Consider the following 41,581-nt stretch of genomic DNA (forward strand, 5'->3'; position numbering starts at 1 on the left):
AACAGGTATCGTTCACCAAGTTAACCTTGAGTATCTGGCAAGCGTTGCAGCTACAAAAACAGTTGATGGTGAAACGGTTGTATTCCCTGACTCTCTAGTTGGTACGGACTCTCATACAACAATGATCAATGGTCTTGGTGTTGTTGGTTGGGGTGTTGGTGGTATCGAGGCGGAAGCAGGTATGCTTGGACAACCTCTATACTTCGTTATGCCTGAGGTTATTGGCTTCAAGCTTACAGGCAGCCTAGCAGAGGGTGCAACAGCGACTGACCTTGCACTTACGGTTACTGAAATGCTTCGTAAAAAAGGCGTAGTAGGTAAATTCGTAGAGTTCTTCGGTCCTGGTCTATCCAATATTTCATTGCCTGACCGTGCGACAGTTGCGAATATGGCGCCAGAATACGGTGCGACAATTGGCTTCTTCCCAGTAGACAGCGAGACACTATCGTTCATGCGTCAAACTGGCCGCTCTGAAGAGCAAATCGCTCTTGTTGAAGCTTACTACAAAGCTCAAGATATGTATCGTACAGATGAAACGCCAGATCCTGTATTTACAGATGTGATCGAGCTTGATCTTTCTACAATCGTTCCTTCACTTGCAGGTCCTAAACGTCCGCAAGACCGTGTAGAGCTTACTAACATGAAGAAGGAATTTAACGATGCAATCCGTAAGCCTGTTGAAAAAGGCGGCTACGGCTTGTCTGAAGAAAAAATCGCACAAAGCGTTCCTGTGAAGCATCCTAACGGTGCGGAAACTGAGCTTAAAGCAGGTGCAGTTGTTATCGCTGCGATTACAAGCTGTACAAACACTTCCAACCCTAGCGTAATGCTTGGTGCTGGTCTTGTAGCTAAAAAAGCAGTTGAACGTGGCTTAGTGAAGCCTGCATACGTGAAAAGCTCACTTACACCAGGTTCTCTAGTTGTTACGGAATACTTGAAAAAAGCGAATCTTATCGAGCCGCTTGAAGCTCTTGGCTTCCACGTTGCTGGGTATGGCTGTGCAACATGTATCGGTAACTCTGGTCCACTTCCTGAGGAAGTAAGCCAAGCGGTAGCTGACAACGATCTAACCGTTGCTGCAGTTATCTCTGGTAACCGTAACTTTGAAGGCCGCGTGCATGCTCAAGTAAAAGCAAACTACCTTGCTTCTCCACCACTTGTCGTTGCTTATGCTCTAGCTGGTACAGTTAATATTGACCTTGCTACTGAGCCAATTGGCTACGATCAACAAGGTGAAGCTGTATACTTGAAAGATATCTGGCCAACAAATGCTGAGATTAAAGAAGCTGTTGCAGCATCTCTTAATCCGCAAATGTTCCATGATAAATATGCGAATGTATTTACGCAAAATGAACGCTGGAATGCGATCGATGTACCTGAAGGCGAAAGCTATGAGTGGGATGCGAAGTCAACTTATATTCAAAACCCTCCATTCTTCTCTGACCTAGGTGAAGGTCTAAACGATATCGCTGATATTAAAGCGGCTAACGTACTAGCATTGATGGGTGACTCTGTAACAACAGACCATATCTCTCCTGCTGGTAACATTACCGTATCAAGCCCAGCGGGCAAATACTTGATCGACAATGGCGTAGAGCGTAAAGATTTCAACTCTTATGGTTCTCGTCGTGGTAACCATGAAGTAATGATGCGCGGTACATTTGCCAACATTCGTATCCGTAACGCAGTTGCTCCAGGTACTGAGGGTGGCGTAACAACTTACCTGCCTGACAACGAAGTAATGTCCATCTATGATGCTTCCATGAAGTATCAAGCAGAAGATAAAAACCTAGTCGTTATCGCTGGTAAAGAGTACGGTACTGGTTCTTCTCGTGACTGGGCTGCAAAAGGTACGTATCTTCTAGGCGTTAAAGCAGTTATCGCTGAGAGCTTTGAGCGTATTCACCGTTCTAACCTTGTTGGTATGGGCGTGCTTCCGCTTCAGTTCAAAGCAGGTGACAGCTGGCAGTCTCTAGGCATCACTGGCCGCGAAACATTCGACATTACTGGCTTGTCTAACGACGTTCAGCCAGGACAAGAGGTTGCGGTAACAGCTACTCGTGAAGACGGCACAACGTTCCAATTCAATGTGATCGTTCGTCTTGATTCACTTGTAGACGTAGACTACTACCATAACGGCGGTATTCTGCAAACTGTACTTCGTCAAATGATCGCAAATATGTAAGCTGAACTCATTGCTTCTAAACTCGTATAGAATGCAATAAAATAAGGGGTTGCCTCCAGGTCATGGTACATGACTTGTAGGCAGCCCCTGTTTATTTACTTCATCCATTCATCGCGAAGAGTGATGTACTTGAATGTAGTTATCCTCTATGCTCTCTAATCTAGCTTTTTCAGTAAAGAATAAAAACTCCGTATCAATTTTCCCATTATAATAGCTTCTTCCGCTGTATGATTTCATAAGAGTTGAATGTTCGCCAGTTCTATCATAATACATGAAGCTTATTATTATGTTCTGAAATGCTAATGATTTATCTTCAAAGGATATTGGTTTTTTTATTTGATTATTCGTTAACTCTCTAATAGTAGCAGACCAATCATCCCATAGCTTCATCGAACCATACGTTTTTCCCTCTAAGGAAACTGCTTCATCAAGCTGTATTTTGGGATAATAGTAATGTTCTATTCCTCTTGATACCCTATAGCCTCTATGCCTCTCCATATAAAAGTGAAGGCTATCAACGTTACTATCCGGATGTAAATTCCAAACGATATGATAGGTTGAAGGATCGTTCCCAAGCTTCCATAACTCAGGTAAACCTCTCGTACTAACATAAACAAGCTTCCAACTGTAATGCTTCCAAACCCAATAGCTTAATCCATAATCATCATTTTCTGATATAAATGGAACGACAATGTGCTTATCATCCAGTTTTATGGTATCCTGAATGACCTTAGCTTGGGCTTGAGGGAACACATCATTGATCTTATCTATGAGCTGCGTAGCATCATGAAACGCGCCAGGCTTCGCACTAATGATCCAATAAGCGCTAAATAGTACCGCAATAGCTATTACAACGGTAGTAGTAATCTTCCACTTCTTTCTATCCATCACTTATTCCCTCCTGCAGCAAGGATTTCTCAAAGCGATAGTATAGCTGCTTATCATGCGTAGAAGTGATTATTCCTTTTCCATCCATTTCTACGTAGATTACTGTAGATAAACCACTGCCCCATTTGCTATCCGTGCCTATTAGTAAATAAGGGAATTGCTCTTGCCTATTGTTCTGGTCACTTTCAAGCACAATTTTTACATACAGCTCATCACTTTTTAATTGAGCCTCCTGCATTGATGAAAGCTGCTCCTTTAAACTTTCTACATTCAACGAGACTTCCTCAGCAGAAGGATGAAGCCTAATAATTGATGCGTTGTTTACCTTTGCAATATGAGTAGAAAGCTTATCCGTCGGATAAAGGACATTCTGAAGCGGTATTGATAACAGCGTTGCTGCCAACAGCAAATAATTCGCTCCAAAACCCAGCCATGCAAATGAGCGATATTTTTGCCATCTATGCTTGTTACCTCTGCATACAAGAAAAATTAACCACACACCTAGTGGTAATATCGCAAACCTCAGCATCGTATTCGACATAGACCAATCAAATGAAAAAGAAAATAATCCAACAAGCATAACAATAATCATCTTCCATACGCTAGGCTTTAATGCTTGCTTCTGATACTGTTTATACGCAAAGTAAGCAATCCCAGCATAAGCTAGAGCGTTAGTTATGATCGGAACAATGCCTATCCCCATATTGAGCGTAACATTCAATCGGCCTCCCACCTCCTCATAGCTTCAATATAGTTTACTAATAACAGCACCAACCTTTGCATACATTAACATAAATTAACATAACTTTCTTCATCAGTAAACCATAACGCTACACAGTACATCACTGGACACAGCAAAGCGGCCAGTCCCTACGAGGAGGTGCTGGCCGCTTTCCGCTTTGTTAGCTTATATTCTGTTGTGCTTATCATTCGCCAGAGTATGCTAAATTGATCATGCTCTCCTGCTATTCATCTGTCATTAGCTGGTGAAGCAATTATTCCAGCGTATAGCCTTCTAGCGGTGTCTTGCGAATAAATGTGCCATCTACATAATCAGCCAAGTATCGCTTGCCGAACATCAAATCATACTGCACCTTAAGGTAATCATCTACCAATGACTTGGAGTGCTCAGGTACTTTGTTATACAACTGGCTCTCTGCATCAACATAGAGTGCTCCTGTCATGGCGGGAAGCTTCTTTGCCAGCATGGAGCCAAGCGCAAACTGCGCAGGCTTGCCCATATGGAGCTCATCCAGGATGACGGACCCGAGGAAGGAATAGCTCAATGCGGGATACATTTGTTTTTCCATTGGCATGTTTGACCAGGTGACGAATGGAATGCTTCGCATCCGCTGCCATTCCTCAAGCGACCATTCCCAAGCGCTAGGGCTGGAAATGAGTCCCCCTTGCAAATAGACGGAATATTGCTCGCCCAGCATAGGCAAATGATCGCCATAGAAAATAATTACGGTCGGCTCTCCTGATTGCTCAAAATGAGTAATTAAATCTCCCAGCGCTTTATCGGCATCGCGCACACCTTGAGTGTATGTTTGCAAAATCTGAGCTGCCTCTTCTGTCAGTTCCCCCGAAACCTGCACCTCATGCTCCTGATAGCGCGGTTTGCTGTATGGTCCGTGATTTTGCATCGTAACAGCATAAATAAACATCGGTCTGTCGGAAGCTGAAACCTCCTCGATAATGCTCTTTGTCACTTCCTCATCTGAAATATAAGCGCCTTTGAACTGAGGATTGTCAAAGCCTGTCTTGCTCTTATAGCGCTCAAAGCCAAACGACTTGTACACCCGATTGCGGCTCCAAAACCAGCCGTCATACGGATGAATCCCCATGCTGTAATAACCTTGGTCTTCAAAATAGGAGGCCAGTGTCGGCAGTGAATCGCCTACATGCTGCTGATAAGGCACCGCCCCTTGCGGCAGCAGACTCATCGACAGGCCGGTCAGCACCTCAAACTCGACATTGCTTGTCCCGCCGCCGAATTGCGGCGACAGCAGATACCCTGAGGTGAACTGCTGCTGCAAACCTCGTACAGTCGGAATCGGGTCCTCACTGAAGGACACATTGGGCAGCAGCATCGGGTCCCAGAAGGCTTCATTCATAATGAAAATAACATTCGGCATAACTTCAGCACGGCCACTCGCCGACGAATTATCTTGCACACCGTTAGCCGACTGGGCGCGATCCTGTTGAATGGTGACTATGCTGTCTGCAATTCGGGCAAGCTCCTCCTTGCTGTAGCCCTCGGGCCGTTCAATAATTGTATGCTTTACATTCATGATAAAAGCAGCTGCCAGCCCATTATCGGTGTAAGTTTTGTTCTGATTCCAGACGGTTTCCTTATAACCAAGCTCCTTAGCCAGCTTGCCAGCCCATGTTGACTGCACACCTACTGCATACAGTACATATATAGACAACAGGCCGAACATAAGCCGCACCAGCAGCGGCAGCGAAAGCTTTGGCACAATGATGCGCAGAAGAAAAATGCAGATGATACACAGTAATATGATCAGCAGCTTGGAGGCTGCCGAGAAGCTGGAGATGTAAGGGAAAATATTAAGTCCTTCTTTTCTCAGCATCAAATCCCAAGGGAAGAACGGTTCTCCAATGAGCGAGGACTTGAAGTAGCTGGTCAAGGCTGCTAGCGTCAAAAGCAGAGCCGATAGACCAGCAGCAACCACAAATCGACCGACAAGCGCATAGACCAAAATAAATAAAGTTATATAAATACCATAATTGAACATTGAGATGGTGGTGTTCTTCAGCATCCATTCAACCGCGCTGATCAGAGAGCCACGCTGCAACATCTCCGTCCACAGCACTAAACCAATCGGCAGCAACAGCGTCATGCCTGTTATACTACTGTATTTTCGCAGCGGACTTCCCTCTAAAATTCGCTGTAGCCCAGCTCGCCAGGCAATAATGCGTGCAGTAAATATCATTGCGCATCACCTGCCTTGCCTGAGGGAGAGGGCGCACTTGATCCATACTCCGAATAGTTAGCATAATTTCTCAGTATATCATCAATAATCAAATACACTTCTCCGTTTGTCAGAGATGTCCTATCATCGATGGCAGCCAATGTTTCGCCGGCAAGCCATTTTTTATCAACAAAATGCTCCACTGTTCCTTTGTGCTGATCCAATCCCATCGAAGCAGATATAATATGTATGGCGCGTTCCAGAGATAGCGGACTGCTTTTCATGTCCTCTTCAACAATATCATTTACACCCACAGCAGCATCCCCGGCAAATTTCTCAGGTACGGCTTGGCGCAATTTAGGCGTTTGCCCTAGCAGGCGCATCGGATTCGATGGCTCGTCCAGCTTGAAGCCTTCATTATTATAACTGCCGGTCGTAATTAACAAGCTTATCGCTGTCAGCAGACCGCGCGCCGCTTTATGCTTCAGGTAGTACGGAGTCGGAAACTTGTTCATCTTTAGATCAACGCCTTGCTCTGTAAGCAGGTTACGCAGTTTGTCCATATACTCCTGAGACTTCGACATTTCTCGAACAGTGATGACTTCATTAATCGACATTGCTGCGGCTGCTCCTGCCGCTTGGCCTGTCGCCATTCCGAGTGGCACGACCCGCGCGCTGCCGTGAGCCATTGATTGAAAGCTTGCCGAACGGCCCACAACAAGCAGATCATCAACCTTCAATGGAACAAGCGAGCGGAACGGCACACCGTATTGCATCGGCTTCATCAGAATATATCCGGCATCCTTGCTGCCTGTACTGTGCAGATCGACCTGGTAGGAGCCATAAGCAATAGCATCATAATGATCGCGATTTTCCATCAGGTCACGGATCGAAAGAACATATTCGCCTACAATATGGCGGCTTTCCCGAACGTATAGCTCTTCTGCTACACCTGCAAATTCCACTGCTTCGAATTCTTTAACAGTTTGTTTCATATAGTCAATAAATCGCGGCGCTTCTTGTTTGCCGATCTCATAGCCTTCCTTGCGCGACTCCGGATCAAGCGGGTCAACACCGAACACCATCATTGCATTAATTAGCGCTGTACCATCAGCCTGCCTACCAATGTTGAGCGATCTTACACGCACCCGGTCCGGGTCAGTAGCAACGTATCCTACAGCTTCTGGAAACCCCCAAATGCTTGTCCCGAACTGACCGCTGCCCTTGCGCTTGCCAAAGGCTGTCCAAACTTCATCAGTAATGCCTTTAATTTTTATAACCAGTGTTACAGCAGTTTTTGATTCTTTATCGCCCATATCCTCACGCCCTGTCATATATGGCGCTCCTGCTGCTGCAGCAATATCCGCGTCCTGCGTAGCATCAATTACGACCTTGGACCGAATGCGAGTTTTACTGTTGTCCTTGCTGACAACGTCAAGTCCGCTCACCTTTAACATCGAGTCGTTAGCTTCAACCACTGGTTGCATCTCGGAGACGTTCAGCATCAGATCGATATTTGGTTCGTCCTTCACCATCTTGAAGAACACATTCGCCGCTGTTTGCGTATCGAAGGATGTGCCTTCGAGCTGATCGAACCATTCGCGGAACAATCCTTCGTTGAGAAACTTCAGTTTAGTGGAAAACGACGGTTGTGACGGTGAATTATTAAGATCAAGCGTATTTAACCCTCCCAAAGTAAACAAGCCGCCCAGTCGGTCGCGATCTCGTCCATCGATCAGCAGTACCTTCATGCCGTTGCGGGCTGCTGAGATGGCAGCCATCACGCCTTCCGGGTCAGTTCCGGCAACAATCACATCATACTCTTCTTTTTCTGCCTTCGTATGTTGACCAACATCCATCGATACCGTTTGATTACTGCTCTTATTCTCAGACTTATCATTAATCACCAACATAATAGCAACAATAATGATAAACAAGAAAATACATAATAGTCTTAGTCCAAGCTTTGTTTTCATCGTTAACAGCTCTCCTTCAATTGTTTACATGAGTCCAATTGTAGAGAGCTGTGTTTAATTACTATTGTCAGATCGCTGTATAGCAGCTGAATAAATGCTTAACATTTACTTAATAAATAGATGTGAAAACTTCAGCTTTCGCTAGTGGGTAATAATCCTCAGAGTAACCATCAAGTTCCTCCTTATCTAGCTTCCTCTCAATAAATACGATCCTTGTTGGTAGAAAACGTGAGCCTATTTCACGGTCAATATCGTCATAAAGTATACTTTTCTCGTTTGTAAACTACAACCTTATAAAAAAAGACTTCACCTAGTCGGAACTAAGTGAAGTCTTCATATTTACTATTCTTTTACCCAAACCATCATTTCACCTTCACCGCGATTGGCCCACGTGTAATAAGGGATAAAGGTTAGCTTCTTAGGCTTTTGTTGAAGCTCTACGTTCGCTGCATATAGGTCATCATTCCATGTCTCAAGATCTTCAATAACCCCATCAGCCTCAATCGTGACGACTCCGCCAGCTAGCTGTTCATTGAACTTTAGCTCTAACGCTGCGTCCTTAGGCAAGCGGACATGCTGCAAGTTTGCGCCATTATCTGCTTCCTCCATGCAATATACGATCGGTCCGCGCTGCAAAGCTACTTTGCCAGCGTTCGCTCTTATGCTCGGATGACTCTTCATACGTTTAATGGATAGATCCAGCTCCAGCTTGATCGTATCTCCATTGCTCCATTCTCTATCGATGACAGCATAGCCATCCTTCATTATAGCTGCAAGCTCTATTTCCTTGCCGTTTACCAGGATCTTCGCCTGCTCGGACCAGCTCGGAATGCGTACTGCTATACCGAAGCGAGCTGCTGCATCTAGCTGGATCTCATAGGATACGTTACCCTTCCACGGCAGCTCAGAGGTTTGAGTAATCTCTACGCTTGCACCATTTAGCTCAACCTTAGTCTTCCCTCCAATAAATAGATGGGAATAGATCGTGTTGTCACGAACAGAATATAGGTAGTCTCCTAGAGAAGATAGCAAGCGCGCCAAGTTTGGAGGACAGCAGGCACAGCCATACCACTCTGGACGTACTGGCTTGATATGGTTATAGTTATGATTCTTTCTATGACATTGCGAAGGGAAAACTTCAAGCGGATTCACATAGAAGAAATGCTTTCCATCCAGCGCCATTCCCGAAATAACGGTATTGTAAAGCGCGCGCTCCATCACATCAGCATAGTGTGCATGTGGCTCGAGCTGCAGCATGCGCTGTGCTGAAAAGATTAATCCTATCGAAGCACATGTCTCCGCATATACAGTATCGTTTGGCAGGTCATAGTCAAATGAGAAGGCTTCCCCATGTACCATTGAACCAATTCCGCCCGTTATATACATCTGCTTGCTTACAATGTTATTCCACAATGTGCGACTTGCATCAAGCAGCGTTTTATCATTCGTTTCTCTAGCAATATCGATCATACCGGAAAGCATATAAACGACACGCACCGCATGGCCTATTGCTTCAGACTGCTCTCTTACCGGCTTATGAGCCTGAAAATACGAGTGATCGATATGTATGCGGCCTTTATGCCATATACTCGTCCAGCCTCGTTTTTCTGCTTCTTCCTCGAAGAACTTGTTCGTACCACGCTTATCAATAAAATATTTACTTAGATTAAGGTAGGACTCATTATTCGTAGCATGATACAGCTTCACAAGTGCAAGCTCGATCTCCTGGTGACCGTCATAGCCTTGAATTTGGCCTGGTCCATCACCAAATACTTCAGCGATATGATCTGCCAAGCGACATACAATATCAAGTAGCTTCGTCTTTCCTGTCGCATCATAATATGCGACCGCTGCTTCAATCATATGACCAGCAGTGTACAGCTCATGCGCCTCTGTAAGGTTCGTCCACTTTTCGTCAGGTGCCTTAATCGTGAAGTACGTATTTAGGTAGCCGTCTGGCTCCTGTGCCTTCTCTATAATATCAATCATCTCATCCGCAATAGCTTCAAGCTCAGCATTGGGCTGCTTCATTAACAAATAAGCAACCGCTTCTAACCATTTGGCAACGTCTGTATCCTGGAACACGAAGCCATAAAACTCGCCTTCAGCTAACCCCGCTGCAATTTTAAAGTTTTGTACCGCGTGACTCTTCTCAGCGCCCTCAACACGGTCATTGATTGCCTCCCATTGATAAGGAACAACAACGTCTCGAACGAGCTGTGTATACTGATTCCAGAATGGATCATTCAGTTCAACCTGCTTCATTGAGACAAATTTAGATGGATTAATCGTTGCGACCATATTATCCCTCCTACTTAAATTTCACACTTACTAATGTTATTGTATGTGTTAATATACTAGTAAATCGATACAAAATATCAACTAAAACTTATAATATCTCACACATACAGGAGGGTGTTATCATGAAGGAGCCTGCCTATATTTATTTTAATAGTCCGCCTTCCCCTTACTACTTAGAAAGTGGATTTTCAGACTACCAGATCGGAGATTCCCATCCGAATCGACACCGCATTAATTTATTCGATCTTATTATTGTACGAGACGGCTGTTTACACTTAGCGGAGGAGGACAACAGCTGGCGGCTTGAAGCAGGTGAAACGCTCATCCTTCTTCCCGACCGCCACCACTACAGCGTGGAGCCGGTTAAAGAGGCTACCTCCTTCTACTGGATCCACTTCCAAACGGTGAATGAATGGATCGAAACGGAGCAAATTCATTATAAATTTCAAGTCGAAGCCCACCAGGAATGCTTCAATCCATCCCCATATACAATGCAGCTTCCTAAGTCTATGAAGCTAAGCTTTCCACAGCAGGCTTATCAGCTAATTGAGCAGATGAACGAAGCAAGCAAGCACGTGGAACCTAAAGCCTATTGGCAAAAGCAGTATGCCTTTGAGGAGCTGCTGCGGATGATGGACGCGAAGCAGAATCAAGCTCAAACTAGCAGCATCGTTCGGCTCGCGGAGCAAGTCGAGCACTATCTTCGCAATCATTATGAGCAGCAAATTACGAATCAATCATTGTCGCATGCCTTTAATTATCACTACAATTACATCACTAGAGCACTTAAGCAGGTTTATGGCTATACCCCTAACGAATATGTGACGAAGCTTCGCTTAGACCAAGCCAAAACGATGCTTCTGAACACGCATGCCACGATCTCCGATATTGCAAGCTCAGTTGGCTTTGAGAATGTACCTTACTTTGCAAACTGCTTTCAAAAGCATGTTGGAATTTCGCCTTCAGGCTTCCGCAAAAAATATTACGATTAAATAACTACAGCCCAATGGTTAGTGTGTGAACTAACCATTGGGCTGTAAGCTGTCATTCTTAGTCAAAAAACATAGTTACGATCGTCTATACCTTGAATTTGCCTAATGCTTCTGTCAGCTGCTGAGCGAGAGATTGCAGTCGCTGTGAGGAGCTCGACACTTCCTCGACAGCCGTCTGCTGCTGCTCAGAAGCTGCTGCGATCTCCTGCGTACGAGAGGCAGATGTATGGGCCATCTGCTCGAGCTCAACCATGGAAGCCGCGATCTCCTCGCTTCCTGCTGACATTTGCTCCGATGCTGCCGATACCTCCTGCACCTGTGCAGAAACCTGATTGACCGCTTGCAGAATGGAGCGGAACGATTCACCTGAAGCATGAACCAGCTCCGAACCCGTTTGCGTTTCATCTGCTGATTCATTTAGCACAGTCGCTACTGCCTCGGTTTTCGTTCCGATCTCCTGCAGCATCGTTGCAATCTCATGCGATGATTCCTTAGAGCGCTCCGCAAGCTTACGGATTTCTTGGGCAACAACGGCAAAGCCTTTTCCTGATTCACCTGCACGGGCTGCTTCAATGGATGCGTTTAACGCAAGCAGATTGGTCTGATCAGCAATTTCAGTAATCTGAACGATTATATCATTAATATGTATATTGGACTCGTTCAGCTCCTGCATAATATGTGAAGCACCTGTCACTTGCTGCTCGATCTTATTCATTTGCTGTACGGTTTGATTAATGATCGCCTCTCCCCCAGCTGCCAGCTGTGACGTATCTGTAGCGAGCTCAGAAACTGTGGAGGAGGAATCAGCAATTTTCTGAATGCCAATAGTCATCTCTGTCATCGCTCGCTGACACTCTTGAGCACTCGCCAGCTGGCTCTCGGCACCAGCTGCTGAGCTTTGTATCGAAGTGGATATGTCTTGCGTTACGCTTTCCGCCTGACTCGCGGTTTCCTTCATTGTAAATGACGCTTCAGAAACCTCTTTCGCTGTATGCTCAACACGATAGGTTAACTCTCTTAAGCTTGCTACCATTTCATTAAATGATTGTGCTACTTGTCCAATCTCATTACGATTGGTGTTTGGTACCTGAATGGTTAAGTCTCCATTTGCTGCTTCCTTTGCATACTGAACAAGCACGCGCAGCGGTCGAACGATCACTCTAACAAGTAATATAACGATGGAGATAGCACTTGCCGACACCACGATCGCAATGATTGTACTCTTTATAATTAGATGATTTAGCTTAGATTGTAGCTTGTCATAATCGTATTCGATGCCAAGCAAGGCAATCGTACTTCCGTCCACGCTTTTAATTGGTGCAAGATATGCCATCCATGTTCCGTAATCATCCTTAAAATCCTCAGTAAGTACCGCTCCCTGTGAGACTGCCTTTAAGAATGAGTCATAATATTCAGCACTAGGTACATAGTTACCTCCTGCCTGCAAGCCCGCTTCAGCCATTGAATCGGAAACCTGAATATATTGAAGCACGTCCCGTCCTTCATTCTGTATCGTCTCTATCTTTAGATAATAGGCATTAGCAACAACCTCATCGTCAATCATCGCATTCAGTAGTCGCTTCAACGTATCCAGCTCACTAGATTCTGCTGCTTGTCCTGTCCCGTTCTCAACCGCTTCAAACAACGCTGTATTCGCTTGTGATAGCGCCTGAAGCTTCTCACCAATAATGGTAAATTCATTGAAGATAGCCTTATGCTGGGCTTCATACGATAGATAGTTCATCCCCATCGTAAGCGTCATACACAGAATACCTAATAGTAAAGAACTACTGAACAAAAAGCTCTTGTTTTTTATCCATTTCTTCATTGCTGTTCACTCCTTCACATGATGTAAGTAACGTATAGATTGGAACTGCAAAATGCTGCTGTATGTTAGGATAAACTTGAGAACGATGAGTGTCTGCCTGAGACCTAAGAGCTATATCCTACCACTATTATCGGTTTTACATGTGAGCAGATGTAGAGTTAATTTTTATTAAAAATACGGCTACTTTATTTGGGATGATGTAGAAATTATCTTTTCATTCATGAATTAAGTTGTTATAATTTTTGAATCGGTGTGTAGAGATATTGGAATAGGTATACTGTCCAAAAATATATGTCGTAAGATACGTCTACCATCCGAAGATTATATTTCGGAGGGGAAACTATGTATAAGGAAGAAAGACTGCCACAAAACGCAAAAGAAGGCATATTATTTTTACTGATTGTTTCCATTATTTCAGTAAACACGATCGCACCTATGATTATGGGGATGGAACGTGGCTTCACGAAAGAAAATTACATCGAAACACTAAAAATCATCCCTTTTATGTGGGTGATCGTCGTTCTGCTGGTAAGATTGGTTGCGGGACCATTGGTCGGTAAAATCATGCCAAAACTGGTAGGACAAACCGATTGATTTAATGCTAGAGTGTTATTGACTATATTTTTGAACGTTACGATCTTATCCATTCTTCTCACCATAATAGGAACATGGGTCGGTACTAGACAAATTAGCTTAGAGCCATTCCAAAACTTCTTTCATAGTTGGTTTAGAAACTTTGGCATCGCATTTTGGATTGAGTTATTAATTGCTCAGCCAATAGCAAGGTTTGCCATGAAAAAAATACATGCAAGACAGACTAACAGAGCAAAAATGAAAAGCCAAAGCTTTTAGGCAGGTAGCCAAAACATGCTGACACTAACCATCGCTAATTGACGTGCATTAACTTAAATAACCGCCCCTATGGGCGGTTATTTTTTTGTGAATGATCAGCATCGGAATGAACTTAGCAATAATCAAAAAAATCCCCTTCTGCATGAACGAACAGGCAGCATAACATCGTATCACCGCTGCTTATTCATGTTTTATGCATAAGGAGATTCTCGATTAATATATACATGCTTAAAGCAGCTATCTCACTGCTATCTTGTCATCATACTCATTCGTTTAGCTGCGCTTTGCATAATCGGAGCATATTCACGCATACTTTCCAGCGTCAGCCTACCCGATGGTCCAGATACAGCCAGTGCAGCTATAATCTGTCCTTCCCGATCAAATATCGGTACCGATACAGCCGCAACTCCGCTTTCTCGTTCCTCAAAGCTAACGGCATATCCAAGCTCTAGCACATCACAGAGCTCACTTTGATAGGTATCCATCGTAAGCTGGTCTCTTAGCTGCCACGTCGGATGCTGCCATATTTCCTGCTGTTCCTCTTGGCTCGCATAGGCAATAAGCACCTTGCTTGATGCCCCTGCATATAAAGGAAAACGAGCACCAACAGGCGCTACTCTACGAACAGGCTCATTGCTTTGAACTGATTGAATTCGAATCCGTTCTACTCCAGAGCGAACATAGATGCTGATCGTTTCTCCAAGTTGATCACGCAATCTTTCCATTTCCTTCTGCCACATCATGGATTGATCATTCGTAGCTGAAAGAACTGCTGACAGCTCCCACACCATTAGTCCGAGCTGATACCGATCTGTTGCAGCATCTCGTTCGATAAAACCTTTTTCTTCCAACGTCGCTAACATGCGATGTACGGTGCTTTTATGTAAACCGACCTGTTGAGCTAGTTCTGTCATAGCCCAGCTTGGACGAATCGTGAAGCATATCAAAATATCGAGCGCTCTTTCTACCGATCGAACGGTATTTTTTCCTTCATCCATGAGCATCCCTCCTACATTTATTGTATCACGCATATTCGGTAACTAACAGTATATTGTTTCGCACAATAAAACTAATTTCAAATTCAATGATAACACTTCTCATTTATATTTGTAAGACTCTCTATCTATAAGACTAATTTTATGAGAAAAGTTCCAGTTGACAGTCGAAACTTGTCGGCTTAGCATTAAATTAAACTGCTGATAAAGAGGTGAGTCAACATGAGTCGTGCACCACTGCAAACCAATACACCCATACCTAGCTTCAAGACGACGCGTAAATCTAAGCTGACTCACTTCTCCGTGGCGAGCACCGTATCCTTGCTTGCTTTTATCAGCATTATCGTCATCGTTAGTCATGCGATCATCGCATGGAATCTTGCATTCCCTTACGTCCCTCCACTGGAAAGCAACCCTAGTGATAAAAAGGATCTGAGCTATGAGGTAATCGTCTATCCCAGTCGTAGCGGCAACACAACCGTAGACAGCTGGTTCATCCCTGCTAGGTCAGCAGCATCAGGTGAGGAGTCAGGGCAAACGATCATACTATCACATGGCTACGGGGCTAACCGCGAGGAAAGCTGGGTTCCCATGTACGACTTAGCAGAGCTAATGCACGAGCTTGGCTATAACGTCATCATGTTCGATTATGGCTACGCCTCTAAAAGCTACAGCGCACCCGCAACTTGGGGCTCTGAAGAAAAAAATCAATTGCTGGCTGCTGTTGATTACGCTAAGGAGCGAGGAGCCGATCGAATCATTGTATGGGGCTTTTCGATGGGCGGCGGAACAGCGCTACAGGCTGCGTTAGAAACAGAGCATATTGACGGACTTATATTAGACAGCTTATTTTTACCAAGTCCTGAAACGCTATATACGAATATCAAACAATACATCGGTCTTCCTAAATATCCGACGACCTCCATTATTGGCAAGCTGCTTCCACTTTGGACGAATCATAGCTTTTCGAACACTCCAGCAGAAACTATACTGGAAACAACCTATGATATACCACTGTTTATTATTCACGGTACAGCGGATAATAAGGCGGATGTATACATCGCTGAACGTATAGCTGCCAATCAGACCCTACATCAATCAAGACTTTGGGTTATTGAGGGCGGCATGCATGAGCTGTTATTTCGTAAAGATCCTAATCAGTATATGAAAAACATTTCGCAGTTTTTAAGCTCATTCTAATGATAAACTAGCAAACTAGCAGGAAATCCACTGGATTTTCTGCTTTTCTTTTTGTAAATTATTGGGTATAATTCAAGCTACAGCTGATTCATCTATGAGTTCTGCTGTGATAGACGAGATGAGTTAAACGAGACGAGTTAGATGAGATGAGACAAGGAGAGATGTAAGATGAATAATGAAACTTTGTATGATCAGCAAGGTGTAGCTATGACCTGTCGTTCCTTCAAGGAATATTGTCGTATGTTTTTACTTGAAGATGAGCTCCCTCGCCACGGTAAAGTTTTAGACGTAGCTTCAGGCGCTTCTTCCTTTACCGCTGAGCTATGTGAGCGAGGCTATGAAGCGTATGCTTGTGACCCGCTTTACAAGCTCACACCGAATGCGATGCAGAAGCATGGCCTAGCAGAGCATGAGCTTGCTTCCGCCAAGCTATCAGCGAAGCAGCATGCCTTCGTATGGAAGGATTATGCCTCACTTCAGGAGCATGATGAGCTGCGACAAGCGTCACTGCAGCAGTTTATTGCACATTACCGGAACAACAGTGCTCATTCCCGCTATGTGGTTGGAGCATTGCCTAAGCTGCCTTTTCCCGATCACACCTTCGAGCTTGTATGCTGTAATCACTTTCTGTTTTTATATCAGGAGCAATTTGATGAGAATTTTCATCTAGAAGCGCTGCTGGAGATGTTAAGAGTAACGAAGCAGGGCGGACGCATTGTCGTTTACCCGTTAGTCGGCTTTCGCAATGAGATATATCCGAAGCTGCCACTGCTCATTGAAAGGCTGCAGGAGCAGCACGCTGAAGTAAGGCTGAGAAGCACCACTTTTCGCTTCCTCCCCGCAGCCGATCGATTTCTAGAAATCATTAAGCGATAACGCAAGGCGCAGAGTTGACCTCTACAATCCAAAGTGGAAAGTAGAAGCCGACTCTGCGCCCTTTTGTATATTGCAGCGTATCAATTTGCTGTAAAGCCAAGCTCTACTAGCTTGTCACGAGCGACCTCTCTATCGTCAAAATGCGTTTTCTCCGTTCCGATAATCTGATAGGTTTCATGACCTTTTCCGGCAATAACAATAATGTCACCCTCGCCCGCTCCCTCAATGGCGCGCTCAATCGCTTCCTTGCGATCGACAATCACCGTATAATGCTCAGCTGATAAATGTCCTGTCATATCATCTAGTATTGCTGAAGGGTCCTCTGTACGCGGGTTATCAGACGTAAAGTATACCTGATCTGCGAGGTTCATCGCGATGTCAGCCATGATCGGACGCTTCGTGCGATCTCGATCTCCGCCGCAGCCAACGATACATATAAGCTTGCGAGGCTCTAGCTGGCGTGCCGTAGTTAGCACATTTTCCAGGCTATCTGGTGTGTGTGCATAATCAACCACAATCGCAAACGGCTGTCCTTGCTGCACCGCTTCGAATCGTCCTGCTACGCCCTTCACACTCTCTATCGCTTCCTTAATCTGAGCTAGCGTCAATCCTTCTGGCAGCACTGCACTAATCGCTGCTAATAGATTGTAGACGTTGAACTTTCCAATAAGCGAGGTCTGCAGCGTTGTTGAGCCGATTGGCGTCTCTAGCGTAAAGCTTGTTCCTGAGGCGGTGATAACAATATTCGTCGCACGAACTAGCGCTTTCTCATTTAAACCGTATGTGATTAGCTGGGCACTCGTACCTTGCGCGTAGGCTTCGCTCCATGGATCATCTGCATTCAGTACCGCATACTTCGGCTCGTCATACGTATTGCCAAGCTGAGCAAACAACAAGCCTTTAGCTTGCCCATAAGCATCCATTGTCTTGTGATAATCGAGATGATCCTGTGTCAAATTCGTAAATACAGCAGTCTTGAACTGGCAGCCATGCACTCGTCCGAGATGTAGCGCATGAGAGGATACCTCCATCACGCCATATTCCACATCAGCCTTCACCATGTCGTTAAAATAACGCTGCAGGTCGTAGCAAAGCGGTGTTGTCAGCTTTGCCTCCTCCTGATAGCCTGGGTATCTAATCTCAATCGTTCCGATCACACCAGTAGGATGCTGATGGTAAGTAAGTAAATGCTCAATCAAATTCGTCGTTGTCGTCTTACCGTTTGTTCCAGTGACACCTATGAGTTTAAGCTTAGATGTTGGTGAATTGTAAAAACGATCAACGATAACTGATGCTGCTCTTGTTGTGCTCGGCACTTGAACATAGGTAATGCCCTCAGCTAGCTCTACATCCTGCTCGACGACGATGACCTTTGCACCTCGCTCGATGGCCTGCGGAATGTAGTCATGACCATCCATATTCGCACCCTTCGTACAAACAAACATATACCCTTCTTCGATGACTCGCGAATCATTATGAATGCCGGTCACCTCGACCTCCGTATTTCCCGTGACCTTCGCGAACAATAATGGCTTTATCAACTCAATTAATTTCATAGATAACACTCCTTTAGCTTTCTGATGAGCTTATATCCATACCCATTTTACTCTGTATCTCATGCTATGCGTGCTTATATGCCATATACACAAAAAATTGCGACTGATTAGATGTTTTCTACCTACTCGCCATTATACTCTAATTTTTTTCGAGTATACAGTTTACGTTTAACACAGAAATCGAGCATCTTGCTTAAGTAAAAAAAGACGATCAGCTGCTAGCTAGCAACCGACCGTCTTCTTATGTGAAACATTTATTTAATTAGCTGCATAAATTCAGAGCGAAGCGCTGCGTCATGCTTGTACAACCCACGAGCAGCAGTCGTAATCGTCAAACTTCCAGGCTTCTTAACACCACGTGCGCACATGCACAGATGCTCACCCTCAACCACGACAAACACCCCTTGCGGATCAAGCTCTTCATCAAGTACATTCGCAATCGTAGAAGTAATACGCTCTTGTACCTGCAAACGACGAGAGACAGCTTCTACAAGACGAGCAAGCTTGCTTAGACCAACAATTTTACCACTTGGTAAATATCCGATGTGTACCTTCCCGAAAAACGGAGCCATATGATGCTCGCATTGACTGTAATAAACGATGTCTTTAACGATAACGAGCTCTTCATGGTTTTCATCAAATACAACACCGAGCACTTCTCGCGGTTCTACCTCGTAGCCTGCAAAAATCTCCTCATACATGCGTGTGACGCGAGCTGGAGTTTCAATAAGACCCTCGCGCTCTACATCCTCACCAATTAGCTTCAGTATTTCCTTTATATGATCCTCTATTTTTTCTCGGTTGCTGGAAACCTGGGAATTGACGTAATCCTTCTTACCCGCCATCCTGTAAGTTCGCTCCCTCCTGTTCCTCGTTTCTATCTACGAGGAGACTTCTTCTGGTTTTTCATCATTTGCTGAGCTTTTTGCATTTGCTTGCTGTTTAAATTATAGCCCATCGATTTCGCCATTTTTTGCATCATCTCAGGATTCATATTAGCAAGCTGCTTCTGCATCATCTCAGGATTGTTCTGCATATTTTCAATCTGCTTGCGCAGGTAGAATACTCCGATCGCAAATCCACCAATCAACCCTACTACAAGCGTTACAATAGGAATTACTACATCATACCACGCCATTGTTTCACCTTGACCTTTCAATTATACAATGATAGCTTGACATCCCAGTATCATACCATGAAGCGGCTATTTTAGCAACGAATGACCATGCTATTCTGTTGCTTCCAGCTGCACCAGCGCTTCTTGAATGCTCTCTATGACAAGGTCAACTTGTTCACGTGCCAATGCCGATTGAAGCGCCTCCGAAGAAGCATCCGTGCCTATTCTGCCTAAAGCCCACGCTGCTGTAGCTCGCAGCACCTCTCTAGAATCGATCTGTAGCACTTCTCTTAACGCGGGAATAGCGGTGACATCCTTGAAGTTACCCAGAGCAATAACGGCGTTGCGCTGAATAGGCTTCTTACCACGCCATGCACCCGACACATGTCCGAATTGTTGCTTAAACTCCTTGTTGCTAAGTGACAACAACGGAATAAGCAGCGGCTTAGCAAGCTCTGGATCTGGCTGCAGATCCTCATGCTGGGTCCAGTTTTTCCCTCGATTAATCGGGCAAACGATTTGGCAGGTGTCACAGCCATATAAGCGATTGCCGATTTTGCGCATATACTCATCACTTAGCATCGTTTTCGTTTGCGTTAAGAAGGAGACACATTTCTGTGCATCGAGCTCTCCAGGACCTACAAGCGCACCTGTTGGGCAAGCGTCGATGCATTTCGTGCAGCTGCCGCACTGCTCGGTTACCTGCTCATCTGGCTCTAACGGCAGATTCGTAATCATTTCCCCAAGATATATCCATGAGCCTAGCTCTGGATTAATAATGGAGCAGTTTTTTGCACTAAAGCCTATCCCTGCTCGCTCCGCAACCGCTCGATCAGACAACTCTCCCGTATCTACCATGCTTTCCGCTCGCAGCTCTGGCACACGCTCACGCAGCCATTGCTCCAGCTTGCTTAGTCGATCTCGTAGCACATGATGATAATCATTGCCCCAGGAAGCTCGCGCAAATATGCCGCGTCTAGCACCTTCGACGGACTTTGGAGCATTCTCCAGCTTCGTGGAATAGGCAACAGCAATCGAGATGATGGACTTCGGTCGATCGAATAATAGGGACGGGTTCGTCCGGCGCTCAATATCCTTTGGCTCAAAGCCAGACTCCCTGCCTAGTGCTCGGTGACGAATTAATCGCTCCTTTAACGTAACAAAAGGATCCGGCGACGCCACACCTATGGCGTCAATGCCTAAATCCTTTGCTGCTTCCTTCATATCTTGCTTTAATTGTTTCCATTGATCTATTGTCATCATCGATAACCTTTAATAGCGGCACGAGCCAACTCATCACAGCGATTGTTGTACTCGTTGTCGCTATGCCCTTTTACTTTCACATATTGTACCTGATGCTGCTTCATCAAGCCCCATAGCTGCTTCCAAAGATCTTGATTCTCGACAGGCTCCTTCTTGCTATTAACCCAACCGTTACGAAGCCACCCATAGATCCAGCCCTTTTGGAAGCAGTTCACGACATAAGCAGAATCGCTATAAACCTTAACGTGGCATGGCTCCTTCAAAATTTCTAGTGCTTTGATGACAGCCATAATTTCCATCCGGTTATTTGTCGTTGCTCGTTCTCCACCGCTAAGCTCCTTGACATGCTTGCCGTAAAAAAGCATCGCCCCATAGCCACCTGGACCAGGATTACCTGAGCAAGCACCGTCTGTATAGATCGTTACTTCCTTCACGCTTTTGCCTCCAATTAAAACCACTTAAACTCTGATAACGGCCATATCACACCATCGATACGACCAATAATTTCATCCTCATCTATAGGTCCGAAGCTACGGCTGTCATTACTCATCATGAGCTTTCGATTGTCGCCCATAACAAAGTACTGTCCATCGGGTACGGTAACATTAACAACATCCCGTCCTTCTATCACTGAATCCGTGTATTCCTCTTCAAGCATCTCTCCGTTGCGATAGAGCTCGCCATCTCTTATCTCAATATGGTCGCCGCCAACACCAACGATACGCTTCACAAAATATTTATTGTCTTTCTCCACCGCACGATTAGGATTATTAAGCACGACAACATCGCCAAATTTCGGCTTGCCGATCAAATATACAATTTTATTAGAAAAAAGCCACTGTCTGTCTGATAACGTGGGCTCCATCGATCTGCCGCTTACAATCGCCGGCGAGAATAAAAATGCTTGTACTAAAAATACAATAACGAAAGAAATAGCAATCGTCTTAACCCAATCCCATAACTCTGAAAGCATCAACTTACCCCTCTCCATTTAACTCCATCCATTTATTATAGTAATAATTAACTTGCTGTTCATGAAATGGAGCCTCTCCCTGTTCAATGCGCTGCAACAGCTCATGCAAGCCAGCTTGTACTCTCTCCTCCACAATATGCGGGTAATGATAGAGCTGCTTATGCTGCTCATATTCGTCCTCATCGACAACGACACATCTGCCGTCTAGCGTCAGCAGCACATCAAGATCATAGTCAATATACGTAATCGTACCTTGCGTATAATAAGGCGGGGAAGCAATATTGCAATAGTACCGTATACCGCTCTCCTCCAGCAATGCAACAACGTTATACCAGCATCCCGGTATGAAAAATGATACAGCCGGCACGCGGCTAACCCATTGCTTGCCGTTGGCTTCAACGATTGGTGTTTGTTGATTCACAATAACAATCATATGCTCCTGCTGATGCGGCGCTAGTAGTTCGGCATGCGGAACGAGCCAATTTTGCTGCCAGACGCGATGCACATGTCCATCATGCTTAAAGCTTTTAATTACACATTGCTCAAATGGCTTCATTCTGCATGCCTCCCTTCATTGTTGCCTATTATTATACAATACGAAGTAGGCTGCTGTCTCTTTTTCCCTATAATTGTTAATGCTGAAGAACAACCCGCTCTTCCTCACCATCTATTGTAATTATGAATTGTATGATTTCATTTTCATCATAAAAATACGTCGAGCTTTTTCCTTCTGTTCTATCTCCTATAAGCTTAACATCCGCTTTAATATTAGAGTGCTCACTTATTATTTCATAAGTAATGACATTATTCTTCGGAATCGTCTGACCAACATAAATGAGCTGCCAGTTAACGTCATAGTTTTCACCTTTAGGTGATGTAGAAATCGTATAAGACGCTCGCCAGTTCTGACTTTCTCCTCTGTAAATAACTTCATTATCCTTCGCTGCGCACCCTAGCAACGATATAATGATAAAAATGAATAGGAGGAAGCAGCTCATATTCCTAATCATGGTGACACATCCTTTCATCTATCCCCTCTTCGGTATACGAAATGAAACCGACGTACCTTTTCCTTCTTCACTCTTCATGGTGAGCCCACAGCCATATTCTCGCTTCAACCGCCGATCAGTGTTTAGCAAGCCAATTCCTTTATGATTAGCTGCTTGATCCAGCAATCCGTGTAAAGTCGCTTTACTCATCCCAAGTCCATTATCCTCTACCGTTACGGAGACAGAATCACCGTGATCTGCAATGCTTATCGTTATCCTGCCTCCAGAGACTCGTTTCAGTATGCCGTGTGATATGGCATTCTCTACAATTGGCTGAATGGTCAACGGGGGAATGTTTATGTCAATCGATTCATCCACTTGCCATATCACCTGTATTCGATTGCCAAAGCGTCTCTGCTGGATGGAGAGATAAGCTCGAACAAGCTCAAGCTCAATATCGATAGGAGCCAATCCCTCAGAGTTTTGAAAGTCGATACTCAGCCTTACATATTGGGATAGCTCATCAATCAGATGATCCATCTGGTCCAGATCAATTCTGCCAAGCGCGGCAATAGAATGAAAGGTATTTATCATAAAATGCGGCTTGATTTGTGCTTGCAGCCAAGCTGCTTCCATACGCATTTTTTCACTCGTCGACCGTTTCATATGTATAAGCGATTTCACTCGAGAGACAAGCTCTATTGCATTCATCGGCTTCGCAACATAGTCATTCGCTCCCACTCTAAAGCCAGCTTCAATCCCTTCCTCTTGGTTGTATGCGGTTAATAGCAGAATTGGAAGCTCTGACATTGTGTACCTCTCTCTAATGCGTGCAGTTAATTCATAGCCAGACATCTGTGGCATCATCACATCAGCAATAACCAGATCCCAGTTACCTTTATTGAGCAACGCTAAAGCATCTTCTCCATTCGTTACGCTATACACCTCGTAAGGGACCAATGAAAAAATACTTTCAAGCACCTTTAAGTTGACAGGATCATCATCAACGGTCAATATTCGAATATTATTCTGATGGATACCGGTACTTTGGTTCTCGTTACTCAATTGCGGACTAGTAAGCTCTGTAGAGACCTCGATTTGATACTTGTCTATAGCAGCATCAATGCCTGCTGCGGTCTCTTCCAGCTGATTGCTGGGAGATAATCTAAGTGAAAATGAAAAAACTGAACCCTCGCCTAACGTCGAGTCTACCTTCAGCTCTCCACCATGGATTTCAACTAGCTGCTTACAAATGCTTAAGCCAATTCCTAAGCCTTCCTCATGCTGTACACGAGAGGCTAGCTTTCCTTTATAGGGTTCAAATATACGATCTACATACTCCTCCTCGATGCCTACTCCGTCATCCCTCACGGATATTGTTGCCCTCTTGTCTGTAGCAACTGCATGAATGGAAACCTCACCGACATATGTAAATTTAACCGCATTATGAATAAGGTTGAATAAAATCTGATACAGCTTTTGTTCATCTGCAAGAACGTTAGGAAAATTAGCCGGTATGTGATTAACTAGTCGCAGTTTTTTAGCGTCCGCCATTAACCGGAGCATGTCCACCACGGATTCCGCGATGCTATGAACGGATGTCTCCTTTAACTCGATGGCATCACGCTTTACATACCCTCTCTCCAATTCTAGCAATTCATTCAATATGAGGGACATTCGTCGTCCGACCGTTACTAATAGCTTTAGATCACGATCGCTTTGCTCGTTCAGATTACTACTCTCTCTATCGATTACACTTTGGGATATATTCATTATGCTATGAAGTGGATTTTTCATCTCATGCGCAACCGTAACTAAAAATCTATCTTTGTTTCTATCCGCTTGTTGAAGCTCTGCCATCATTTGTTCGGTTTGATCAAGCGCTAGAAAATATTGTTTTATAAAGTACATGGAGTAACAGACAACTGCAATGAGGAGATCAAAAGGATAGGATTTAAATTGGATATTAAAGATCTCGATAATCATGAGCCAAATTAAACTGTACACTGCCGCTAGCGTTCCGAAATACAGAAATAAATGATCCCGGTTCAACCGGCTAATCGTTTTGGCAGCATACAAGATGGCTACTAAACATGGTCCTAACGCGATAAAGCAGTTGACATGTGTTATGGGTATAATGAACCGAAGGGGGGCCATGACAGATAACAATCCTAATATCCCCATAAGCTTCACATATCGGCCATACCAACGAACTTGCAGCAATTTTGGAAGATGCCCTCTGGTAAGCTTTAGCATCAAATATCCACCAGCAATCAACCCTACATTAATTGCTCTGTAGCTCGACTCAAAATTCATATCAAGCCAAACAGATAATAACCTTTCTGTAAGTAACGTAATAAAAATAACGATGCCAATCATTAAAGAAAAATATAACAGGCGATTGTCTCGTCTATTACGAAAGCCCATTATATAAATGATAAGCGCATAAAGGGCATTAACTAAGTAAATCGCACAGGAGAAAAGAACGACAGCTAAATCAATCGTTAAGCTTTTTTCAATATTCTGTTCAGTCCCAAAGATTGGTGATGCAATCAACCCACCATATAAAAAATCATCAAAATTGGTTACATGAATAACGAGTTCTATCTCCTCCAACTTATCGATTTCTAAATGAACAGTAAAGGGCGCATTCCTCGGTTGACTTTCCTGCTTATTGACAGCAACTTTACCTAATTTATATACCAGTTCACCATTAATAAACACTTCCGCTGCACTACTGATTTTAGGAAAATGGATAGAATATCGTTCTTCTTGATTGGGATCCAGCTTAATCCTCATTCGGTACGTACCATATCCGTGCTTATCTGAAGATTTATCCGTAAAGCTCCATGTACCAGGAACTGAAATAAATTCGTTAGCAGGTACAATGGAAGAGACATCTGTTATCTCATTATACAGAAAAACCCCAGGTAAAAATTCCCATTTCCCCTCTAAAGAAACGATGTGGTCAGATAAATGGCTCCAGCCTTTAAGATCCAATACTCCTCGATTGACCTTTGGGTGTTCCGGTGTTGTGAACGAATAAAACCATACTAAACGAAAAACAGAAAGCACTAGTAAAAACATTACGGTTAAACTTACGAATCTTTTCATCCGTATCTTATTTAATTTATTCAAAGTGGCATCCTGAATTCCTTTCCTATTTTACGTAGCTTGCTTTTCCTTCCAGCGCTCATACCATTTCTGTACCTCAGCGCTAGGTGAGACATTAAATTGGTTCTTCAGCATCTCTGTCATCTTATGATATTGATACTCAACCTGATAGCGATTAGAAAGTTTATTATATAGCTTCATCAACATTAGATAACTGACTTCTGCATAAGGATATAGCTCCTGAATTTTATGATATACGGTAATGGCTTCGTTAAATTCTCCTACCGATGTATAATAATCTGCAAGCTTCTTGGAATGACCAAACCAGAGTGATCTAATTCTCTCTCTTTCAGCCTCTGACCAGGTATAGTCCGTTTCCGCTAAATATTCTCCCTGATACAAATAAATCAGCTTTTTATGCATAGGTATCGTCCCGCTATTAATCGGGGGAAGCTCTTTTAAACCATTTTCCCATTCATCTACATCAAGCCGCACGCCGTTCAAATCCAATATGTACCCATCTTCATAATTTAATATTTTTATATTAAAGCCTATGGACTCTAGTGCTTTACGAATATGATAAATCGTTGAGTATAAGTGCGTAAAAGCTTTATCCCAGTTCATTTCAGGCCAAAATGTGTCAATGATAACCTCCTTACGAATAAGCTTTTGCCGATGTTGAAGTAGAAATAAAAATAACTCCTTGGTCTTGCTTGTTCTCCAGCGGACATTAAGCTTCTGCTCCCCATCACCGATAAAATTGAGAGATTTGAAGCAGCATACCCTTTGCTCGTGAGAAGTATGGGCACTAACTGGGCGCGTGTCTCTTAGGCGACTGATTGTTTTCAATAATCGATCTCGCATGATCGGCTTAAGAAGGTAGTCAAGTGCATTAATCTCAAAGGCTTTAATGGCATAATTGCTATAAGCCGTAATAAATACAATATGAACCGACGAATTGAAGTTCTGGATTTTTTCAGCTAGTTCTATCCCATTTATTTCAGGCATTTCGATATCGAGAAAAACGATATCCGGTTGTTCTTTCTTTATTGCATCTAGCGCTCGATGAGGATCTATGAATGTCCCGATCAACTGTACACCTTCAATTTCCTCTATTAATTTTTCCATACGAGCAAGTGCTAGCTGTTCATCGTCAACAACAATAACCTTCATAAAACTTTCCTCCTATACACGCAAAAAACGTGGTAAAGCCTAAGTTATTTTAATTAGTTCGATTCCGAATATAAACAATAGCGATTTTCTCCTAACTTTTTGGCTTGATACATCGCTTTATCAGCCTGTTGCAGCAGGTCGCTGTAATTAGCATCATGAGCACTTCCGAGGCTAATTCCTATACTTACTGTAATATTGAACTCAAAACCACCAATTTGATACTCATTCTGTATACTTTGAAGGATCAGACCCGCTAATTGCTCCGCATGATCCACGCTTTTGCCCTTTATCACGAAAATAAATTCATCGCCTCCATACCGATACACTTGCTGTTCGGAAGTGACAAATTGCTTTAGTCTTTTCCCTACTTCCTTTACCAGACTATCACCAGCGCCATGTCCCCACGTATCATTAATAACTTTAAAACGATCTAAATCTAGAAATAAAATTGCCGTCTTTATATTTCCTTTAGGCGTTCTTAGCATACGATTCAATTCATTACGGTTAGGCAAGCCAGTAACTGAATCCCAATAGGCTAGCTTTTTCAATCTATTTCGTTCAAAAAGTGCAGCTACCAATATGATTAGTAAGACTTGAATAATGATTGCTAGTGTTAGCATCCAACCATTTTGTATAAATATATTAGCTTCCATAGAAACATCCATCACTCCAATAATACAAGGAATTACCTAAATAAACAAAAAATACATCCCGCAAACATTAAGCGGGATGCAAAACCTTTAACTCGTACAAAACTATACATGATAGAACTAGACAATTTCTTAGCAAGTATAGATACTTCATTTACGTCAATCTATTCTTTTAGCGTGAACAATAAATCTCGCATCGCTTACTTCGTATGTGCATGTTACTAGCGTAAGGATTTGATCTTGCGTTGAAACGTTGACACCTGTATCGTAGCTCGATTCAGCAATGATTTTTTGTAAATATTCACTGTATTCTTGCTCATTATTAAATTCAAATTGAAAAAATTGATGCTGTGGCGTATACGTATACACCGAAAATATCTTCCATGTGGTAGACTGCTCCAAGCCGTCAAATTCAATAATGTCTCTCTCATTGTAATATGCTTCGTTTTTATAATTGGATAATTCACCAAACATACTGCCGTCCTTCATGTGATGACCATAAATAACGGTATGAGCATCCTTCGTAATATCCTCATTACGATAGTCCATGAAAATTGCACCGCGCAATGATCGTTTACGCTCTATATCATGGTTTAAGTAGTAATCATTATCACTATACTTTACGACGGGATAATCAATCTTTGTTCCCGCAATGCTTATCCAGCCTACAGTGTCAGAATTTATCTCTAGTAAGCTCTTAAATTTATCTGCACCTCGCTGCTGCATAGCTTGAGCTTTGCTTTCAGTTTCATTCCCAATCGGTACTGCAGCATGCTCAGCTTGTAATCCTATCGTATACTGCTGCTTCAAGCGAGCATGCAATGTATTGCTTTTATAACCATCATACAGATACATGACGATATGAGCCCCACTATATATAAAAATGCCCGTTAAGATGATGAGCAGCAACCTTTTAATCAGCCTCACCTTAAGCATTCTCCTTTCATGAACAAAGGATGCGTACACCTACTGTACGCATCCTACATGTAATGTAATACCTTTGAATCATTGCAGAACGTTCACTGCAAAACTTTTTACTCGCTATGCATTCTACGCTTGCCACGTAATAGTATCGCGATTAGAAGCAACGCACTTCCGATAAATAACCAAATCATCAATGAAATAGAATCTCCTGTTTTCGGAAGCTCATTCTTAGCACTACCTACACCTTTACCCGCTGGAGCAGCTGAATGGTTGCTTGCTGTCTCTTCTTTCCCAGCTGTAATGGAATCTGGTTTAGGCTTTTGTGTTTGAACCGGACTTACATCAGCATTTTGCTCTGGCGTAGTTGGTTCAGGTGTTCCTTCTGGTGTTGGTGATTGATCAGTATCTGGTGTTGACTCTGAATGATCAGCATCTGGTGTTGACTCTGGATCAGTCTCGACCGTTGGCTCTGTGTCACCTTCTGGTGTTGGCTCTGGATCTGTTTCTGGCGTTGGCTCTGGTGCAGGCTCTGGGCTAACATCCGGAGTCGGTACTGGTCCTTGCGGTACATAAGGCTTCACTAACGCACTGCATTGCTCTCCAACGTTAATAGTCCCTACATAGCTAGTGCCTTCGTATACATAGTAAACACCTGGCTCAACAGTATACGGGATAACCGCTTCACCATTTTCATCAGTAGTGCCAGCTGCAATAACTGCTCCTTCTGTATTTCTAATTTCGAAGGAAACACCCTCACGTGTTTGACCATACATGTTCTGAACAATTAATGTGAATACAGGGCAAGCATTCACTGGTACCTGAACAGCTGCTTCGCATGTCTCGTTAATATAATTCACTGTGATATTGCCGAGCTCAATACCGGACTCATTCAGTACGGTATATGTGACTCCATGCTGCAGCTTTGCCTTATCGTTAAACACGATCTTTCCATCGGTGTTCGTTACACCCGCTTCGACAATCTCACCTGCTTTATTAACAATTGTCACTTTAACTCCTGCTCCTACAGCAGACAAGTCATTGTCAATAACAACTAGTGTAAAGGTTGGACATGCATTCTTCATTACGATACCCTGACAATCTTGTCTGTACGTAACATTAACGCGGCCAAGCTCTTCACCTGCGGTTCCATCATCATTTGCTTCATATACAGTTACTTGACCAACGGCTTGGTTGGCCGGCAGCATAATCTTACCCTCTGCGCTTGTCATACCGTTGAATACTTCAGCATCTGCGCTGTCCTTCACGATCACTCTTGTGTTCGCTTTTGGCGTCGTTCCATTTGGCGTAATGACAGTAATCTCAAATACAGTACATGCACGCGGCTTTACAACCTCCGCTTCACAATTCCCAGTATAGGTCACTGTAAATGTGCCTAGCACTTTACCTGCATGGCTTCCAGAGGCAATAGCTACCTCATACTCGCCTGGTGGCACATCACCTAAGCTAGATTGGAAGGATACTTCACCGCTTCCATTTACCGTTCTCATAAAGGCTGCATTCGTCGCTGTATTGGTAAGCGTCACTTCCGTACCTGCTGTCACTAGACCATCCTCATCTGAAAGTGTCACGACAAAGGTTGGACATGCGATTGGCGGCTGTACGGTCGCTTCGCAATCCGTTCCTACGATAAATTCTCCTAGCTTAGTGCTAGCTTCATAGACCTCATAGGCGCCAGGCGCTAGATTGGATAGCTGCACTCTGCCCTCTGAATCGGTAGTCATCGTTGCAACGACCGTATTCGTAGCCTTGCTGACAATCGTAACGGCTGCAGCACTGCGAGTGTTGCCATTTTGGTCATGCACAGTTAATGCGAATGTTTCACATACTCTTGCAATATCTTGCGGATTCAGTACCGCTTCACAGTTCCCGTTCTGATAGCTAATGACGACTTCGCCTACAAGCTGCTTATCCTCGTACAGCTTATACGTACCTGCCGGTGTGGTAGCTGGTACGACGAATTTTCCGTCTGCATTTGTCGTTTCACTTGCAATCGTCGTGTTAGACAAATCCTTCAACGTTACCCTTACATCTGGACGTGGATTTCCATCCTCATCATGTACTGTAATGGTTACTAATGGGCAAGCATTCGCTGGAGTTTGCAGCGTTGCACCACAGATTTCATCAATGTCGCTAACTGTAAAGTCACCTAGCTCTACACCTGATTGGCTAACGTATGCTGTATAGGTTTCACCCTGCTGCAGCTTTGCTTTATCGCTGAACACAATCTGCCCAGCTGCATCCGTAACGCCCGTTGCTACAACATCGCCGGCTTGATTCTTAATGTCGATGTTCACGCCTGCAGCGAATGAAGTAGCATCGCTATTGTTTACGGTTAATGTGTAGGTTGGACATGCATTTTTCATAACAACAGCCTGACAATCATCCTTGTACGATACGTTAACACTACCAAGCTGCTCCAAGCTTTGATCTGGCAGTACTTCATATACGGTGTATGTGCCAACTGCTTGGTTGGCCGGCAGCGCAATCTTACCCTCTGCACTTGTCATGCCGTTGAATACTTCAGCATCTGCGCTGTCCTTCACGATCACTCTCGTGTTCGCTTTTGGCGTCGTTCCATTTGGAGCAATGACGGTAATCTCAAATACCGTACATGCACGCGGCTTTACAACCTCCGCTTCACAATTCCCAGTATAGGTCACTGTAAATGTGCCTAGCACTTTACCTGCATCGCTTCCAGAGGCAATAGCTACCTCATACTCGCCTGGTGGCACATCACCTAAGCTAGATAGGAAGGATACTTCACCGCTTCCATTTACCGTTCTCGTAAAGGCTGCATTCGTCACTGTATTCGTCAGCGTCACTTCCGTACCTGCTGTCACTAAGCCATCCTCATCGGACAGTGTCACGACAAAGGTCGGGCATGCGATTGGCGGCTGTACGACTGCTTCGCAATCCGTTCCTACTGCAAATTCTCCTAGCTTAGTGCTAGCTTCATAGACCTCATAAGCGCCAGGCGCTAGATTGGATAGCAGCACTATACCATCTGAATCGGTAGTCATCGTTGCAACGACCGTATTCGTAGCTTTGCTAACAATCGTAACGGCTGCAGCACTGCGAGTGTTGCCATTTTGGTCATGCACAGTTAATGCGAATGTTTCACATACTCTTGCAATATCTTGCGGATTCAGTACCGCTTCACAGTTCCCGTTCTGATAGCTAATGACGACTTCGCCTACAAGCTGCTTATCCTCGTACAGCTTATACGTACCTGCCGGTGTGGTAGCTGGTACGACGAATTTTCCGTCTGCATTTGTCGTTTCACTTGCAATCGTCGTGTTAGACAAATCCTTCAACGTTACCCTTACATCTGGACGTGGATTTCCATCCTCATCATGTACTGTAATGGTTACTAATGGGCAAGCATTCGCTGGAGTTTGCAGCGTTGCACCACAGATTTCATCAATGTAGCTAACTGTAAAGTCACCTAGCTCTACACCTGATTGGCTAACGTATGCTGTATAGGTTTCACCCTGCTGCAGCTTTGCTTTATCGCTGAACACAATCTGCCCAGCTGCATCCGTAACGCCCGTTGCTACAACATCGCCGGCTTGATTCTTAATGTCGATGTTCACGCCTGCAGCGAATGAAGTAGCATCGCTATTGTTTACGGTTAATGTGTAGGTTGGACATGCATTTTTCATAACAACAGCCTGACAATCATCCTTGTACGATACGTTAACACTACCAAGCTGCTCCAAGCTTTGATCTGGCAGTACTTCATGTACGGTGTATGTGCCAACTGCTTGGTTGGCCGGCAGCGCAATCTTACCCTCTGCACTTGTCATGCCGTTGAATACTTCAGCATCTGCGCTGTCCTTCACGATCACTCTCGTGTTCGCTTTTGGCGTCGTTCCATTTGGAGCAATGACGGTAATCTCAAATACCGTACATGCACGCGGCTTTACAACCTCCGCTTCACAATTCCCAGTATAGGTCACTGTAAATGTGCCTAGGACTTTACCTGCATCGCTTCCAGAGGCAATAGCTACCTCATACTCGCCTGGTGGCACATCACCTAAGCTAGATAGGAAGGATACTTCACCGCTTCCATTTACCGTTCTCGTAAAGGCTGCATTCGTCGCTGTATTCGTCAGCGTCACTTCCGTACCTGCTGTCACTAGGCCATCCTCATCGGACAGTGTCACGACAAAGGTCGGGCATGCGATTGGTGGCTGTACGACTGCTTCGCAATCTGAACCTACGATAAATTCTCCAACCTGTGTGCCGTTTACGTTGACAAGGTAAGTCCCTGGTGAAAGATTGGCAATAGCTACTTTACCTTCACTATCCGTTGGGGTCATTGGTGTTACTGTATTGGATGGATCATCTTTATCGATGATCGTTACAGAAGCATTGGCGTTTGCTCTGCCATCAGCATCATATACAGTTAATATAAATGTTTCACATACTCTTGCCACATTCAATTCTGCTTCACAATTGCCATTCTGATAGCTAATGACAACTTCACCTAAATACTGTCTATCCTCATACAGCTTATAGGTGCCTGCTGGAGTTGTAACTGGCACGGTAAACTTACCATTCTCATCTGTTATCGTTGTAGTAATGATGTCGCCTGCAGAGTTTTTCAAGATAACCGTTACATCTGGACGAACATCATTGTCTTCATTGTGTACAACAATGGTAAAGGTCGGACACGCTGGAATTGGCTGCACTTCACCTTGACAATCGCCATTGGTATAGTTCACGATCACCGTACCTAGAACAACATCATCTGCATCCTTCACGGTGTACACACCAGCTTGAACGAACGTGCCCGTCGTACCTGGACGATTAATATCGGTTAACTGCCCTAAGGCGTTAGTCGTGCCTGTGTAGACGACAGTACCGTTACCATCCAGCAGCGTAATTACTTTATTAGCTTCGAGCTGTCCATCCATATTTTTAACCGTTAGAGTAAATGCCGGACATGCCCCTGAAAGATCTACATCCTCAATATTGTTGACAACATAGGGACTTCCACCTACAACCATATCAAGCGCCGCACTCATCGTTATTTCAATGTCTGAAGCAGTGATATAGCCTGTCGGTGTTTCCTCCTTCAGGATGTACTTTCCGTAACGCACCTGTTCGAATGCAACTATACCATCTACATTCGTTATTCCTTCATATAGCTTAATTGTGTTGGCTTTATTCCAAAGCTCAAACTTAACTCCTGCAAGCACGTCAGTTTCTCCAGTTAAAGGGTTTACTTTGAACTTGTTCACCTGTAGCGTACCCTTAGCACCTGAAGCACTTGTATCTGAAAAGTCGTATTTGAAGAGTTTAAGGTCTTTGCCTTTGTCGCTCGTGCCGCTTCCCTCAGCTGCTGCGTAGCCGATTGATGCTTCATTGGAAACATCTTCACCTTCATTACCGTCACCCAAGAAATAGGTGGAGTACGTTATAATGTAGCCTTTTCCACTGAGATCTCCTAAATTAATGCTGAAGCTCCCGTCACCTTGAACGCTGATCTCGCTTGCATTAATTTCAGTTATGCCTCCTACATTTACTGAGGTGCCGCCTGCGTTTAATTTAATTTCTTGCTTTTTGAATGTATCTAGCAGGAGCAATTGATTGGCAGATGGCTTATCTGTAAGTACAATTTCCCCTAGCTGCGAATTAGACGCATTGACGATAACTGTCCAATTAATAATGTCTTGTGCTGGAAGTATAGATGCTGACTTCGTAATGAGCTCGTTCGCACGATTAGTAATGGTTGCAGTCGCATCATATCTATAGCTTCCGCTGTCAGGAGTAGCGAGTATAGCCGTGTTCGTATACCTGCTAGCGTCTCCTGTGCTTTGACCGTAAATATCGTCAGCGTCCTTTGTTTTATACTCGATCAAGTAGGCTTCATTGTTTTCACTTGCCGTTAAGCCAGCAAAGGTAATGACGAAGCCTGTTACTTTGCCATCCGTTAAGGCTGGGTCAATGCTCCACTTTGAAGTACTTAGTTGAGACGCTGTTTTTTGCCCATCCTCTGATGATGCTAGATTCAATCGAGTGATTGTAAATTGCTCCTGCAAGGTTTCACCATCAGGCACAGCAATATAGTGACCAGCACCTAAAGTATCAGTCACCGTAGCATTGTTTAAATTCTGCTTATTGATATTTACCGCGATGCGCCATGACATCTCTTGCACGCTGTTGTCGACCGATACACGCTTATAGCCGTTGTTAAAGGTTGGCGAGCTTGGGTCAGGAGTATAATCCTCTGTTCTGTTCGCTTTATTATCGGTGCTTAAAGCACCATCCCACGAAGCATTTGCTGTGTTGATATATGCGTTAGCGACACCACCATTTGACTTTACGTCAAACTTTGTTTTGTATTGAATCCTAACGGTGGTACCTTGTGGGATATCATCTGTAAATGCTATTTCAAAGCCTGCATTTCCAGCTGTTGGTGCATTGCCATCCTGATCGGTAATGCTGTACGATAGCTCGTTAGCACCTGTAACACGATATAGATCCGTTCCATCCCATGTTGTTAGTGTATGCTGTAATGAGTCACCAGCTTTATTCTCCGTCGTAAAGCTGTCGCTTATTGTGAAGTTCTTCAGATCCTTCTCTGCGTTAATCGTCAATGTCCATGTAATCGTTTTGTTTACATAGTCAATCGTCCCGCGAGACTTATTGAAGATGTTCGGTGATAGCGTAACCGTTGCTGATTTAGCTTCATCGTTATCGGCTCTCGTCACTGTATTGGTTACGGTCCCACTGTTGGCGTTCGTTACGAATTCATCCTCAAGCACTGTTTCATATTCGATAAGATAAGCCGCCGCTACATCACCGTCACTGTTCGCATCTCCGCTGAAGTCCAAAGTAAAGCGGTCATCTGCCTTAGACCCATTAAAGCTATATTCTGCTCCTTCACCAAGTTCTGTTAAGCTTTCTGCAGATTGACCATCGGCAGATAGCGTTACACGATACACCTTTAAGCTTGTGTAATCAATGATGTGCTTGCCTGTTGCACCTGGTGTGGATATCGTATCTGTCAGCTTAGCATCATCAGCATCAATTTTCTGTCCTAGCCAGTTATACTTAACGGACCATTTGGACTTGTATTTATCTCCAGTTTGCGATTTAGCAAGGCTCGGGCCGTAACTAACCGATTGAGAGGCACCTGCAGTTGTATTTCCCGGTATGTCGTCTCCCGTAAGTGTCGCTGTGTTCGTGTAATTCTCGCTTGATGTTGTTGGGCTAGCTGTCACAACAGTATCATAGGTAATCTTGTAAGCGTAATAACCGTCTGCAAGCTGAATAGGAAATTCCGTCTCACTCCTCGTATCTACAGGAGCACCCGAAGTACTTGGATTAAAGCCATTCAAGCCAACCTTGTACTGCTCTACCGTTATATTCCCGGTCAATTCATGCTTACTATCTGGCAGATCATCTAGACTAGCACTCTCTAGCTTCTGACCAGCTGTATTAACCCATATCGTCCACGGAATTGATACGGTTCCATCTTCCGCACGGTTTATAGCTCCTGCACTTTTTGTAAGTAGGTTTCCGCTTCCTAGCGGATCAAACTTAAATGGCAGTGTCGTAGATGCTCCGCCTTCGATCGGAATAATTAAATCCTGCTCTAGCTCATTCTCATCTGCAAAATTGCCGAATCTCGAATTAAATGTAAATTGAATCGTTCCAACGGAGCCTTCCTCAAGCTCACTATCCAGTGTGACAGTTACCGTCTTAGCATCACTATCATAAGTAGAATGATAGGCAAGCCAGTCACCAGTCTCTTCGAGGCTTCTAGCTTGGTCGAATGAACCATCGAAATATTCCTCGATCATGTTCGCAGGCATAGGGAATTCAAAGCTCGAGCCAATGCCATAATCTTGACTTGGTTCCACCTCAAAAACATAGCTTAAGAAGACGTTATCTCCTTTTTTCGGATTAGGACCCGAGTAGCTGAATAAATCGTCAGCTTCCACAATGAGGTGACCATTAGGGTCATATAGACGCAAACCGGTAAAGTTCATCTTAACATCGGCCTGCATATTAGCTGGCAATGCCATTAGCGAAGCAAGTAGATCTTCTTCGGTACCTTCTTCTGTTGCTTCATCTACTTCGCCTCCAGCGTCTTCCTCAGAGCCAGCATCCGTCTCTTCGTCAGCACCTTCTTCGGTTCCAGCATCTGTTCCTTCGTCAGCACCTTCTTCAGAGCCAGCATCTGTTCCTTCGTCAGTACCTTCTTCGGTTCCAGCATCTGTTCCTTCGCCAGTACCTTCTTCAGAACCAGCATCTGTCCCTTCGTCAGTATTCGTTTCATCAGTTGGCTCGGTACTTACATCGCCACTAATCTCCGTATCCTCTTGTACTTCCTCTACCGTCTCATTGCCGGCTGATTCACCAGCAGCTGGTAGCGATGAAAGAGGGTCACCTTCAGCAAATACTGTAAGTGGGCTAAATAATACCTGGAGCACTAACAGCAAAGCAAGCATTGCAATGTTAACCTTTTTCATTCCTCTCTCCCCATCTCGGTGTGGAGAGATCTTTAACCGTTAGCTGGTAATGCGCAGCCTTCTAAACTGGAAGAGCTGCGACAAGTGCAAGCAAACGACTCGCCTCTCTCACCCCAGTTTATTAATTATCTCGGCAGCATACTTCTGAACCCTTATCGTTATGTGAAACAAGTAATCGTGCTAGTCATATAAGGAGACATCTGTGTATACAGCCTCTTTAATGAGCCATCGACGCTTTGTTTCACCTCCTATAACGTCATGACTTTTCTATCTTTTATAAAATTCACCTTAGTATAAACAACGGTACTCGACAATTTCTGTACAACGATTACTGCTTCAGTAGTAGTACAAAACACCTAAAAATAAAGGAACCTTAAAGGCTTCAAGCCTTTCAAGGTTCCCTCAATCTACAATCAATAATGAAATCAATGATTCAATGATGGACGAAATTATTTAAGCAGATCCGCTTACCCCAAGCTGATCGACGAGCCATGGCACTGAGCTTACGCCAGAGATTTGATGCTTCCCAGGGTGAATGTCAGCATCCAGCTGCTGTGCGGCTCCTAGCGCAGCGTAGTGCTCCTCGAGCTGCTTAACAGCCCGTCTTGTCGCCTGCACGGGGAAGATATGATCATGCTCTCCCGCTTCAATAAACAACGGTCGAGGTGCGAGAAGCTCTACAATATCTGTCTGCTCTGCATCCTGTAATAATGAAGGCACATAGTTATCGATGCAATGACGAATCGACAATATACTATCCGCAAAGGTGTTCATCCAGCCTGACAATACGATCGCCTTCATTCGCTCATCCAGCACTGCAGTATAGGCTGCAATAAGTGAACCTCCAGAGAAACCAAATGCACCAATACGATCGGGCTTAATATCGGCTCTCGTCTGCATATAATCTAGTGCACGCATCGCTTCATATACACGCATCCCAGCTAGTGTCCTTCCATTCATGAGCAGCTGTGCAGATAAGGTCGCACAGGAGTTACTTCCGGGAGGCTGATTCATCTCCTTCGCTACACGTCTAGCTCCAAACCCCATAACCTCAGGGAGAACGACGATTAATCCCTTACGCACCAATTGCAGTGCGATGCGCTGGTGGATGCCAGGTTCATCAAGCCAATTCCCTGCTGCATCCATGCCGAGTGCATCATAGTATCCACTCCCATGACCGTGACAAGCTAATACAGCAGAATATTGTTCCTTCTTCTCTTTCGGGACTAGAACAAGCACTGGCACTTGAACATGTGGCATCGTCGTATAGGTAAGACGCTCCATATAAAATTCATCATATTCCTTACGCTCAATTAGCTGTGGAGACATCGGAATATGATCCTCAGGAAATTGACCTAATCCTCGCTTTAAGGCATTAAGTGTATACTGTTTTCTTTCAAGCTCAGACAGCGTATTCAATCTACGCTCTCGGTCAAGTGATGTTTCCTTGTTCAGCTCCTGTAAAAAGGCATCAACGGTCCAATTCATCTCTCAACCTTCCTCTCTCTTAATAGAAAATTGCCTACATATCTGGAATGATACTAGATATACACGATTATGTAAAATTTTACCTCACACCTAGAAGGAGCAATTTAAAAACAAAAAAGCATATCTACGAATCTCGTAAATATGCCCAACATAGAATGCGAGTGTTACCCGCTTACAATACTTAGTTTCTTAAAGGATGTAATAAAGTCCGTCGCTGCAAAGCCTAATGATTCGAACAAAGGAAAAATTGGTTCATTAGCCTCATCTGCAGTAATATAAATTTTTGATACTTTCTTTTGATCAAAACGTTGCTTCAATGCTTCAGCAAGCTGCTTGTCTATCTCTCTATTCTGATAACTCTCTGCAATGACGATACGATAATAATAGCCTTTATTATTATCAATCGTTCCTATGATTACGCCAACAATTTCATTGTCAGCCTCAGCAACGATTACGAGATCACTATCCCAGCCTAGTTGACGACCGAAAGCGATTAGAGTTTGCTCACAAACTTCTTCAGAGAGCACTTCTTCGAAAAGCTCCTTGATACGGCGATAATCAGCCAGTTGAATCGAACGTACATTCATCATCTACACCTACTTTTAATAAGTTCAGTATCAAAAATATAACGACAGTTTCTATTAAAATCCTTTATATTTAGACATATTATATCTTGAAATTCTGTAAATGAACATCTATTTTTCTTGTAAACGCTCTCACAAACTCTCAAATGCTTTATTTTATACATTATAATGAATAAATTTTTAGCCTTTGTATCACACTGTTCGATAGCGTTTAAAGTTGCATTCTACTTTTTCAACACGAATGTTGCTTTATTCCCTTAAATCAGAGATAATTAATATGTAACTACATAAATAATTGGAGGTTATCGAACATGGCACATCAATTACCATCTCTACCTTACGCTCATAATGCACTTGAGCCGCACATCGACGCTTTGACGATGGAGATTCACCACGGTCGTCATCACAATACTTACGTAACGAACCTAAATGGTGCTTTGGAATCTGCTCCAGAGCTTCAAAGCAAATCTGTTGAGGAGCTAATCGCTGACCTTGACAGTGTTCCTGAAGCAATCCGCACTGCTGTTCGCAACAACGGTGGTGGACATGCTAACCATAGCCTTTTCTGGGAAACAATCGGCCCTAACGGCGGTGGAGCTCCTACAGGAAAGCTAGCTAACGCAATTGATAGCAAATTCGGTAACTTTGAAAACTTCAAGGCTGAATTTGCAAAAGCAGCTACAACTCGCTTCGGCAGTGGCTGGGCATTCCTTGCTGTAAATAACGGCGAGCTAGAAGTATACAGCCTACCTAACCAAGACAGCCCAATTATGGAAGGTAAAACTCCTGTTCTTGGCCTTGACGTTTGGGAGCATGCATACTACTTGAACTATCAAAACAAACGCCCTGATTACATTGCAGCGTTCTGGAACGTTGTAAACTGGGAAGAAGTTGGAAAACGCTACGAAGCAGCTCTATAATTACGATACGTGCTGCATTGCAAAGAGCCGTCTGAACGATGTTCAGACGGCTTTTTTATGTTCATTTATCTCCTTACGAGTGGAACCCATTAACTTCCAACAGCATAAGCTACTGCAGGACGAATGCCTAATTCACTCGTAAAGGAGTTTGAATACTTACATGAGTAATAAGCAAAGCTTTTCACGAAAAAAATCTAATCCATGTGATTGCCGTCAAGCGTCAAGTAGCGCTCCAGTTGTGCTGCCCTTCCCTCCTATTGTTGCTCCGCCTCTAATTGGACCTGGTCCATTTACACCTTGGGGCCAGCCATATGGTCAGCCATGGGGAGGCCCTGGACCTTACGCTACTGGTCCTTGGGGAGTTGGTCCGACTCCATATCCATACCAACCACAGCCTTTATTTCAACCTATTCCAACACCAGCTTTTCCTCGAGAGGATGAATCGAATAATAGCCAATGGGGCGACATAGACGCCAATCCAGTGCCTACTGCTGAATTAGCAGCAGAAGCTATAGCGGATTTAAGACCTTCACCTGGGCATGGACCTGGACACGGCTCTGGACACGGACCTGGACACGGACCTGGACATGGACCTGGGCACGGACCTGGACACGGACCTGGGCACGGACCTGGGCATGGACCTGGACACGGACCTGGACATGGACCTGGGCACGGACCTTGGGGACCTGGACCTTGGGGACCCGGACCTTGGGGACCCGGACCTTGGGGACCTGGACCTTGGGGACCTGGACCTTGGGGTGGACCTGGACCTTGGGGTGGACCTGGACCTTGGGGCGGCCCTGGACCTTGGGGTGGACCTGTCCTCCCAATACCACTTCCGATACCAATCGGCGGGCCAAGAGATGAGCAAGTCTATGTGAACATTAACGGTGGTACCGCGTACCCTAACGCAACGGCTTCCTATCGCTTAAATTATGAGCCAGGCATCACTATTTACGATGCGCTAAGCAGCACTGGGGTGATTCAGCTGTCACCACAAGGGCAGATTCTTGCAGTAAGTGGAGTAGGTATCGGCGGTAATGTCGACTGCTTAATAAGTATCGATGGCAGATCGATCTCAGATACTACGCTTGGTCACCAGCTGCAGCCAAATGATCAAATTGGTATCGAGCTCATCTATGCTTAAATAAAACAAGGGCGCAGCTCAATAAACTGGTACCCATAGACTAGACACTTTGAAAAAAGTGTTTAAGCTATGGGTATTTTTTTGTACACTGGTATAAGTAGCGGGGGGATGAAATCATGAGCAAGAAACAATTCACTGATATAGAAC

General features: G+C 44.2%; 28 protein-coding genes and 1 pseudogene (1 of these 29 only partly in view). 7 read left to right on the forward strand and 22 right to left on the reverse strand.

The genetic code is table 11. The features are described 5' to 3' along the window. A protein-coding gene (gene acnA / locus M3180_RS17280) for an aconitate hydratase AcnA (RefSeq protein WP_251669772.1) crosses the window boundary here: on the forward strand, positions 1–2,185 show its 3' portion. 527 nt of this gene lie to the left of the window's left edge; the window shows 2,185 of its 2,712 coding nt (coding positions 528–2,712); its start codon lies off the left edge, out of view; its stop codon occupies positions 2,183–2,185. A 108-nt stretch (positions 2,186–2,293) separates the two neighbouring features. On the opposite strand, the gene M3180_RS17285 is transcribed toward acnA, so the two are convergent. The 5 genes from M3180_RS17285 to M3180_RS17305 form a co-directional block, all read right to left on the reverse strand. Continuing rightward, a complete protein-coding gene (locus M3180_RS17285) occupies positions 2,294–3,073 on the reverse strand; it encodes a hypothetical protein (RefSeq protein WP_251669774.1) in 780 nt (259 codons plus the stop codon). After that, positions 3,066–3,794: a hypothetical protein gene (locus M3180_RS17290; protein ID WP_251669776.1), complete on the reverse strand. Its 729-nt coding sequence runs from the start codon at positions 3,792–3,794 to the stop codon at positions 3,066–3,068. The genes M3180_RS17285 and M3180_RS17290 overlap by 8 nt, the downstream gene beginning before the upstream one ends. Positions 3,795–4,068: 274 nt before the next feature. Further along, complete coding sequence (locus M3180_RS17295; RefSeq protein ID WP_251669778.1) at positions 4,069–5,856, reverse strand: LTA synthase family protein; 1,788 nt, start codon at positions 5,854–5,856, stop codon at positions 4,069–4,071. Between the two features lie 170 nt (positions 5,857–6,026). Continuing rightward, a complete protein-coding gene (locus tag M3180_RS17300; RefSeq protein WP_251669780.1) occupies positions 6,027–7,985 on the reverse strand; it encodes an FAD-dependent oxidoreductase in 1,959 nt (652 codons plus the stop codon). Positions 7,986–8,327: 342 nt separating this feature from the next. Beyond that, a complete protein-coding gene (locus M3180_RS17305; protein WP_251669782.1) occupies positions 8,328–10,286 on the reverse strand; it encodes a glycoside hydrolase family 127 protein in 1,959 nt (652 codons plus the stop codon). Between the two features lie 122 nt (positions 10,287–10,408). Here M3180_RS17305 and M3180_RS17310 point away from each other — a divergent pair, with 122 nt between their 5' ends. Further along, the gene (locus tag M3180_RS17310) at positions 10,409–11,278 is read left to right on the forward strand and encodes a helix-turn-helix domain-containing protein (protein WP_251669784.1); all 870 of its coding nucleotides are present in this window, start codon (positions 10,409–10,411) and stop codon (positions 11,276–11,278) included. 85 nt (positions 11,279–11,363) lie between these two features. On the opposite strand, the gene M3180_RS17315 is transcribed toward M3180_RS17310, so the two are convergent. Continuing rightward, positions 11,364–13,106, reverse strand: a complete 1,743-nt coding sequence (locus M3180_RS17315; protein ID WP_251669786.1) for a methyl-accepting chemotaxis protein — start codon at positions 13,104–13,106, stop codon at positions 11,364–11,366. 342 nt (positions 13,107–13,448) lie between these two features. Between M3180_RS17315 and M3180_RS17320 the strand changes: the two are divergent. Next, positions 13,449–13,958 (forward strand): annotated as a pseudogene (locus M3180_RS17320) (DUF2798 domain-containing protein). A 248-nt stretch (positions 13,959–14,206) separates the two neighbouring features. Here M3180_RS17320 and M3180_RS17325 read toward each other — a convergent pair. Next, entirely contained in the window at positions 14,207–14,956 is a 750-nt protein-coding gene (locus M3180_RS17325; RefSeq protein WP_251669788.1) for an IclR family transcriptional regulator, read from the reverse strand. A 219-nt stretch (positions 14,957–15,175) separates the two neighbouring features. Here M3180_RS17325 and M3180_RS17330 point away from each other — a divergent pair, with 219 nt between their 5' ends. Then, positions 15,176–16,153, forward strand: coding sequence for an alpha/beta hydrolase (locus M3180_RS17330; protein ID WP_251669790.1), 978 nt, complete (start codon positions 15,176–15,178; stop codon positions 16,151–16,153). Positions 16,154–16,321: 168 nt separating this feature from the next. Continuing rightward, on the forward strand, positions 16,322–17,029 hold the full coding sequence (locus M3180_RS17335; RefSeq protein ID WP_251669792.1) for a methyltransferase domain-containing protein: 708 nt from the start codon (positions 16,322–16,324) through the stop codon (positions 17,027–17,029). A gap of 80 nt (positions 17,030–17,109) precedes the next feature. Here the strand turns inward: M3180_RS17335 and M3180_RS17340 are convergent, their stop codons facing one another. From M3180_RS17340 to M3180_RS17410, 15 genes are all read right to left on the reverse strand, one after another. After that, a complete protein-coding gene (locus M3180_RS17340) occupies positions 17,110–18,585 on the reverse strand; it encodes a UDP-N-acetylmuramoyl-L-alanyl-D-glutamate--2,6-diaminopimelate ligase (protein ID WP_251669794.1) in 1,476 nt (491 codons plus the stop codon). 254 nt (positions 18,586–18,839) lie between these two features. After that, positions 18,840–19,430, reverse strand: coding sequence for a GTP cyclohydrolase I FolE (folE, locus tag M3180_RS17345; protein ID WP_251669796.1), 591 nt, complete (start codon positions 19,428–19,430; stop codon positions 18,840–18,842). 32 nt (positions 19,431–19,462) lie between these two features. Continuing rightward, positions 19,463–19,723 carry a YneF family protein gene (locus tag M3180_RS17350; protein ID WP_251669797.1) on the reverse strand — a complete coding sequence of 87 codons (261 nt, stop codon included), beginning with the start codon at positions 19,721–19,723 and terminating at the stop codon, positions 19,463–19,465. Positions 19,724–19,813: 90 nt separating this feature from the next. After that, complete coding sequence (gene queG, locus M3180_RS17355; RefSeq protein ID WP_251669799.1) at positions 19,814–20,965, reverse strand: tRNA epoxyqueuosine(34) reductase QueG; 1,152 nt, start codon at positions 20,963–20,965, stop codon at positions 19,814–19,816. Then, positions 20,962–21,399, reverse strand: coding sequence for a ribonuclease HI (rnhA, locus tag M3180_RS17360; protein WP_251669801.1), 438 nt, complete (start codon positions 21,397–21,399; stop codon positions 20,962–20,964). Before rnhA ends, queG begins: the two co-directional genes overlap by 4 nt. 14 nt (positions 21,400–21,413) lie before the next feature. Beyond that, positions 21,414–21,938, reverse strand: coding sequence for a signal peptidase I (gene lepB, locus M3180_RS17365; RefSeq protein WP_251669802.1), 525 nt, complete (start codon positions 21,936–21,938; stop codon positions 21,414–21,416). 4 nt (positions 21,939–21,942) lie between these two features. Next, positions 21,943–22,494 (reverse strand): DUF402 domain-containing protein, encoded by a 552-nt coding sequence (locus tag M3180_RS17370; protein ID WP_251669803.1) that lies wholly within the window; start codon positions 22,492–22,494, stop codon positions 21,943–21,945. 76 nt (positions 22,495–22,570) lie between these two features. Further along, positions 22,571–22,948, reverse strand: a complete 378-nt coding sequence (locus M3180_RS17375) for a hypothetical protein (protein ID WP_251669805.1) — start codon at positions 22,946–22,948, stop codon at positions 22,571–22,573. An 18-nt stretch (positions 22,949–22,966) separates the two neighbouring features. Beyond that, positions 22,967–26,065, reverse strand: coding sequence for an ATP-binding protein (locus M3180_RS17380; RefSeq protein WP_251669806.1), 3,099 nt, complete (start codon positions 26,063–26,065; stop codon positions 22,967–22,969). 27 nt (positions 26,066–26,092) lie between these two features. Beyond that, positions 26,093–27,214, reverse strand: a complete 1,122-nt coding sequence (locus M3180_RS17385) for a response regulator (RefSeq protein WP_251669808.1) — start codon at positions 27,212–27,214, stop codon at positions 26,093–26,095. Positions 27,215–27,267: 53 nt separating this feature from the next. Further along, a complete protein-coding gene (locus M3180_RS17390; RefSeq protein ID WP_251669810.1) occupies positions 27,268–27,867 on the reverse strand; it encodes a GGDEF domain-containing protein in 600 nt (199 codons plus the stop codon). Between the two features lie 156 nt (positions 27,868–28,023). Further along, a complete protein-coding gene (gene srtB / locus M3180_RS17395) occupies positions 28,024–28,791 on the reverse strand; it encodes a class B sortase (RefSeq protein ID WP_251669813.1) in 768 nt (255 codons plus the stop codon). Between the two features lie 107 nt (positions 28,792–28,898). Next, positions 28,899–37,295, reverse strand: coding sequence for a SpaA isopeptide-forming pilin-related protein (locus tag M3180_RS17400; RefSeq protein ID WP_251669815.1), 8,397 nt, complete (start codon positions 37,293–37,295; stop codon positions 28,899–28,901). A gap of 453 nt (positions 37,296–37,748) precedes the next feature. Continuing rightward, positions 37,749–38,783: an alpha/beta hydrolase family protein gene (locus M3180_RS17405; protein WP_251669817.1), complete on the reverse strand. Its 1,035-nt coding sequence runs from the start codon at positions 38,781–38,783 to the stop codon at positions 37,749–37,751. A gap of 164 nt (positions 38,784–38,947) precedes the next feature. After that, complete coding sequence (locus M3180_RS17410; protein ID WP_349774493.1) at positions 38,948–39,373, reverse strand: GNAT family N-acetyltransferase; 426 nt, start codon at positions 39,371–39,373, stop codon at positions 38,948–38,950. 305 nt (positions 39,374–39,678) lie between these two features. Between M3180_RS17410 and M3180_RS17415 the strand changes: the two genes are divergently transcribed. Next, on the forward strand, positions 39,679–40,287 hold the full coding sequence (locus M3180_RS17415) for a superoxide dismutase (RefSeq protein ID WP_251669819.1): 609 nt from the start codon (positions 39,679–39,681) through the stop codon (positions 40,285–40,287). A gap of 160 nt (positions 40,288–40,447) precedes the next feature. After that, a complete protein-coding gene (locus M3180_RS17420; protein WP_251669821.1) occupies positions 40,448–41,434 on the forward strand; it encodes a hypothetical protein in 987 nt (328 codons plus the stop codon). Positions 41,435–41,581 lie beyond the last annotated feature (147 nt).

Origin of the sequence: Paenibacillus camelliae (assembly GCF_023715345.1) — a bacterium.
Classification (GTDB): Bacteria; Bacillota; Bacilli; order Paenibacillales; family Paenibacillaceae; genus Pristimantibacillus; species Pristimantibacillus camelliae.

What these genes read in the sequence shown, in the direction of transcription:
- M3180_RS17285 (WP_251669774.1), bottom strand. Translation starts at nt 3,073, where the DNA reads ATGGATAGAAAGAAGTGGAAGATTACTACTACCGTTGTAATAGCTATT.
- M3180_RS17295 (WP_251669778.1), bottom strand. Translation starts at nt 5,856, where the DNA reads ATGCTGAAGAACACCACCATCTCAATGTTCAATTATGGTATTTATATA.
- M3180_RS17300 (WP_251669780.1), bottom strand. Translation starts at nt 7,985, where the DNA reads ATGAAAACAAAGCTTGGACTAAGACTATTATGTATTTTCTTGTTTATC.
- M3180_RS17305 (WP_251669782.1), bottom strand. Translation starts at nt 10,286, where the DNA reads ATGGTCGCAACGATTAATCCATCTAAATTTGTCTCAATGAAGCAGGTT.
- M3180_RS17310 (WP_251669784.1), top strand. Translation starts at nt 10,409, where the DNA reads ATGAAGGAGCCTGCCTATATTTATTTTAATAGTCCGCCTTCCCCTTAC.
- M3180_RS17315 (WP_251669786.1), bottom strand. Translation starts at nt 13,106, where the DNA reads ATGAAGAAATGGATAAAAAACAAGAGCTTTTTGTTCAGTAGTTCTTTA.
- M3180_RS17325 (WP_251669788.1), bottom strand. Translation starts at nt 14,956, where the DNA reads ATGGATGAAGGAAAAAATACCGTTCGATCGGTAGAAAGAGCGCTCGAT.
- M3180_RS17330 (WP_251669790.1), top strand. Translation starts at nt 15,176, where the DNA reads ATGAGTCGTGCACCACTGCAAACCAATACACCCATACCTAGCTTCAAG.
- M3180_RS17335 (WP_251669792.1), top strand. Translation starts at nt 16,322, where the DNA reads ATGAATAATGAAACTTTGTATGATCAGCAAGGTGTAGCTATGACCTGT.
- M3180_RS17340 (WP_251669794.1), bottom strand. Translation starts at nt 18,585, where the DNA reads ATGAAATTAATTGAGTTGATAAAGCCATTATTGTTCGCGAAGGTCACG.
- folE (WP_251669796.1), bottom strand. Translation starts at nt 19,430, where the DNA reads ATGGCGGGTAAGAAGGATTACGTCAATTCCCAGGTTTCCAGCAACCGA.
- M3180_RS17350 (WP_251669797.1), bottom strand. Translation starts at nt 19,723, where the DNA reads ATGGCGTGGTATGATGTAGTAATTCCTATTGTAACGCTTGTAGTAGGG.
- queG (WP_251669799.1), bottom strand. Translation starts at nt 20,965, where the DNA reads ATGATGACAATAGATCAATGGAAACAATTAAAGCAAGATATGAAGGAA.
- lepB (WP_251669802.1), bottom strand. Translation starts at nt 21,938, where the DNA reads ATGCTTTCAGAGTTATGGGATTGGGTTAAGACGATTGCTATTTCTTTC.
- M3180_RS17370 (WP_251669803.1), bottom strand. Translation starts at nt 22,494, where the DNA reads ATGAAGCCATTTGAGCAATGTGTAATTAAAAGCTTTAAGCATGATGGA.
- M3180_RS17375 (WP_251669805.1), bottom strand. Translation starts at nt 22,948, where the DNA reads ATGATTAGGAATATGAGCTGCTTCCTCCTATTCATTTTTATCATTATA.
- M3180_RS17385 (WP_251669808.1), bottom strand. Translation starts at nt 27,214, where the DNA reads ATGAAGGTTATTGTTGTTGACGATGAACAGCTAGCACTTGCTCGTATG.
- M3180_RS17390 (WP_251669810.1), bottom strand. Translation starts at nt 27,867, where the DNA reads ATGGAAGCTAATATATTTATACAAAATGGTTGGATGCTAACACTAGCA.
- M3180_RS17400 (WP_251669815.1), bottom strand. Translation starts at nt 37,295, where the DNA reads ATGAAAAAGGTTAACATTGCAATGCTTGCTTTGCTGTTAGTGCTCCAG.
- M3180_RS17405 (WP_251669817.1), bottom strand. Translation starts at nt 38,783, where the DNA reads ATGAATTGGACCGTTGATGCCTTTTTACAGGAGCTGAACAAGGAAACA.
- M3180_RS17410 (WP_349774493.1), bottom strand. Translation starts at nt 39,373, where the DNA reads ATGATGAATGTACGTTCGATTCAACTGGCTGATTATCGCCGTATCAAG.
- M3180_RS17415 (WP_251669819.1), top strand. Translation starts at nt 39,679, where the DNA reads ATGGCACATCAATTACCATCTCTACCTTACGCTCATAATGCACTTGAG.
- M3180_RS17420 (WP_251669821.1), top strand. Translation starts at nt 40,448, where the DNA reads ATGAGTAATAAGCAAAGCTTTTCACGAAAAAAATCTAATCCATGTGAT.